Source organism: Streptomyces plumbidurans (genome assembly GCF_019857225.1).
Lineage (GTDB): Bacteria > Actinomycetota > Actinomycetes > Streptomycetales > Streptomycetaceae > Streptomyces > Streptomyces plumbidurans.
In genome coordinates this window covers 106426-155213 of record NZ_JAFJSY010000025.1, presented here as the reverse complement: position 1 = coordinate 155213, position 48788 = coordinate 106426, and the positions used below count along the sequence as shown (strand labels likewise).

Annotated in this window: 52 protein-coding genes and 1 pseudogene (1 of these 53 running past the window's edge); 14 read left to right on the top strand and 39 right to left on the bottom strand. The window is 71.2% G+C overall.

Annotation, left to right across the window (positions count from 1 at the left end; genetic code table 11):
- The 5 genes from JYK17_RS18705 to JYK17_RS18685 form a co-directional block, all read right to left on the bottom strand.
- Positions 1-2364: AAA family ATPase (locus tag JYK17_RS18705; protein ID WP_222810853.1), on the bottom strand; the 2364-nt coding region annotated here is incomplete at its 3' end.
- Positions 2361-3524 (bottom strand): exonuclease SbcCD subunit D, encoded by a 1164-nt coding sequence (locus JYK17_RS18700; protein WP_222810852.1) that lies wholly within the window; start codon positions 3522-3524, stop codon positions 2361-2363. The genes JYK17_RS18700 and JYK17_RS18705, both read right to left, overlap by 4 nt.
- 107 nt (positions 3525-3631) lie before the next feature.
- The gene (locus JYK17_RS18695) at positions 3632-4258 is read right to left on the bottom strand and encodes a YigZ family protein (protein WP_108009953.1); all 627 of its coding nucleotides are present in this window, start codon (positions 4256-4258) and stop codon (positions 3632-3634) included.
- 64 nt (positions 4259-4322) lie between these two features.
- Positions 4323-4874, bottom strand: a complete 552-nt coding sequence (locus tag JYK17_RS18690) for a SixA phosphatase family protein (protein ID WP_128803750.1) — start codon at positions 4872-4874, stop codon at positions 4323-4325.
- Positions 4871-5596, bottom strand: coding sequence for a hypothetical protein (locus tag JYK17_RS18685; RefSeq protein WP_234547503.1), 726 nt, complete (start codon positions 5594-5596; stop codon positions 4871-4873). Before JYK17_RS18685 ends, JYK17_RS18690 begins: the two co-directional genes overlap by 4 nt.
- 184 nt (positions 5597-5780) lie before the next feature.
- Here JYK17_RS18685 and JYK17_RS18680 point away from each other — a divergent pair, with 184 nt between their 5' ends.
- From JYK17_RS18680 to JYK17_RS18670, 3 genes are all read left to right on the top strand, one after another.
- Entirely contained in the window at positions 5781-6200 is a 420-nt protein-coding gene (locus JYK17_RS18680; RefSeq protein ID WP_108009957.1) for a CoA-binding protein, read from the top strand.
- 173 nt (positions 6201-6373) lie between these two features.
- Positions 6374-8011, top strand: coding sequence for an APC family permease (locus JYK17_RS18675; RefSeq protein ID WP_108009959.1), 1638 nt, complete (start codon positions 6374-6376; stop codon positions 8009-8011).
- A 140-nt stretch (positions 8012-8151) separates the two neighbouring features.
- Entirely contained in the window at positions 8152-9372 is a 1221-nt protein-coding gene (locus JYK17_RS18670) for a 4-hydroxybenzoate 3-monooxygenase (RefSeq protein WP_108009961.1), read from the top strand.
- Between the two features lie 28 nt (positions 9373-9400).
- On the opposite strand, the gene JYK17_RS18665 is transcribed toward JYK17_RS18670, so the two are convergent.
- Positions 9401-9769: an ArsR/SmtB family transcription factor gene (locus JYK17_RS18665; RefSeq protein WP_164932309.1), complete on the bottom strand. Its 369-nt coding sequence runs from the start codon at positions 9767-9769 to the stop codon at positions 9401-9403.
- Between the two features lie 61 nt (positions 9770-9830).
- On the opposite strand from JYK17_RS18665, the gene JYK17_RS18660 reads away from it, so the two are divergent.
- Positions 9831-10880 (top strand): cation diffusion facilitator family transporter, encoded by a 1050-nt coding sequence (locus JYK17_RS18660; RefSeq protein ID WP_108009963.1) that lies wholly within the window; start codon positions 9831-9833, stop codon positions 10878-10880.
- Positions 10881-10892: 12 nt separating this feature from the next.
- On the opposite strand, the gene JYK17_RS18655 is transcribed toward JYK17_RS18660, so the two are convergent.
- Positions 10893-11447: a YbaK/EbsC family protein gene (locus JYK17_RS18655; protein WP_108009965.1), complete on the bottom strand. Its 555-nt coding sequence runs from the start codon at positions 11445-11447 to the stop codon at positions 10893-10895.
- A 32-nt stretch (positions 11448-11479) separates the two neighbouring features.
- A complete protein-coding gene (locus tag JYK17_RS18650; RefSeq protein ID WP_108009967.1) occupies positions 11480-12052 on the bottom strand; it encodes a helix-turn-helix domain-containing protein in 573 nt (190 codons plus the stop codon).
- Positions 12053-12167: 115 nt separating this feature from the next.
- Here JYK17_RS18650 and JYK17_RS18645 point away from each other — a divergent pair, with 115 nt between their 5' ends.
- From JYK17_RS18645 to JYK17_RS18635, 3 genes are all read left to right on the top strand, one after another.
- Entirely contained in the window at positions 12168-13028 is an 861-nt protein-coding gene (locus JYK17_RS18645; protein ID WP_108009969.1) for a DMT family transporter, read from the top strand.
- 161 nt (positions 13029-13189) lie between these two features.
- On the top strand, positions 13190-13546 hold the full coding sequence (locus tag JYK17_RS18640; protein ID WP_234547504.1) for an ANTAR domain-containing response regulator: 357 nt from the start codon (positions 13190-13192) through the stop codon (positions 13544-13546).
- 28 nt (positions 13547-13574) lie between these two features.
- On the top strand, positions 13575-13913 hold the full coding sequence (locus JYK17_RS18635; RefSeq protein ID WP_108009971.1) for an STAS domain-containing protein: 339 nt from the start codon (positions 13575-13577) through the stop codon (positions 13911-13913).
- Positions 13914-13945: 32 nt separating this feature from the next.
- Here the strand turns inward: JYK17_RS18635 and JYK17_RS18630 are convergent, their stop codons facing one another.
- Positions 13946-14743 (bottom strand): acyltransferase, encoded by a 798-nt coding sequence (locus JYK17_RS18630; RefSeq protein ID WP_108009973.1) that lies wholly within the window; start codon positions 14741-14743, stop codon positions 13946-13948.
- Between the two features lie 171 nt (positions 14744-14914).
- On the opposite strand from JYK17_RS18630, the gene JYK17_RS18625 reads away from it, so the two are divergent.
- The gene (locus tag JYK17_RS18625; protein ID WP_108009975.1) at positions 14915-15448 is read left to right on the top strand and encodes a gamma carbonic anhydrase family protein; all 534 of its coding nucleotides are present in this window, start codon (positions 14915-14917) and stop codon (positions 15446-15448) included.
- Positions 15449-15506: 58 nt separating this feature from the next.
- Here JYK17_RS18625 and JYK17_RS18620 read toward each other — a convergent pair whose 3' ends face one another.
- The 4 genes from JYK17_RS18620 to JYK17_RS18605 all read right to left on the bottom strand — a co-directional run bounded on the left by JYK17_RS18620 (position 15507) and on the right by JYK17_RS18605 (position 21726).
- Entirely contained in the window at positions 15507-16166 is a 660-nt protein-coding gene (locus JYK17_RS18620) for a DedA family protein (RefSeq protein WP_108009977.1), read from the bottom strand.
- Positions 16167-16334: 168 nt separating this feature from the next.
- Complete coding sequence (locus JYK17_RS18615; protein WP_222810851.1) at positions 16335-18800, bottom strand: beta-glucosidase family protein; 2466 nt, start codon at positions 18798-18800, stop codon at positions 16335-16337.
- Between the two features lie 185 nt (positions 18801-18985).
- Positions 18986-20887, bottom strand: coding sequence for an RICIN domain-containing protein (locus JYK17_RS18610; RefSeq protein WP_222810850.1), 1902 nt, complete (start codon positions 20885-20887; stop codon positions 18986-18988).
- Positions 20888-21273: 386 nt separating this feature from the next.
- Positions 21274-21726: a DUF4442 domain-containing protein gene (locus tag JYK17_RS18605; protein ID WP_181362411.1), complete on the bottom strand. Its 453-nt coding sequence runs from the start codon at positions 21724-21726 to the stop codon at positions 21274-21276.
- A gap of 71 nt (positions 21727-21797) precedes the next feature.
- Between JYK17_RS18605 and JYK17_RS18600 the strand changes: the two genes are divergently transcribed.
- The 3 genes from JYK17_RS18600 (at position 21798) to JYK17_RS18590 (ending at position 25206) form a co-directional block, all read left to right on the top strand.
- Positions 21798-22724 (top strand): DUF8017 domain-containing protein, encoded by a 927-nt coding sequence (locus tag JYK17_RS18600; RefSeq protein ID WP_222810849.1) that lies wholly within the window; start codon positions 21798-21800, stop codon positions 22722-22724.
- A gap of 77 nt (positions 22725-22801) precedes the next feature.
- The gene (locus tag JYK17_RS18595) at positions 22802-23851 is read left to right on the top strand and encodes a DUF8017 domain-containing protein (RefSeq protein ID WP_108009987.1); all 1050 of its coding nucleotides are present in this window, start codon (positions 22802-22804) and stop codon (positions 23849-23851) included.
- 44 nt (positions 23852-23895) lie between these two features.
- Positions 23896-25206 carry an MFS transporter gene (locus JYK17_RS18590; protein WP_108009989.1) on the top strand — a complete coding sequence of 437 codons (1311 nt, stop codon included), beginning with the start codon at positions 23896-23898 and terminating at the stop codon, positions 25204-25206.
- 79 nt (positions 25207-25285) lie between these two features.
- On the opposite strand, the gene JYK17_RS18585 is transcribed toward JYK17_RS18590, so the two are convergent.
- The 3 genes from JYK17_RS18585 to JYK17_RS18575 all read right to left on the bottom strand — a co-directional run bounded on the left by JYK17_RS18585 (position 25286) and on the right by JYK17_RS18575 (position 28404).
- Positions 25286-26131, bottom strand: a complete 846-nt coding sequence (locus tag JYK17_RS18585) for a spermidine synthase (protein ID WP_234547506.1) — start codon at positions 26129-26131, stop codon at positions 25286-25288.
- A gap of 109 nt (positions 26132-26240) precedes the next feature.
- Complete coding sequence (tuf, locus tag JYK17_RS18580; RefSeq protein ID WP_108009991.1) at positions 26241-27410, bottom strand: elongation factor Tu; 1170 nt, start codon at positions 27408-27410, stop codon at positions 26241-26243.
- 271 nt (positions 27411-27681) lie between these two features.
- Complete coding sequence (locus JYK17_RS18575) at positions 27682-28404, bottom strand: DNA alkylation repair protein (RefSeq protein WP_128803744.1); 723 nt, start codon at positions 28402-28404, stop codon at positions 27682-27684.
- Positions 28405-28874: 470 nt separating this feature from the next.
- Here JYK17_RS18575 and JYK17_RS18570 point away from each other — a divergent pair, with 470 nt between their 5' ends.
- Positions 28875-29105 carry a helix-turn-helix transcriptional regulator gene (locus JYK17_RS18570; protein ID WP_222810848.1) on the top strand — a complete coding sequence of 77 codons (231 nt, stop codon included), beginning with the start codon at positions 28875-28877 and terminating at the stop codon, positions 29103-29105.
- Positions 29106-29295: 190 nt separating this feature from the next.
- Here JYK17_RS18570 and JYK17_RS18565 read toward each other — a convergent pair whose 3' ends face one another.
- The 4 genes from JYK17_RS18565 to JYK17_RS18550 all read right to left on the bottom strand — a co-directional run bounded on the left by JYK17_RS18565 (position 29296) and on the right by JYK17_RS18550 (position 31435).
- On the bottom strand, positions 29296-29550 hold the full coding sequence (locus tag JYK17_RS18565) for a hypothetical protein (protein ID WP_222810847.1): 255 nt from the start codon (positions 29548-29550) through the stop codon (positions 29296-29298).
- 400 nt (positions 29551-29950) lie between these two features.
- On the bottom strand, positions 29951-30154 hold the full coding sequence (locus tag JYK17_RS18560) for a hypothetical protein (RefSeq protein WP_128804579.1): 204 nt from the start codon (positions 30152-30154) through the stop codon (positions 29951-29953).
- Entirely contained in the window at positions 30151-30546 is a 396-nt protein-coding gene (locus JYK17_RS18555; protein ID WP_222810846.1) for a DUF6415 family natural product biosynthesis protein, read from the bottom strand. The genes JYK17_RS18560 and JYK17_RS18555 overlap by 4 nt, the downstream gene beginning before the upstream one ends.
- Before the next feature lie 169 nt (positions 30547-30715).
- Positions 30716-31435 carry a GntR family transcriptional regulator gene (locus JYK17_RS18550; RefSeq protein WP_128804578.1) on the bottom strand — a complete coding sequence of 240 codons (720 nt, stop codon included), beginning with the start codon at positions 31433-31435 and terminating at the stop codon, positions 30716-30718.
- A 55-nt stretch (positions 31436-31490) separates the two neighbouring features.
- Between JYK17_RS18550 and JYK17_RS18545 the strand changes: the two genes are divergently transcribed.
- The gene (locus JYK17_RS18545) at positions 31491-32306 is read left to right on the top strand and encodes a class I SAM-dependent methyltransferase (protein ID WP_128803741.1); all 816 of its coding nucleotides are present in this window, start codon (positions 31491-31493) and stop codon (positions 32304-32306) included.
- Positions 32307-32316: 10 nt separating this feature from the next.
- On the opposite strand, the gene JYK17_RS18540 is transcribed toward JYK17_RS18545, so the two are convergent.
- The 15 genes and pseudogenes from JYK17_RS18540 to JYK17_RS18470 all read right to left on the bottom strand — a co-directional run bounded on the left by JYK17_RS18540 (position 32317) and on the right by JYK17_RS18470 (position 46077).
- Positions 32317-32541 carry a LexA family protein gene (locus JYK17_RS18540; RefSeq protein ID WP_128803740.1) on the bottom strand — a complete coding sequence of 75 codons (225 nt, stop codon included), beginning with the start codon at positions 32539-32541 and terminating at the stop codon, positions 32317-32319.
- A gap of 141 nt (positions 32542-32682) precedes the next feature.
- The gene (locus JYK17_RS18535) at positions 32683-33000 is read right to left on the bottom strand and encodes a hypothetical protein (protein WP_128803739.1); all 318 of its coding nucleotides are present in this window, start codon (positions 32998-33000) and stop codon (positions 32683-32685) included.
- Positions 32997-33182 carry a hypothetical protein gene (locus JYK17_RS18530; RefSeq protein WP_128803738.1) on the bottom strand — a complete coding sequence of 62 codons (186 nt, stop codon included), beginning with the start codon at positions 33180-33182 and terminating at the stop codon, positions 32997-32999. Before JYK17_RS18530 ends, JYK17_RS18535 begins: the two co-directional genes overlap by 4 nt.
- Positions 33183-33512: 330 nt before the next feature.
- Positions 33513-34067 (bottom strand): annotated as a pseudogene (locus JYK17_RS40605) (GH25 family lysozyme); the annotation flags it as partial.
- Positions 34068-34071: 4 nt separating this feature from the next.
- Complete coding sequence (locus JYK17_RS18520; protein WP_128803736.1) at positions 34072-34266, bottom strand: hypothetical protein; 195 nt, start codon at positions 34264-34266, stop codon at positions 34072-34074.
- Positions 34266-35048, bottom strand: coding sequence for a hypothetical protein (locus tag JYK17_RS18515; protein ID WP_128803735.1), 783 nt, complete (start codon positions 35046-35048; stop codon positions 34266-34268). The genes JYK17_RS18520 and JYK17_RS18515 overlap by 1 nt, the downstream gene beginning before the upstream one ends.
- A gap of 9 nt (positions 35049-35057) precedes the next feature.
- Positions 35058-35420 carry a hypothetical protein gene (locus JYK17_RS18510; RefSeq protein WP_128803734.1) on the bottom strand — a complete coding sequence of 121 codons (363 nt, stop codon included), beginning with the start codon at positions 35418-35420 and terminating at the stop codon, positions 35058-35060.
- A 2-nt stretch (positions 35421-35422) separates the two neighbouring features.
- Positions 35423-36292: a hypothetical protein gene (locus JYK17_RS18505; protein WP_128803733.1), complete on the bottom strand. Its 870-nt coding sequence runs from the start codon at positions 36290-36292 to the stop codon at positions 35423-35425.
- 6 nt (positions 36293-36298) lie between these two features.
- Positions 36299-36709 (bottom strand): hypothetical protein, encoded by a 411-nt coding sequence (locus JYK17_RS18500; RefSeq protein ID WP_128803732.1) that lies wholly within the window; start codon positions 36707-36709, stop codon positions 36299-36301.
- 11 nt (positions 36710-36720) lie between these two features.
- Positions 36721-37491, bottom strand: coding sequence for a glycine-rich domain-containing protein (locus JYK17_RS18495; RefSeq protein WP_128803731.1), 771 nt, complete (start codon positions 37489-37491; stop codon positions 36721-36723).
- Positions 37488-38309, bottom strand: a complete 822-nt coding sequence (locus tag JYK17_RS18490; protein WP_222810845.1) for a hypothetical protein — start codon at positions 38307-38309, stop codon at positions 37488-37490. The genes JYK17_RS18495 and JYK17_RS18490 overlap by 4 nt, the downstream gene beginning before the upstream one ends.
- Entirely contained in the window at positions 38306-39391 is a 1086-nt protein-coding gene (locus JYK17_RS18485; protein ID WP_128803729.1) for a DUF5047 domain-containing protein, read from the bottom strand. Before JYK17_RS18485 ends, JYK17_RS18490 begins: the two co-directional genes overlap by 4 nt.
- A gap of 1 nt (position 39392) precedes the next feature.
- Positions 39393-40871, bottom strand: coding sequence for a hypothetical protein (locus tag JYK17_RS18480; RefSeq protein WP_128803728.1), 1479 nt, complete (start codon positions 40869-40871; stop codon positions 39393-39395).
- Complete coding sequence (locus JYK17_RS18475) at positions 40871-45541, bottom strand: phage tail tape measure protein (RefSeq protein ID WP_128803727.1); 4671 nt, start codon at positions 45539-45541, stop codon at positions 40871-40873. The genes JYK17_RS18480 and JYK17_RS18475 overlap by 1 nt, the downstream gene beginning before the upstream one ends.
- A gap of 53 nt (positions 45542-45594) precedes the next feature.
- Complete coding sequence (locus JYK17_RS18470) at positions 45595-46077, bottom strand: hypothetical protein (protein ID WP_128803726.1); 483 nt, start codon at positions 46075-46077, stop codon at positions 45595-45597.
- Between the two features lie 82 nt (positions 46078-46159).
- Between JYK17_RS18470 and JYK17_RS18465 the strand changes: the two genes are divergently transcribed.
- Positions 46160-46522 (top strand): hypothetical protein, encoded by a 363-nt coding sequence (locus JYK17_RS18465; RefSeq protein WP_128803725.1) that lies wholly within the window; start codon positions 46160-46162, stop codon positions 46520-46522.
- Positions 46523-46592: 70 nt separating this feature from the next.
- Here JYK17_RS18465 and JYK17_RS18460 read toward each other — a convergent pair whose 3' ends face one another.
- The 4 genes in view from JYK17_RS18460 to JYK17_RS18445 are tightly spaced (at most 22 nt apart) and all read right to left on the bottom strand, a layout consistent with a single transcriptional unit that may run on beyond the window.
- A complete protein-coding gene (locus JYK17_RS18460) occupies positions 46593-47021 on the bottom strand; it encodes a hypothetical protein (RefSeq protein ID WP_128803724.1) in 429 nt (142 codons plus the stop codon).
- 13 nt (positions 47022-47034) lie between these two features.
- Entirely contained in the window at positions 47035-48063 is a 1029-nt protein-coding gene (locus JYK17_RS18455; protein ID WP_128803723.1) for a phage tail tube protein, read from the bottom strand.
- Entirely contained in the window at positions 48063-48335 is a 273-nt protein-coding gene (locus JYK17_RS18450; protein WP_128803722.1) for a hypothetical protein, read from the bottom strand. The genes JYK17_RS18455 and JYK17_RS18450 overlap by 1 nt, the downstream gene beginning before the upstream one ends.
- Positions 48336-48357: 22 nt before the next feature.
- On the bottom strand, positions 48358-48788 hold the 3' portion of the coding sequence (locus tag JYK17_RS18445) for a hypothetical protein (protein WP_128803721.1). The gene runs 34 nt beyond the window's last position; only the last 431 of its 465 coding nucleotides appear in the window; the start codon falls outside the window, past its right edge; its stop codon occupies positions 48358-48360.

The window sequence follows — 48788 nt, the reverse complement described above, 5'->3', positions numbered from 1 at the left end:
GGCGGCCGCGTCGCGCGCGGAGGCGGCCTCGCGCAGCCGCTGGGAGGCGAGGGCTGCGGCCCGCTCCGTGGTGGCGAGGTCGGCGGGCGGGAGCTGGGCGGCGGCAGCGGTGTCGGTCTCGGCGAGGACGGCGCGCACGGCGGCTTCCTCCGACTGCCAGGCGTCCAGGCGGTGTTGCAGCTCGCGGTGGGCGTCGTCGTCCAGGAGCGCGGCCGCGGCGGCCTGTGGGGTCTCGAAACCGGCCCGGAAGGCGGCGTCGGCGAGCCGGGCGTCGGCGTCCTTCAGCCGCTGCGCGGTGTCCTCGGCCGTACGCGCGGTGTCGGCGGCCTCGGTGAGCAGTGCGACCTGGCGCTCCAGCTGCGCGGCCCGCGCGGCGACGCTGTCCGCCGCGCCGCGCGCCTGCGTCAACTCCGCCTCCAGATCGGCCCGTTCGCGATCCAGCCGCTCGCGGTGGCCCACCCGCGAGGCGGCTCTGACGGCCGCCTGCTGCCGTACCGCGGTCCGTCGCTCGTGCTCCTGCTCCGCCCGCCGCTGCTCCTCGTGCGCGGCGTGCAGCTCTCCGGCGGCGGTGCGGGCCCGGCCGTACTGCCGCTCCAGTTCCTCGACCTCCTCGGCGAGCCGGGCCGTGGGGGTGTCGCCCGCCTCCGCGGTGGCGGCGGCCAGGGCTTCTCGTACGAGGCCGAGGCGCCGTTCCTCCTCTGTGCGCTGTTCGTCGGCGCGCTGGTAGGCGGCGAGGGCGCGCTCCTCCGCCTCCCGGTCGACGTGCCCGGCGACCTTGCGCGCGGGCGCGGGGTGCTCGGTGGCTCCGCAGACGGCGCACGGCTCGCCGTCGGTGAGGTTCGCGGCCAGCTCGGCCGCGATGCCGGTCAGCCGCTGTTCCTTGAGGTCGAGCCAGTGGGCGCGGGCCTCGGTGGCGTGCTCGCGTGCGGCGAGGACGCGGGTCTGGGCGTCCTCGGTGTCGCGGGCGAGTTGGTCGCGCTGCCGGGCCGCGCCGAGCCTGCGCTGCGCGGGCTCGCGCTGCACGGCCAGCTGCTCGGCCCTGGTCGCGGCCTCCTGCGCGGACTCGATGCGGGCCTGCAGACCTGCGCGGGTCGTCTCCCAGTCCGCGAGCCAGGCCTCGGCCTCCTGCAGCACGTCCTCGTCGGCGCGCTCCTGGCGGTCCAGGTCGGTGCGCTCCGCGACGAGTTCGGCCAGTCGCTGTTCGGCGCGGCGGGCGGACTCCAGGCCGCCCAGCTCCTCCGCGGTGCGGCGGGCGGCCGCCGCGAGTCCGCTCGCGCCGGCGTCCGCGAAGGACGCGGACAGCAGGGCACGCGCGCGTGCCTCGGCGTCGGACGCCCGGCGGTGTTCGAGGTCCGCGGCCTCCCTGAGGTCGAGCGCGGGGGCGACCGTCTCGGCCTTGCGGGAGCGCTCCATGCGTGCCTGGGCGTCCCGGTGCGCCTCGGCCCGCTGCTCCAGCCGGGTGGCACGCTCGCGTGCCTCGGCGAACCGCCGCTGCAGCCGGGCCACTTCGCGCACCTCGCCCAGCGCCCGTTCGGCCGCCGCCTGGGCGGACTCGGCGGCGGCCAGCCGGCAGTGGGCGATGGTGAGCTGTTCGCGGGCGGTGCTGCGGGCGACGGCCGCGGCGGCGATGACGGCTTCGGCGAGTCCGGGCTCCCCGGGGGTCAGCTCGGGCAGCACCAGGGCGCCGTCCGCCGCCTGCTGCATACGGTGCGCGTCGGCCAGCAGGGCGGCGTCGCCGTCGCGGACCTGGGCCTCGGCGGCACGCCTGCGCTCGGCCAGCCGCTTCTCGACCTCGGCGAAGCGGTGGGTGTCGAACAGGCGGCCCAGCAGTTTGCCGCGGGCCTCGGCGTCGGCGCGCAGGAAGCGTGCGAAGTCACCCTGGGGCAACAGCACGACCTGGCAGAACTGCTCGCGGCTCATCCCGAGCAGCTGGGTGATCTCCTCGCCGATCTCCTGGTGCGAACGGCTGAGGTCCTTCCAGGCACCGGCCGTCGCGTCGTACTCGCGCAGCCAGCTCTGCGCCTTCTCGGTCGTCGTGCCCGATCCGCGCTTCTTGGGACGCTCCCACGGCGGCTGCCGGGTGATCTCCAACCGGCGTCCGGCGACGGTCAGTTCGAGGCTCACCTCCGTGCGCGTGCCGGCCGGGGCGTGGTCGCTGCGCAGGGCGAGGCCCTGGCCGCTCTGGCGGGCGCCCGGGACGGAGCCGTACAGGGCGTAGCACACGGCGTCCAGGACGGAGGTCTTGCCGGCGCCGGTCGGGCCGTGCAGCAGGAAGAGTCCCGCGGCGGAAAGGTCGGCGAAGTCGACGCTCTGGGAGCCGCCGAACGGCCCGAACGCCGTGATGTCCAGCCGGTGCAGTCTCATCGGGCCACCTCCCGCACGGTCTCGTCCGCGCGCACCGCGTCGAAGGCGTCCTGCAGCACGGCCCGTTCGCGCTCGTCTGGCCCGGCGCCGCGCACATGGGCGACGAAGTCCTCCGCGATCTCCTGGTCGCTGCGGTCCGCGAGCCGTCTGGCGTACGACACGTCGGGGTCGCCGGGTGCCCGCTCGGGGTCGAAGACCAGGCTGAGGGTGTGCGGGAACCGCTCGGCGAGGCGGGCCATGGGGTCGGCGGGACGGACCGGGTCGGTGAGCGTGGCCTCGATCCAGGCATCCTCGTGCCGGGTCAGCTCCGGATCGGCCAGCAGCTCTTCGAGCGGGCCGCGGATGCGGGCCAGCGCGCGCGGCACCGGGCAGTCGACGCGCTCGGCGGTGACGGAGCCGTCGGCGCCGAGGTCGACGAGCCACATGGTCTTGCGGTGGTCGGTCTCCGAGAAGGAGTACGCCAGCGGGGAGCCGGAGTAGCGCACGCGCTCGGTGATCGTCTGGCAGCCGTGCAGATGGCCGAGCGCCACGTAGTCCACGCCGTCGAAGACGCCCGCGGGTACGGAGGCGACCCCGCCGACGGTGATGTCCCGCTCGCTGTCGCTGGCCTCGCCGCCGGTGACGAAGGCGTGCGCGAGGACGACGGAGCGGGTGCCGGACGGGCGGGCGGCGAGGTCGGCGCGGACCCTGTCCATGGCGGCGGCGAGCACCGCCTCGTGCCCCGCCTTCTCCACCCCGAACTCGTCCTTGACCAGGGCCGGTTCGAGATACGGCAGTCCGTAGAAGGCAACCTCTCCGTGGGTGTCGGAGAGCACCACGGGTGTCCCGGACGCCGACGGCTCGGTGCGCAGGTGGATGCCCGCGCGGTCGATGAGACCGGCGCCGACGCCGAGCCGGCGGGCCGAGTCGTGGTTTCCGGAGATCATGACCGTGGGCACGCCGAGGTCGGCGAGGCGGTGCAGGGCGTCGTCGTACAGCTCGACGGCGGCCAGCGGCGGCACCGCCCGGTCGTACACATCCCCCGACACGACCACCGCGTCCACGCCGCGCTCGCGCACGGTCGTGACCAGGTGACCGATGAACTCGGCCTGGGCACCGAGCATGTTCACCCGGTGGAACGCCCGGCCGAGATGCCAGTCGGAAGTGTGCAGCAGTCTCATGATCCCCGACCCTAACGGCCGGGTCTGACAGCACGGGCGGTTACTCCCGTATCGGCCCGTCATGAGCCGTCCCGTTCCGGTCCGTTACGTCCCTTTCGTAGGGAACGTCAGGCGTCGCCGTAGGCCTCCCCGCCCAGTTCGAACGTGGCCGTTCCGGCGGTCGCGTCGGCGAGCCAGGAGCGGAAGGCGTCCACGTCGGCGTCCGGCAGGCCGATCTCGAAGGTGACCGCCTCCCCGTAGCGGACGTCGCGCACCTCGCGTCCCGTGGAGCGCAGGTCGTTCTCGACCTTGCCGGCGCGCTGGTGGTCGACGGTGACCGTGGCCAGCCGGAACCGGCGGCGGGTGAGGGTGCCGACGGCGTCCAGGGCCTCGCCGACCGCGCCGCCGTAGGCGCGGATGAGGCCGCCCGCGCCGAGCTTGACCCCGCCGAAGTAGCGGGTGACGACGGCGACGACGTAGCGCATGTCGCGGCGCAGCAGCATCTGGAGCATGGGGACGCCCGCGGTGCCGCCCGGTTCGCCGTCGTCGCTCGCCTTCTGGACGGAGGCGTCGGCGCCGACGACGTAGGCCCAGCAGTTGTGGCTGGCGTCCGCGTGCTCCTTGCGCACCGACGCGATGAAGTCCTGGGCCTCCTGCTCACTGGCCGCCGGTGCGAGCGCGCACAGGAAGCGGGAGCGGTTGACCTCGGTCTCGTGCACGCCCGCGTGGGCCACCGTGCGGTACTCGTCCTGCATCCGGCCAGCCTAGTTGGTGGTCAGGGGCGTCCCGGCGGCGCGGACATCCGGCCCCGGGCCGCGCTCATTTACTGCCGCCCTTCCCGCCCCGCGCCACGATCATGCTCGTCAGGAGTGCGGTCGCCGGGGCGAGGGTGTCCCAGGTGGGCCCGTGCCAGGCCAGTACCGCGATCGCCGAGGTGGGGAACTTCGTCCGCACTTCCTCGATCGCGTCGTCGAGGCTGTCCCCGGCGAGTTGCAGGACAAGCTCTTCGAGGCCGGGGTTGTGCCCGACCAGCAGCAGTGTCTCGACCTCGGGCGGCACCTCGTGCACGACATCGAGCAGTTCGCTCGCGACGGCGTCGTAGAGCCGGGGGTCGAAGCGCACCGGCGGCGGGGTGCCCCACTGGGCCGAGGCCAGCTCCCAGGTCTGGCGCGCGCGGACGGCGGTGGAGCACAGCGCGAGGTCCGGCAGGCAGTCGGCCTCGGCGAGCGCCCGGCCGGCGGCCGGTGCGTCCCGGAGGCCGCGCGGCGCGAGGGGGCGCCGATGGTCAAAGACGCCCTCTGGGCGGGCCGACTTGGCGTGCCGCAGCACGACCAGGCGGCGCAGCGGGCCCGCTCCCGCGCGTGCGATCACGCCAGAGTTCCGAGCTCGCGGGTGAGATCGACGCCGAGCAGCCGGTCGGCGTAGGCGTACGTCTCGAAGCGGGCGCCGTCCGGCAGCTCGTCAGCGGCCTCGACCCAGGTCAGCACCTCGAGCACGGCGGGTACGTCCAAGTCGTCCTCCCAGGCACGGCGAAGGCGTGCGCGCGCCTCGTCGGGCACGGGCCGCGACGGCCGCTGCGCCCAGGCGGCGACCGCGCGGCGCCAGCGTACGAGGGTGGCGTGGGCGTCATCCAGGGTGGCCGCGTCGAGGGTCACCGGCCTGTCGCGGCGCCGGGAGAGCAGGGCCAGGCGCAGCGCGGTCGGGTCGACGCCGTCCGGGATGGCGGGCGTCTCGGAGTGGACGGGGGCGACGGCGATCCGTACGCCGTCGGGTCGCGCGCCGCCCTCCGCCACGACGTGGAGGATCTGCGCCTCGCCCAGGCCGGAGCCGACGTCCCGCCGGTCCTCGAAGGGCCGGATGCCCAGTGCGGCCACTCCGGCGCGCAGTTCCGGCTGCTCGCGTTCGGCGTTCAGCACCGCCCACACCGGAGTGCCGCCGAGTTCCAGGGCACGCAGCAGGACGTCGGCGACCAGCACCACCCTCAGGGAATCGGTGCCGGAGCCGGGCACATGGGCTTCGACCCTGGTCAGCCCGCGGCGGGCCGGGGCGGCTTCGACGGACTCGCCGGTTCGGGCGTCGGTGATGCGCAGCACGGAGTGAGCGTAGGCGCGGGGGCGGTCTCGCGCAGGTATCCGGCGCGAATTCCGGACATGGTGGCGGGGATGCGGCATCCGGACGAGGACCGGACAGGGGCGGGAATCATCGCGCGTTACGGGCCGTTGAGCGACTGAACAGCGGATTCAAACGGCACAGAAGACACGGCACAGGGAGGCACCGGTGTACGGCGACGAGGCGACGATCCGCAAGATCCTGACCGAGTCCGGCGACACCTGGGCCGTGGTGGGCCTGTCGTCGAACGAGCGGCGTGCCGCCTACGGCGTGGCGAAGGTGCTGCAGCGCTTCGGCAAGCGCATCGTGCCGGTCCACCCCAAGGCGGAGACGGTCCACGGCGAGAAGGGATACGCGTCCCTCGCCGACATCCCCTTCGACGTCGACGTCGTCGATGTCTTCGTCAACAGCGACCTCGCCGGACCGGTCGCCGACGAAGCGGTGGCGAAGGGCGCGCGGGCCGTCTGGTTCCAGCTCGGCGTGATCGACGAGGCGGCGTACGACCGCACGCGCGCGGCGGGCCTCGACATGGTGATGGACCGTTGCCCCGCGATCGAGATACCGCGCCTTGGCCAACCGTCCCTTTGAGCCCAACCGTCCCTGTGAGCCGGTTACAGAAATCCTGATGTCCTGACCACGAACCGCCCGGGACTTGGTCAAGACTTCGCAAGTGGTCTTCTGTGCCGCGCTTGCTGTTTCCTAATCTGCGACCTCACGCCAACTGAAACAAGTTATTCAAACGGTGAGAGGTCGCCTAGAAAATGGTGAGCACTGAGCAGACCCCCGTGCGGGAGGCCAGAGGTCCCAGCGACCTCAGGCGTGACGTCGGCCTGATCGGTCTGATGTGGGCCTCCGTCGGCTCCATCATCGGATCCGGCTGGCTCTACGGCGCCGAGAAAGCGGTCGTGGCCGCGGGGCCCGCGGCGATCATCTCGTGGGTGATCGGCGCGGTGGCCATCGTCCTGCTGGCCCTGGTCCACGCCGAACTGGGCGGCATGTTCCCGGTCGCCGGCGGAACGGCACGCTATCCGCACTACGCGTTCGGCGGTCTCGCCGGACTGTCCTTCGGCTGGTTCTCCTGGCTGCAGGCGGCGACCGTGGCGCCGATCGAGGTCGAGGCGATGATCGGCTACGCCGGTCACTGGAGCTGGGCGCAGGGCCTGCAGCACAAGGACCAGACCCTGACGGCGTCCGGTCTCCTCACCGCCGTCGTCCTGATGGCCGTCTTCGTCGCGGTCAACTTCTTCGGCGTCCGGGCCCTCGCGCACACCAACAGCGCCGCGACCTGGTGGAAGATCGCCGTCCCGCTGGGCGCGATCTTCATCATCGCGGTCGGCAACTTCCACCCGGCGAACTTCCACTCCGAGGGCTTCGCCCCGTTCGGCGCGAAGGGCGTGCTCAGCGCCATCAGCGACAGCGGCATCATCTTCGCCCTGCTGGGCTTCGAGCAGGCCATCCAACTGGCGGGTGAGAGTCGCAACCCCAAGCGTGACCTGCCGCGGGCCACCCTCGGCTCGGTCGCGATCGGCGCGGTCATCTACGTAGCGCTCCAGGTGGTGTTCATCGCCGCGCTGCCGCACAGCGCCTTCGCCAAGGGCTGGGCCCATCTCGACTACCCGGGCATCAGCGGCCCCTGGGCGGGCCTCGCCACTGTCGTGGGCCTGGGCTGGCTCGCCGTGATCCTGTACGCGGACGCCGTGATCTCCCCGGGCGGCACCGGCCTGATCTACACCACCGCCACCTCCCGCGTCTCCTACGGCCTGGCCAAGAACGGCTACGCGCCGAAGCTCCTCGCCCGCACCGACCGCCGCGGTGTGCCGTGGTTCGGCCTGATCATCTCCTTCGTGACCGGCGTGGTCTGCTTCCTGCCCTTCCCGAGCTGGCAGGAGCTGGTCGGCTTCATCACCTCGGCGAGCGTCCTGATGTACGCGGGCGCCCCGCTGGCGTACGGCGTCTTCGCCCAGCGGCTGCCGGGCCACGAGCGTCCGTACCGGCTGCCCGCCGGCAATGTCGTCGCCCCGCTGTCCTTCGTGGTGGCCAACCTGATCATCTACTGGTCCGGCTGGGACACCCTGTGGCGGCTCGGCATCGCGGTCGTCCTCGGTTATCTGCTCCTGGGCGGCTACGCCTGGTGGGCCAACGCCACCCACCAGCCCGACGCACCGCGCATGGACTTCAAGGCCGCCCAGTGGCTGCCGGTCTATCTGCTCGGCATGGGCGTCATCTCCGCGCAGGGCAGCTTCGGCGGCACGGGCAACATCGCCCTGTGGTGGGACATCCTCGTCGTCGCCGCCTTCTCGCTGGTCATCTACTACTGGGCCCGGGCGACCGCCCCACGGCCGGAGGAGATCGAGCGCAGCATCGAGGAGGTCGTGGTCACCGACGCACCCGCGCACTGACCCGTCCCGTACACCAGCCCGTCCCGTACACCGGCCAGTTCCATGCAGCGGCCGGTTCCGTACGGCGGCCCGTTCCGCAACCCGGCCCGTCGGCCGTGGCTCCCCTGCCGCGGCTGACGGGCCCCCGTCATAATGCTCGGGTGACTTCGACCCCCTCAGCGCCCAACTCCCCTGTCCGGCCCCGCTTTCCGGTCGTGATCGTGGGCGCGGGCCCCGCCGGCCTCACCGTCGGCAACATCCTGCGCGCCGCCTCGATCGACTGCCTGGTCCTGGAGGTCGAGTCGCGCGAGTTCATCGAACGGCGGCCCCGGGCCGGCGTCATCGAGGAGTGGGCCGTCCGCGGACTGGAGGAACGGGGCCTGGCCGCCAATCTGTTGCAGCGTGCGGAGCTGCACACCCAGTGCGAGTTCCGCGTCGAGCGGGAGCGGCACCGCTTCTCCTACACCGAGCTGACGGGGCATCACCACTTCGTCTACCCGCAGCCGCTGCTGGTGACGGACCTCGTGCGCGAGTACGCGGACGTGCGCGGCGGGGCCGTCCGGTTTGGCGTGCGCGACGTCCAGCTGCACGGCATGGACTCCGACCGCCCGACGGTGTCGTACACCGACCCGGAGAGCGGCCGACGCGAGCTCGTGGACTGCGAGTTCGTCCTCGGCTGCGACGGGGCGCGCGGGGTGACCCGCAGCGTGCTGCCGCAGCATGCCGTGATCGCGCGGCAGGACTACGGCATCGGCTGGCTGGCGCTGCTCGCCGAGGCGCCGCCGTCCAGCGACTGCGTGGTCTTCGGCATCCATCCGCGCGGCTTCGCCGGGCACATGCCCCGCAGCCCCGAGGTCACCCGCTACTACCTGGAGTGCCCGCCCGGCGACGACCCGGAGAACTGGTCCCACGAGCGGGTCTGGACCGAGCTGCAGGAGCGGCTCGCGGCGGCCGACCGTCCGCCGCTCACCGAGGGGCGGCTGATCGAGAAGCGCGTCCTCGACATGCACAACTACGTCGTCGAGCCCATGGTGTTCGGCCGGCTCCTCCTGGCGGGTGACGCCGCCCATCTGACCGCCCCCATCGCCGCCAAGGGCATGAACCTCGCTCTGCACGACGCGTTCCTGCTCGGCGACGGCCTGGTCGCCCACCTCACCAAGGGCGACAGCAGCGGTCTGGACGGCTACTCGGCGGCGAGCCTCGGCCGCGTATGGGACTACCAGGAGTTCTCGCAGTGGCTGTCGGAGGTGTACCACGGCATGTCGTCGGGCGACGCCTACCGTGCGGGCACGACGCTGGCGCGGCTGCGCCGTCTCTTCGAATCCCCGGCGGCGGCCACCTCGTTCGCGGAGCAGTACCTCGGCAAGCGCTCGACGTCCTGACCGCGCGGGCCTCGTGACCGCGCCGGGCTCAGTCGTGCGGCGGGCGGTCGCTGAGGCGGTGGTCGGCGACGTTCAGGGCCTCGTCCACGAGGCGGCGCAGATGGCCGTCGCGCAGTGAGTAGACGACCCTGCGCCCCTCCTTGCGCGTGTCCACCAGGCCCGCGAGGCGCAGCCGGGCCAGATGCTGGCTGACCGCGGGGCGGGCCGCGCCGCAGGCCTCCGTGAGGGTGGTGACGTCGGCCTCGCCGCCGGTCAACGCGTGCAGCAGGGCGAGCCGGGTGCGGTCGCCGAGGAGCGCGAGGAGTTCCGCGGCCAGCGCGAACTGCTCGTCGCCGGGGCTGCGTGGATGTTCCTCCTGCGCATCGTGCGCAGATGACAGGTGCATGCGTGCGCTCATACGCACATAATGGCTCCGTGGGCGTGCCACGTCCACTCCCGCGCACCGGAAGGGGACCCACGTGAGCGACCGGCACGAGCACCACGCACACCCGCACCGGCGCCCCCACCACTCCCCCGGCCTGCGGCACCGCCTCGGCCGCCTGTTCACCCCGCACTCCCACGAGAGCGCCGACAAGCTCGACTCCGCCCTGGAGTCCTCGGCCCGCGGCATCCGCGCGCTGTGGGTCTCGCTCGCCGTCCTCGGCGCGACGGCGCTGGCGCAGGCCGTGGTGGTCGCCGTGTCCGGTTCGGTGGCGCTGCTCGGCGACACCGTGCACAACGCCGCGGACGCGCTGACCGCCGTACCGCTGGGCATCGCCTTCGTGCTGGGGCGGCGGGCGGCGACGCGGCGGTTCACCTACGGCTACGGGCGGGCGGAGGACCTCGCGGGGATCGCGATCGTGCTGACGATCGCCGGGTCGGCGGCGTTCGCCGCCTGGGCGGCGGTGGACCGGCTGCTCGATCCGCGTCCCGTCACGCATCTCCCGGCCGTGGCGCTGGCCGCGCTGGTCGGGTTCGCAGGGAACGAGTGGGTGGCCCGGTACCGGATCCGGGTGGGCCGGCAGATCGGTTCGGCCGCGCTGGTCGCCGACGGTCTGCACGCCCGCACCGACGGGTTCACGTCGCTGGCCGTGCTGTTGGGGGCCGGCGGCTCGGCCCTCGGCTGGCAACCGGCCGACCCACTCGTGGGGTTGGCGATCACCGCGGCGATCGTGCTGGCACTGCGGGACGCGGCCCGCGAGGTGTTCCGGCGGGTGATGGACGCCGTCGACCCGGTGCTGGTGGACGGCGCCGAACGGGCGCTGCGCGCGGTGCCGGGCGTACGGGAGGTCGGCGAGCTACGGCTGCGCTGGATCGGGCACCGGCTGCGGGCGGAGGTCACGGTGGTGGTCGACGGCGAGGCGACCGTACGGGCCGCGCACGCGATCGCCGTCGAGGCCGAGCACGCCCTGCTGCACGCCGTGCCGAGGCTGACCGCGGCCCTGGTCCATGCGGACCCGGCCCCCGCACCGGGCCAGGAGGACCCGCACCGCGCGCTGGCGCATCACGCGGTGCACCAGGTTCCGTAGGTGGTGGGGGCGTCAGACGCCCAGCGCCTCCAGCACCACCGCTCCCGGGAGTTCCGCGAACGCTTTGCCCGGGACCAGTAGTTTGCCGCGGCGGCGGCCGCTGCCCACGAGGACGTACGGGAGGTCGACGACGGCCGAGTCGACCAGGATCGGCCAGCCGGCCGGCAGTCCGATCGGGGTGATGCCGCCGTACTCCATGCCGGTCTCGCCCGTGGCGGTGTCCATGGACGCGAACGAGGCCTTGCGGGAGCCGAGTTGGCGGCGGACGACGCCGTTGACGTCGATCCGCGTGGTGGAGAGCGCGATGCACGCGGCCAGGGTCGTCTCGCCGCCGCGCTTGCCGGCCACCACCACGCAGTTCGCCGACTGCTCCAGCAGTTCCTGTCCGTAGTGCTCCACGAAGACGGCGGTGTCGGCCCACTGCGGGTCGGTGTCGACGTAGACGATCTGGTCGGCGGGGACGCTGCCGGTCCAGTTCCGTACGGCGTCGGCGACCGGGCCCGTCAGTTCTCCGAGGGCGTCGGGCGCCGGGATCGCGGTGTCGAAGTGTCCGATGGGTGCGCGCATGGCCGCACGCTAACAAAACGTCCTGAGCGCCCTCAGCGCACGGGTGGAACCGAGACCGCCATGACCATCTCCATCGGCTCGTCGCCCTCGTTGCCGTAGATGTGCGCGGTGTCGGCGTCGAAGGACGCGCTCGCCCCGGCCGGGATGCGGTGCTTGACGCCGTCGACGGTGAGGGTGAGCTCGCCCGCCAGGACGTGCACCAGCTCGACCGTGCCGGTGGGGTGCGGATCGGACGGGCTGGCGTCCCCCGGCATGAGCCGCCAGTCCCACATCTCCAGCGGGCCGGGCGCCTCGGTGCCGGCCAGCAGCCGGTTGAAGCTGCCCGCCTCGGTGCTCCACAGCCGCACGGCCTGGTCGGCGGGGACGACACGGACCTGGGGGCCCTGTTCGTAGTCGAGCAGCGTGGTGATGCTGACGCCGAGTGCGTCGCCGATCTTCACGACCGTGCCGATGCTCGGGTTGGTGCGGGCCTGCTCGATCTGGATCAGCATGCCGCGGCTGACGCCGGCGCGGGCGGCGAGCGCGTCCAGGGTGAAGCCGCGGTCGTTGCGCCAGCGTTTGACGTTGCGCGCCAGGGACTGGGTCAGCAGGTCGAGGTCCGACACGTTCCGTCCAATGTCCTTATCGAGCTGGGCCAATATTATGGATGACCGAGTCCACTTCACTGAACTATGCTGTGGTGTACCCGATCGTTCACCGAACTGTACTGCGAGGCGACCCGTGACAGCATTCTTCGCCCTGGCCACAAGCCTGTTGTGGGGGCTGGCCGATTTCGGCGGCGGGATGCTGACGCGACGCACGCCGGCGCTCACGGTGGTCGTCGTCTCGCAGACGATCGCGGCGACCGTGCTCGGCGCGGTCGTGGTGGCCACGGGCGGCTGGAGCGAGGCCGGCCCGCGGCTGTGGTTCGCCTTCGCGGCCGGTCTGGTGGGGCCGGTGGCGATGATCGCCTTCTACAAGGCGCTCGCCCTGGGCCCGATGGGCGTGGTCTCCCCGCTCGCCACACTGAGCGTGGCGGTGCCGGTCGGCGTGGGTCTGATCCTCGGCGAGCGGCCCGGTCTGCTGCAGGTCGCCGGGATCGCCGTCGCCGTCACGGGCGTGATGCTCGCGGGCGGTCCACGCCTCGGGGGCGCCTCGGTGCACCGGCGGACGGTACTGCTCACGCTGGTCGCAGCGGGCGGTTTCGGCACGGTATTCGCGCTGATCGCGGAGGCCTCCACGACCGTCACCGGTCTGTTCCTCGCCCTGTTCGTGCAACGCGTGACGAACGTGGCTGCGGGCGGCATCGCCCTGTACGCCTCCGTCAGGCGCGGCGCCGAAGCCCTCCCCGAGGGCGGTTTCCCCTGGACCTCCCTGCCCGCGCTCGCCTTCGTCGGCCTCGCGGACGTGGCGGCCAACGGCACGTACTCGGTCGCCGCCCAGCACGGCCCGGTCACCGTGGCCGCCGTCCTCGCCTCGCTCTACCCGGTGGTGACGGCCCTGGCCGCCCGCGGTTTCCTCAGGGAACGGCTCCTGGCCATCCAGACGGCGGGCGCCGGCCTGGCCCTGGTCGGCACGCTGCTGCTGGCCACAGGCCAGTAATCTCCGCTTTGTAACAAAAGCCACAGCTCGGCATGCGCTCCGCCCCAGGCGGGCTGATCCTTGGGGAGGAGCGGCGGCCTCGGGTGGTGGCCTTGCTGCGCCCGACAACTCCCCGCGTGTACGGCACGAGTGGGAGGGGCAGAGACAACGGATGAAACGTCGTGGATCCCTGGACCCTGGAGCCCACCGTGCGTCACGATGCCGAACCAACCTCGCGGACGGAGCAGGTCGTCGAGGCCCAGAGTGCACGGATTCAGGACCTTCGGTCCAAGCTCGGGCAACTGGAGAACGCCCTGGAGTCGCACGCCGTCGTCGATCGTGCCACGGGCGTGCTGATCGCCGTCGGACGGCTGTCGTCCGACAAGGCCTGGGACGTCTTGCGCGAAACGTCCATGAGTACCAACATCAAGCTCCGCCACGTGGCGGAGCTCGTCGTTGCCTGGGGCAGAACCGGTCATCTCGCGACGGACATCCAGGGCGAGCTGTCGCGAAGACTGAACCTCCACGTCACTGAGTGAAGAGCCCGGACACAGCTCGGAGACACGAATGCAGTTCAGTGAACACGCGCCGACCGGACCCGAGGTCGTCCAGTACGAGAAAGCGGGCGCCTGGGTCGTCGTCGCCCACGGTGACTACGACCCCAATTCCATCGCACCCATCGAAGATGCGCTGGAGACGGCGGCCGAGAAGTACGAACGTGTCGTGGTGGACGCGGCCGCCCTCACGTTCGCGGATTCGACCTTCTTGAACCTGATTCTCCGCATCCATCAGAGAACGTCGCTCGGCATTGCCTCACCCGCACCACAGCTCCGCCGCATCCTGGAGCTCACCGGCGCCGACGAGGTCCTCGACATACGGGACACGGTCGAGGACGCGGTGACCTGACCGGGCGCGTCGCGCCTGCGGCCGGCGGGCCGTCAGCCCTCGGCGTCCAGGTCTGCCAGCTTCGCCGCCGCCTCCTCGTCCAGTTGCGCCAGTCGCGCCACCGTCTCCTCGTCCAACTCCGACAGGGCGAGGAGCTGTTCGGGGGTGACGCCGTCGGGTATCGGCACCGGCGCGGGGGTCCGCAGCGGTGGCTGCCAGCCCTCACTGGGCGTCCAGCGGCGTACGACCCTGGCGGGCGCACCCGCGACGACGGCGTGGTCGGGTACGACGCCTCGGACCACCGCGCCCGCGGCCACCACGACGTTGCGGCCGATCCGCGCGCCCGGCAGGATCACCGCGCCGGTGCCCATCCAGCAGCCGGACCCGATCTCCACGGGCTCCATCCGCGGCCACTGCTTGCCGATCGGCTGATGCGGGTCGTCGTAGGAGTGGTTCGTGGACGTGACATAGACGTACGGCCCGAAGTAGCAGTCGCTGCCGATGGTGACCGAGGTGTCGGCGATGACATGGCTGCCGCGGCCCAGGACGACACCGTCGCCGATGCGCAGGATCGGTTCCGCGCCGAGGTCGAGGTCGGGCATGAGGCCGGCGGTCAGGGTGACCTGTTCGCCGACGATGCAGTGGGAGCCCAGGTGGATCCAGGGCTCGCCGAAGACCGTGCCGAGCGGGAAGGCCAGCCGGGTGTGCGCGCCCAGCGCGCCGAAGCGGAAGCGTCCCGGGTGCTCCGCGGTGACCGAGCCGGTGCGCTGCACCCAGGCCCAGCCCGCATGGACGGCGCGCTGCATGAGGCTCCGCCGCCAGGATGAGAACGTGTTCTTGCGCTTCGGCACCCGCTCACCGTACTCAGCGTCCGGTGACCGGACGCGCTCCGGGCACTGTGATCTTCACCCCACCGGAGGCCGGACGGCGTCCGGTTCGCGGCGGGTGACGCCCGCCCCGGCGCGCTGGGCAGGGCGTTCATCGCCTACGGTGCGTGGTGAACCGAGGACGAGGAGAGGGCGATGACGCACAAGGCGTTGATCACGGGGATCGGCGGCAGGGAACCGAGGATCGACGACGAGGCCTTCGTGGCACCCATGGCGTCGGTGATCGGCGACGTGACGCTGGAGGCCGGGGCGAGCGTCTGGTACGGCGCGGTGCTGCGCGGTGACGTCGAGCGGATCTCCGTGGGCGCCCAGGCCAACATCCAGGACAACTGCACCGTCCACGCCGACCCGGGCTTTCCCGTCAGCATCGGTGCGCGGGTGTCCGTGGGGCACAACGCCGTGGTGCACGGGGCGACCGTCGGGGACGACTGTCTGATCGGCATGGGCGCCACGGTCCTCAACGGAGCCGTCATCGGCGCGGGTTCGCTCGTCGCCGCGCAGGCCCTGGTGCCGCAGGGGATGCAGGTGCCGCCGGGGTCACTGGTGGCGGGGGTGCCGGCCAAGGTGAAGCGGGAGCTGACCCCGGAGGAGCGCGAGGGCGTCACGCTGAACGGCACCCTGTACGCGGACCTCGCGAAGGCTCATCACGAGGTGCACGAGGACTCGTAGGAACGGCGAAGGACTGGTCGAACGGCGGCGGCGAACGGCGTGCGACGGGCGAGGCGGCTCAGTCGACGGCCGGGACGGTCTCCGCCTCGGCCGCCTGCTCCGCCTCACGCTGGGCGGCCGCCTTCTTCGCCTTGCGCCTGATCATCAGCATGGAGGTCAGGCCGATCAGGACCGCGATCGCGAGGCCCAGGTACGAGAACCGCTTGAGCCAGTCCTCGGCGACGACGCCCACGTAGTAGACGACGGCCGTCGTGCCGCCCGCCCAGCAGACGCCGCCGAGGAAGTTGGCGATCAGGAACTTCCAGTACGGCATGTGCAGCACACCCGCGAGGGGGCCGGCGAAGATCCGCAGCAGGGCGATGAAGCGGCCGAAGAAGACGGCCCACATGCCCCACTTCTCGAAGGACCGCTCGGCAGTGGCGACATGCGCCTCGCTGAAGTGTCTCGGGAACTTCCTGTCCAGCCAGGCCAGCAGCGGCCGTCCGCCCTTGCGGCCGATCGCGTAGCCGATGGAGTCGCCGATCACGGCACCGGCGGTCGCGCAGGCGCCGAGCACGATCGGGTTGATGCCGGAATGGTGCGAGGACAGCAGGGCGGCCGCGACCAGGACGATCTCGCCCGGCAGCGGGATGCCCAGGCTCTCCAGGCCGATGACCAGCGCCACCACCGCGTAGACGGCTGCCGCCGGTACCGTGTCGAGCCATTCCTGGACGTGCAACGCCGGTCCTCCCGCTTTGCGACCCTTTGTTACTGCGTTCTGTTACTGCATTCCCGGCGCACGCCGTATCGGGCGCACACCTGGAAGCCTACCGGGTCGCTCTGCCGGAGTGCCGTCCCAAAGATCACACCGTCGTGGAGACGGATCGGATGGCGATACGGCGGCGGGTCACCTGCCCACCTCCACGTTCGTGCGCAGCCGGAGTTCTCGCGAGGACGTCCCGACCCATACGGTGCGCCGGCCGGTCCCCAGGACCCAGGTGTGCCGCGCGGGGTCCCAGGAGGACAACGTGCGTGCGGTCACGTCCACGGTGACGCGCCGCCGCTCCCCGGCCCGCAGGGCAAGGCGCCGGTACCCGGCCAGCACCCGTACCGCCTGCTCGAGCCGGAGCCGCGGCGAGGGCCCGACGTACACCTGGGGCACGGCAATGCCCTCCCGGCGGCCGGTGTTGCGGACGGTGAAGGTCACCTCGATGCCGTGCCGCGTGCGCCGGGCCCGCAGATCGGCGTAGGAGAAGGAGGTGTACGACAGCCCGTGCCCGAAGGGGAACAGTGGCCGTACGCCCTCGGCGTCGTACCAGCGATAGCCGGCGTGGATGCCTTCGGAGTACTCCTCGGTGCCGTCCACGCCCGGGTAGCGGCGGGGGTCCCCGGCGACGGGATGGTGGTCGTCGTCGGCCGGGAAGGACTGGGTGAGGCGGCCGCCCGGGTCGCACTCGCCGTACAGGACGGCCGCGGTGGCGGCCGCGCCCTCCTGGCCCGGGTAGTACATCTGCAGCACGGCGCCGGTGCGCCCCAGCCAGGGCATCGACGTCGAGGACGAGGTGTTGAGGACGACGGTGGTGCGCGGGTTGGCCGCCGTGACCGCCTCGATCAGCCGCGTCTGGTGGCCGGGCAGGGCGATCGTGGTGCGGTCCAGTCCCTCGGTGGCGTCCTCGTAGGCGAACAGCACCACGTCCCGTGCCGCGCGTGCGGCGGCGACCGCCTCGGCGACGTCCTGCGCGCGGGTCGCGCCGGTGCTGCGCCGCAGCCGGAACGTCAGTCCGCCGGCCCCTCCCTGAGCGGTGATCCGCAGCGTGTGGGCGCCCTTGGCGAGCGTCAGGGTCCCGCGGCGCACGGACAGGCCGTCCGGGGCGGCCGAGACGAGCCCGCCCGTGAAGAACTCGCCGTATCCGGGGGCCTGCGGAAACAGCTCGGTGCCGTCGAGGAGGACCTTGGGGCGGGCGGTGGGCGCGGAGGAGAAGTGCAGGACGAAGGTCCACTCGTCGTCCTCGGGCACGGTGAGCGTGCCGTCGTACGTCCAGACCTGACCGGCGGCGAGTTGCTGTCCCTCGCTGTCGAAGGCGGGGTCGAGCGCGGACGCCGGTATCGCCTTGCCGTAGAGGTCCTCGCCCAGTGCGTAAGTGAGCTTTCCCGCACGGGACTTGAGGGCGTCGAGCGGGCTGTCGGCGTGGTCGGGGACGACATGGGCGCTGCCGCCGCCGCTGACGAAGGGCAGGGCGCCGGTCGGGCCGATCACCGCGAGGCTGCCGCCGCGGGCCAGCGGGAGGGTACGGCGCTCGTTGCGCAGCAGGGTCGCGCCCGCCTCGGCGATCTCCAGGGCCACGGCGGCACTCGCCGGTGCGTCGCGGTCCGGGCGGGGTGGCGCACTGCCGTCGAGGAGTCCGAAGCGGTCCATGACGGTGAGAATCCTGCGTACGGCACGGTCCACGTACCGCTCGGGCACGGTGCCGTTCTGCACGGCCGACCTGAGCGCCGTACCGAAGTAGGTGCCGTCGGGCATCTCCATGTCGAGACCGGCGGTGATCGCCGCGACGGTGCTGTGCGCGGCGAACCAGTCGGTCATCACCCAGCCCTCGAAGCCCCATTGCTCGCGCAGGACATCCGTGAGCAGCGTCCGGTTCTCGCAGGCGAAGGTGCCGTTGACCTTGTTGTACGCGCCCATCACGGCACCCGTGCGGGCGACGACGGCCGCCTCGAATCCGCGCAGTTCGAGCTCGTGCATGGTCTGCTCGTCGACCCGTACGTCGACCGACATGCGGTCCTGCTCCTGGTTGTTCATCGCGTAGTGCTTGACGGTGGCGATCAGGCCCTCGCCCTGGATGCCCTCGATCTCGGCGGCGACCATGCCCGAGGCGAGCAGCGGGTCCTCGCTGAAGGTCTCGAAGTTGCGGCCCGCGTACGGCGTGCGGATGAGGTTGACCATCGGGGAGAGCAGGACGTCCTGGCCGAGGGCGCGGCCCTCGCGTCCGATGACCCGGCCGTAGCGGCGGGCCAGTTCGGGGTCGAAGGCGGAGGCCAGCAGGACGGGGGCGGGCAGCGCGGTGGCGTGCCGGGTGACGCGGACGCCGGCGGGGCCGTCGGCGAGGCGGAGCGGTGGGATGTTCAGGCGCGGCACACCGGGGACGTAGCCGGCCTGGCCGAGCGAGTTCGGGTCGGTGGCGCCGTGCAGGAGGGAGATCTTCTCGTCGAGCGTGAGCCTGCCGATGAGGCTTTCGACGCGGGGCCCGGCCCCCGCCTCGGGTCTGTCCAGCGCGTGTACCGGGGTCGTGAGTCCGCCGGTGGCCGTCGCGGCCACGGTTATGGCGCCGCCGAGCAGGCGCAGGGCGGATCTCCGCGAGACAGTGTCGGTCATGAGCCGTCACTCCTTCGGCACCTTGACTCGTCGGTGTGAGAACCGACTTGACACGGCGTCAGCCACGAGGGTGCGGCGGGAAAACTAGGACCGGCCGTGACTCGTGTCAATCGTGCGGACAGGAAACGGCGGGACGCCGACATGAAGGAAGACGGGGCCGCCTTTGAAGGTGCGGCCCCTGATGACTAGTTGATCGCGTCTGACGCATCTGCGGCGATCGTGGTCGCCGTGTGCACGGTGGAAGTGGCGGTGTCCGCGGTGGAGGCCGCGGTGTCCGCTACGGCGGCGACCGTGCCCAGTACGTCCGCGGGCAGGGTGCGTACGCCGTCGAGAGGCGCCGCGGGCCGCCCGGGGGGCGCGGTGTCGTCGCCGACTTGGGCGAACCGTTCCTCGTACGGCGCATCGTCCTCGGAACTGCCCGGCGTGGGCTGGAGGTTGGGCAGGTTCGGCGTGCTGTCGGGAGAGCCTGCCCGACGCTCGGGGTGAGCGCCCTCTTGGGATCCGCCGTCTCCGTCCTTACCGTCCTTACCGTCCTTGCCGCCCGCGTCGCCGTCCCCTGTATCCAGCACCCACCGCTGCCCGGCGGAGCCGTCCCGCTCCGTGATCACGACCCGCGCCGCCGCCGCCCCCGTACCGGGTGCGACGAGCAGTCCCTTGCCGTCCCGCAGCAGGAGTTCGCCGCGGACGGTGAGGTCGTAGCGCATGTCGGCGTCGTGCGGCAGGCAGCCGACGAGCAGTACCGACTGCCCGGCGGAGCCGGAGTCCAGGCACAGGGTGGGGTCGACGCCGCTGCGCAGCGGACCGTCGGCCTGGTACGACCACTGCTGGGACTCGGCGGAGGAGCAGCCCGTCAGCACGGCCGCGGCGCCGGGCACGGCCTTGCCGCCGCCGATGTCGAGGCAGAGGCCGGACGCCGGGTTGCGCAGCCTGCCGTGCCCGATCTCGACGGGGCGGCCCGCGGAGGCGGGCGACGGGGACCCGTCGGTGGAGGCGTGGCCCGCGGACGCGTGGCCGGCGGAGGTGCCCTCCGCGGGGAGCGACGGATGCAGCGAACTGCCGCTCTGGGCACCCCAGGTGGCGCCGGGTCCGGGGACACCGTTGTCGTCCGTCCAGCCCTTGCTGACGAGAACCGTGGCGAGCAGGGCGAGGGCCGCCACACCGACGCCCACGGCCACCGCCTTGGTGTGACTGCGCGACAGGCCCGGGCGGTGGCGTCCGCTGCCGTCGGGCCGCAGGGGGCCGCGTCCGGGGACCGACGGGCGACTGCCCCCGCGGCGCGGACGGGAGTCGAGGTAGCGCCGGGCTCCCCAGCCGAGCACGGTCTCGGCGAGCAGTTCCTCGAGACCGCCCTCGAAATAGCTGAGCTGTTCGGCGGCGTGACGGCAGTAGCGGCATGCCATCAGGTGCTGCTGGACATCGGGGAGCAGGGCGCCGCCGCGGCGTATCGGAACGTCGAGGAGCCGGTTGTAGAAGCGGCATTCCTTGCCGGGCGCGAGTTCCCCGTGGGCGCGTACACAGCCCGCCCGGAATTGCTCGCGCGCCTGATCGAGGGCAGCCGCCGCGGTGCCCGGATCCACCCCCAACAGACCAGCCGGTACGGATATGGGCTCCGCCTCGACCTCGGTGTGCCAGAGCAGGCATTGCGAAGCTCCCGGAAGGGCCCGGAACGCCCGCTCCGCAAGGCGCCGCCTTTCCGGTGTCGCGGAGCGCGCGGCGCGCAGTCCGCGGCCTCCGGTCGGTTTGCGGAGTTCCGGCAGAAGAACGGAAATACCGTCATCCGCCGCCCACTCCTTGACCGTGTCGCGCACGGCCCTCAGGAGTTGCGGTCGCAGTGCGTCGTCGGTGGGCCGCCCGAGGACCCGGTGGAACGCGGCGGCCGCGGCCATGGACGCCGAATCCTCCCCGGACGCAAGGCAGATGACCGCGTAGTCGAAGGTCGCGCGCCAGTGCCGGGCCAGCAGCAACGCGATCGCACGGCCGCCCTCGGGACCCTGGGCCGGCTGTGCGAGGAGATGGCGGTCGGACTCGGTGGGGCCCGGTCCCGGGAGTGGCGGGTACGGCGGTCGTGGGGGGTAGGGGGATTGCACTGAGCCATTTCCTTCCGAGCCGCAGGACGGTGGGTGGAAAGCGCATCCATCGAAAAGCCGGCGCCTGATTGGTGCGTACCTATGCCGTGTCGGGTTCTGGGACCCTTATAGGGCCGCTCACTTTCGCACAATTGACGCGCTGGAAACAAGGAGTTCGAATGACTCATGTTCAAAAACCGGAAACTTCAGATAAGTTACCGGCGGTACCCGCACCCGTATTCGAAACAACCGCCAGATCGCCGCCGAGTTGTGTGCACCCAAGGGCGAGTGGCACACCGAATCTCCACCACCGGCGAACACCACCGGCGAACACGACCGGCCGACGACCCGGCCTCATGCCGAAGGCCCGGGAGCGCACTCCCGGGCCTTCGCATGCACTGAAGCGCTCAGCCGTTGGGCCGCAGCGTCCACACGACCGTCATCTCACCGGTGACGGCGTCGTCCGCGCGCCGGATCTCGATCGACACCGGGAACTCGGGGCGCTCCCCCGCGTCCAGCTCCGCGACGACGTCGGCGGCGGGACGGCCCAGCGTCGCGGTGGCCGTGACGGCACCCATCGCCAGCTTCTTGTACGCGATCTCGGCACTCACCGCGAGCGGCACGGCCCGCGCGAGCTGCTCCCCGAATGCGGCCAGCACGATCGCCCCGCTCGCGGACTCCCCGAGCGTGAACATCGCACCGGCATGCGGCCCGCCCACATGGTTGTGGTACTCGCTCTGGTCCGGCAGGGCCACCACGGCCTTCTCCGGCGTGGTCTCCAGGAACTCGAGCTTCAAGGTCCGGGCCATCGGCACGGTCGCGGCGAGCATCTCACCGATCGACATCTGGTCTGCGCTCATGAAGTGGAGGTTACCCATGAGTAGCCACCACTGACCAGACGCGTACGATGATCGTCGTATCGTTACGGCCCATGTGGCCAGGACAGCAGTCGCCGGGGGACGGTCAGCAACCGCAGCAGCCGGCGCACAACAACCCGTACCAGCAGCCCGGATACCAGCAGCCGAACCCGTATGCCGCACAGCCGCCGACCGCGCGGCCCCCGGCGCCCGAGCCGCCGGGTGGCGGCCGCGCCAAGGTGATTGCCATCACAACAGCGGCCGCCGTGGTGGTGGCCGCCGCGGTGACCGGAGCCGTGGTGCTGGGCGGCGGCAGCGACGACGGGGCCGATCCGGGGCCGACCACCTCCTCGGCATCGCCCACCCCCTCGGCCAACCCGCGGACCGGCGGCGCACAGAAGCCCACCGTCGCCGGGTGGAAGGTCGTGGTGAACCCCGATGCCGGCATCGCCTTCGACGTACCGGCCAACTGGGCCCTGCAGTCGCCGGGTTGGGTGTCCTACGTCGCGGAGGACAACGATCCCGAGGACAAGCCGCTGGTCGCCATGAAGGCCCCCGCCCTTCTCAATCAGAAGTGGTGCACCTCCGACGACGACAAGGACGGCCACACCGACTTCACACCGCTGGCCAGCGCCGGCACCAGGAAGAACAACGGCGCCAAGAGCGCGGAGGAGGCGGCCCGCGCCGACGCGACCGCGTGGGTCTACGGCGCGTACGCCCAGCCCGACCACAAGAAGGTCACCACCGGTGCGGCCACGTCCTTCACCACCTCCTCCGGCCTGGTGGGCAGCGTCGCCACCTCCCGCTCGTCCGGGGTGACGAAGCGGCACAAGTGCGACTCGGACGGCAAGGCGACGACCTTCGCCTTCAAGAACCGCGACGGCGACTTCGCGTCCTGGTCGTTCGTCGGCGTGAAGGGGGTCGGTGAGGAGGTGCCGGATGCCACGGTCAGGAAGATCCTGGGAACCGTGCGTCTCTACACCCCTCCCGAGGACTCCTGACACGGCCCCGTTTTGCTACGGCCTCGACAAGCCACAGTGACCGAATCGTGTCTCGAACGGCACTAGGGTGGCTGTCCATGTGGCCAGGACAGCAGCCGCCCGGGGGCGAGCAGAATCCGCAGGGGCAGAATCCCTCTGCGCAGAACAACCCGTACCAGCAGCCGGGGTACCAGCAGCCGAATCCGTATCAGCAGCCCGGGTACCAGCAGCCCAACACCTATGGGCAGCAGCCGCAGTGGGGGCCGCCCGGTGCGCCGGGAAGCCCTCAGCCGCCGACCGGTGCCGGCGGAAGCGGTGGCGGTGGCGGCGGGAACCGGACGAAGCTGGTGGCGATCGTGGCGGCCACGGCTGTGGTCGTGGCCGCGGGTGTCACCGGCTTCCTGGTGCTCGGCGGCGGCAACGACGACAAGGCGGACGGTCCCGGCAAGAAGGTCCGGCAGTCACCTCCCGCGTCGTCCGACGCGAGCGCCTCGGCGTCGGGCTCCGATGACAACCCACGCGGGGGCGAGACCGCGAAAGCGACCATTCCTGGCTGGAAGATCGTCGTCAACCCCAAGTGGGGCACCGCCTTCGATGTGCCGGCGGACTGGCAGGTCGATTCGCCCGGCACGTTCGTCGGATTCGAGGACGAGAAGAAGGGCGACGGCTCCGCCCTCATCGGCATGTCGGCCCCCGCCTTCTTCAAAGAGAAGTGGTGCACGTCCGACGACAACAAGGACGGCCAGACCGATGACAAGGCGCTGGCAGCGGCCGGCACCAAGGGTCAGGACGGGGCCAAGAACACCACCGACGTGGCGCGCAACGACTCCGCCTGGTGGGTGTTCGGTGGTTACACGGACCAGTCGAAAGCCGCCAAGAAGCTGCTCCACATCGGTAAACCGAAGGCATACACGACGACGTCGGGCCTCAAGGGCAGCGTCGCAACCACCTATTCGCAGGGCGTTGCCAAGAAGGGCAAGTGCGACACCGACGGCAAAGCGATCACGTTCGCATTCAAGAACTCGGCGGGTGACTTCGTGTCCTGGACGTTGCACGGAGCGAAGGGCGTCGGCGACGAGCTCTCGGACAAGACCATCATGAAGATCCTCAGCACCGTACGGCTGTCCGGGCAGCCGACCGGCGGCTGACAATCGGTTTGTCCTGAGGCAGGGCCGCTGGCCATAGTTCGGAAGTGACCGAACACCCTGCCTCCGCTGCAGGCCGGTTGCGTCCCGCGTGGGCGGGACGCAACTACGGCCTGCTGACCGCCGCCGCCGTGATCACCGGCCTCGGCGGCAACGGCGCGCTGATCGCCGCCGCGTTCGCCGTACTGGACGCGGGCGGCGACGGCGGGGACGTGGGTCTGGTGGCCGCCTCCCGCACGCTGCCGCTCGTGGTGTTCCTGCTGATCGGCGGCGCGGTGGCGGACCGGCTGCCGCGGCATCGCGTGATGGTCGCGGCCAACGCCCTCAACTGCCTGTCGCAGGCCGCCTTCGCGGTCCTCGTCCTGACCGGGCACCCGCGGCTGTGGCAGATGATGCTGCTGACCGCGCTCGGCGGCACCGGCCAGGCGTTCTTCGGCCCGGCGGCCGAGGGCATGTTGATGTCGTCGGTCCGGGGAGAGCAGGCGAGCCGCGCCTTCGCGGTGTTCCGGATGGCGATGCAGGGTGCCGGTCTGGGCGGCGCCGCGCTCGGCGGTGCGATGGTCGCCGTGGTCGGCCCCGGCTGGGTGCTCGCGGCGGACGCGGCGGCGTTCGCGGTCGCCGGGGCGCTGCGGTCCTTCATCGACGTCAGCCATGTGCCGTCGCGCGCGCCCGGCGGCGGCCTGCTCGCCGATCTGCGGGAGGGCTGGCGGGAGTTCACGGGCCGTCCGTGGCTGTGGGGCATCGTCGTCCAGTTCTCGATCGCCAACGCCGTGGTGGCCGCCGCGGACGCCGTCTACGGCCCGCTCGTCGCCCGCGACAGCCTGGGCGGAGCCGGACCGTGGGGCCTGGCCCTCGCGTTCTTCGGTGCGGGCACGGTCTGCGGCGCCCTGCTGATGACCCGCTGGAAACCGCGCCGTCTGCTGCTCGCGGGCACCCTGTGCGTGTTCCCGATGGCGCTGCCCTCCGCCGCACTCGCCGTCCCGGCCCCCGTCGGCGTCCTGTGCGCCGTGATGCTCCTGTCGGGCACGCTGGTCGAGGTGTTCGGGGTGTCGTGGATGACCGCGCTGCATCAGGAGATACCCGAGGACAAGCTCTCCCGGGTCTCCGCCTACGACTGGTTCGGGTCCATCGCCCTGGTGCCCCTCGCGACGGCCCTCGCGGGTCCCTCGGAGGACGCCTTCGGGCGTACGGCCTCGTTGTGGGGCTGCTCGGCCCTGGTCGTGGTGGTCACGGCGGCGGTGCTGTGCGTACCGGACGTGCGCAACCTCCGACGGACCACCAGACCGGTACGGGAGCGCACGCCGCAGGCCGCGGAGGAGCCGGCGGATACCGAACGCCCGGTCGCCGGGCACGGGTGACGGCGCGGGCTCCGCGATCCCGAACCGATCGCGCGCCCGCGACGAACCCCCGGACCCCGCCACCCTCAAACCACCACCCTCACCCCACGCCGAACGCCCCCTCCGGCGGCACCGGTGACGGCACCGCGTCCTCGTCCCGTACCGGTCGCGCCCCCGCTGTGAACTCGCGGATTCTCGGGCCGTACTCGACGCGGGCCGGGAAGGCGTCGGCTGCGGTGAGGCGGGCCAGGGTGAGGGTGTCGAGCGGGTGGTGGGCGGCGGCGAGTACGGCGTTGCCGAAGCGGCGGCCGCGCAGGACGGCCGGTTCTGCGATCAGTACGAGTTCCTCGAACACCGCGGCGAACGTGGCGAGTTGGGAGCGCAGGAAGGCGAAGGGCGCGGCGTCGGCGAGGTTGGCCAGGTAGACCCCTCCCTCGCGCAGCACGCGTCCGGTCTCGCGGGCGTAGGCGACGGAGGTGAGGTGCGCGGGGACGCGGGAGCCGCCGAAGACGTCGGCGACGAGCACGTCCGCGGAGTTGGCCGGGGCCGCTTCCAGCCAGGCGCGGGCGTCGGCCGTGTGCAGGGTGATGCCGGCGTCCTGCGGGAGCGGAAGGTGCTCCACGACCAGTTCCAGCAGGGCGCGGTCCGCCTCGACGACGTTCTGCCGTGAGCCGGGCCGGGTCGCGGCCAGATAGCGGGGCAGGGTGAGCGCGCCCCCGCCGAGGTGCAGCACGTCCAGCGGCGCTCCGGGCGCCGCCACGGTGTCCAGGACATGCCCGAGCCGCCGCGCGTACTCGAACTCCAGATGGGTCGGCTCGTCCAGGTCCACGTAGGACTGCGGCGCCCCGTCGACCGTCAGCAGCCAGGCCCGCTCACGGTCGACGTCGGGCATGAGCTTGGCGGTGCCGAAGTCGACGCCACTGGTCACAGGTATGGGCTCGGTCACGGGTCCATTGTGCGGCGCAACCGGGACCGGGTCCCGCAGCGCCCCGAAGGGGCGCGGGGAACTGCGCGACCGGCCGCAGCCGGCTCGCGGTCCCCCGCGCACGTCAAGCTCACTCCACGGCGGTCACGGTGCCCGCGCCCACGGTCCGCCCGCCCTCACGGATGGCGAACCCGAGACCGGGCTCCAGTGGCACGTCCCGCCCCAGCTCGACGGTCATGGTGACCGTGTCGCCGGGCCGGGCGACGGCCGTCTCGCCGAGGTCGACGTCACCGACCACGTCCGCGGTGCGGATGTAGAACTGCGGCCGGTAGCCGGTCGACACCGGGGTGGTGCGACCGCCCTCGCGCGTGGACAGGACGTACACGCGCGCGGAGAAGCGCCGGCTGGGCGCCACGCTGCCGGGCGCGGCGACGACGTGCCCGCGCCGGACCGCGTCGCGCGGCACCCCGCGCAGCAGCAGCGCCACATTGTCCCCGGCCTGCGCCTCCTCCATGGGCTTGCCGAAGGTCTCCAGGCCGGTGACGACGGTCTCCAGCCCGGCGCCGAGCACGTCGACCCGGTCGCCCGTGCGGACCACTCCCCGCTCGACCGCGCCGGTCACCACGGTCCCCCGGCCGGTGATGGTGAGCACGTTCTCCACGGGCAGCAGGAACGGCGCGTCCAAGTACCGCTCGGGCATGGGCACATAGGTGTCCACGGCGTCGAGCAGCGCCTCGACGGACGCCGTCCAGCGCGGGTCGCCCTCCAGGGCCCTGAGCCCGGAGACGCGTACGACGGGTACGGAGTCGCCGCCGTAGCCCTGCGCGGTGAGCAGTTCACGGACCTCCAGCTCGACGAGGTCGGTGAGCTCCTCGTCGCCCGCGTCCGCCTTGTTGATCGCGACGACGATGTGGTCCACGCCCACCTGCCGCGCGAGCAGCACGTGTTCGGCCGTCTGCGGCATGATCCCGTCGACGGCGGAGACGACCAGGATCGCCCCGTCGAGCTGCGCGGCGCCGGTGACCATGTTCTTGACGTAGTCGGCATGGCCCGGCATGTCCACGTGCGCGTAGTGGCGGGTGTCGGTCTCGTACTCGACGTGCGCGATGTTGATGGTGATGCCGCGGGCGGCCTCCTCCGGGGCGCGGTCGATGCGGTCGAACGGCACGAAGGTGCCGGTGCCGCGCTCGGCCAACACCTTGGTGATGGCGGCGGTCAGGGTGGTCTTGCCGTGGTCGACGTGGCCCATGGTGCCGATGTTCAGATGCGGTTTGGTGCGCACGTATGCCGTCTTGGGCATGTCGTTACCTCGAAGCCTCTTCATGGGAGAGATCAGGACCCCAAGGACTTGCCGACCCTCCCCCTGCGGGGTCCGCCGGACGTTCCGGAGAGGGTCAGCTTCGGGCGCCGTCGATTGCGGCGACGAGTGTGGGAACGGCAGCCTTCGGGGCATCCGCGACCGCGGATGCTGCGAGGTGGAAGGCGTACCGGAACATGACGCCGATCATCGCCGACGCCTCGTCGGACGTCGAATGGTTTTCCGCCGGTCCCGAGGTCGGGGAAGGGCGCCTTCAGGCACCGATGTTCTTCAGGGCCTCACGGACCGACAGCGGTGCGAACCGCCCGCGTTCGCGCGCGAGGAACGTCCGTACGGCCTCGGGGTCGGTCTTGGCGTATTCGCGCAGACACCAGCCGATGGCCTTGCGGATGAAGAAGTCGGGGTGGCCGGACTGGCGCAGGCAGTAGGTGAAGAGGCGTTCGGCGTCGGTGTGTTCCTTGTAGCGGAGCTGGTGCAGCAGGGCGGTGCGGGCGACCCACAGGTCGTCGTCCACGATCCACTCGTCCATGTCCGCCCTGAGCGCCGGATCGGCCGCCACCAGCGCGCCCACCACGTGTGCGGCGAGCAGGTCGACGGTGTCCCACCAGGGGACGGTGGAGACGAGGTGCCGGGCCACCGGCAGGAAGCCGGAGGAGCACACGCGCGCGTGGCGGCGCAGATAGTCGACGGCGAAGTAGTGGTACTCGCGCTCGGGCAGCTGCCAGCAGCGCAGCGCGATCGCCGTGCAGTCGGACTCCGTGGGGCGCGGCAGGCCCTCCATTACCGTGCGGGACAGGGTCCGGCGCACGGGCGTGGTCAGGCCGAGGAAGGGGGCCACGTTTTTCATGTACGCGCGCATGGGCTCGGCCCGTTCGGGGTCGGCGGCCGGGGCGTAGACGGCGGTGAGCCGCTCCAGAACGGTGTCGGCGAGTGTGCTCGACGGCACATCCGTCGTGCCCGCTCCTGTGACGCTCATGAGACGAACCATACGGCGATCACACACATCCGTCGGTTAGTGTCACCGGATGCTTGGTGTCCCAGGAAACACCGACTTGTAGAGGGCTCGCAACTCCCCAGGCCAGTAGGCCTTTTCCACGGCGAGCTCCCGCCGCCGGACGGCCTTCGCCGGCGCGCCGCGCAGACTAGAGCCCCGCCGGCGCAGGAGGCTTCCGGACCTCGAGCGCGGCGGGGCTGGGCGGTACGTGTACGAGCCTTCTACCGGAGTGCGCCGTTCGGAACCGTGCGCGTGGCATATCCGCCTGGCGCGTGAATCGCACCCCGTGTGATCTGACGTTCCCTCAGTGGCCGAATACCCGCCCCGCCGGAGGTCTTCCGGATCCTCGGCGGGACGGGGGCATACGGTGCCGCGGCCGCCATGATCCCAAGATCATTAAATGCGTCACGGCTGACGCTGACATACCAACACGCAGCGTCCAACTTTGTCGAGTGCCCCGCGACGTACCTGACTGGATCATCAACCGACGTCGTGAGCTGGGCGTTCGCATCCGGGACCTGCGCATCCACGCCAACCACACGCAGGAGTCACTCGCCCAGGCCGCCGACCTCGACCGGCGCACCCTGCAGCGCATCGAGGCCGGCCAGAGCGACCCGCGCTTCGGTGACCTCCTCCGGATCGCCGCCGCCCTCGAGCAGCGCCTGTCCATCTTCGGAGACTGAAAAGGCCCCGCCCGTCCGGCCCTGGGGAGGCAGACGAGCGGGACCAGTTCAAGACCGCTCAGCGTCAGTGCTGCGCGCCGTGCGGCTTACGCGGCGGAGGACTGCCCGGCGGATCAGGCCCCGGAACCGGGGGCGTGCTGTCTACCCTCATCGTGTTCCCCTTCTCTCTCAGGATCGGGAACCGGGCACCTCAGCCGCGGGCCTTTCCAGGGGTGACGGCGGCTGAGGTGCCATCGGCTTCGTCGCTCAGGAGATCCGGCTGCGGGCTCCGATACCCGGCCGCGGGCTGGCACGAGGGGCAGACGTCCACGCCGGGCAGCAGCGGGATCATCTGCTGCTCGCGGTGCACCCGGCAGTACCTGCGGCCCCGGGCCTGGTCGACGCGGTGCTCGTCCTCCTCCAGCTGCTTGCGGGTCGGGACGGGCAGTCGGTTGCTGGCAGCCATGGGCACTCCTAGTGGTTGTCGTCCGGAGGCGGCGTCGGCGGGTCCTGGGGCGGCGGCGGCACGGGCGGCCACGTCATGGCCGCCGCACCCGCTGCAAGAGTGCGCTGCATCGTTCCTCCCTTCCGGGGATCGGGCCGGCTTCGGTCAAAGCCGGTCGCAGGCTTGACGTGCCGTGCAGGCCCGCCCCGGGCTGGACCTGTCGGGTGGGGGCTCGGGGCGGGCCGTTCTCGGACCCGCCCCGCCGGTGTCTTCCGGGACACCGACGGGACGGGCATCTGCGGGGCGACCCTGACCCGGAGCGGTCGCCTGGGGGTGCATCAGCTCGGGGTCCTCGCCAGCACCAGGGCGAGGACGGGAAACGTCACGGCGGCCACGTAGGCGAGCAGCCCGGCCACGGCTCTCACGAGCGCATCGCCTTGACGATCAGGACACGGGCCAGAGCCGTCACCGCGACCGGGTCGGGGCCGACCTGGTCGACGTGCGCGCGGTGCGCCCAGATCTCCCAGCCGGGTCCGGCCTCGCTCATCTCGTGCCCGAGGTAGACGGCATCGTCCGGGTCGGGGATCGGCTCGCCGCAGGCATGGCAGACTCGCTCGGCGCTCATCCGCGCGCGTCCTCGCTGAGGTCCTCGTAGTGCATGCACAGGGCCTTCAGCGACCGGGCCAGCCGCCGCCCGTGGGCGACGCGGGATCCGAGGTCCGCGCGGGGCGTGATGCTCAGCTTGCCGCGGGCCTCGCCGACGCAGGCCAGCGCGCAGTAGTGGGCAGTGCTGGACGGCCGCGAGCCCACCGCGCGCTCGACCTCGGGGATGAGGACCTCGAGGTGGCCGCGCAGCGCGCCCGTGAGGGCGTCGAGCTCGTCCATGGCGGGCGGGAGGACGTCCGGGCCGTCGTCGGGGCCGAGCAACTGCTGCACGGTCTCGCGCATCGTGGCGATGTCCGGCGGCGGCGTTTCGCGCTCTGCCGCGCTCGGCGGGTGCGTGGTATTTGTTGCCATGTCGGCGCTCCTCAGCAGCGTTGGCCACGCCCGGGGCCGTGTCAGCGGTCGCCGGGCTTCGTGATGCCTGGAGCCACGCACAGTGCGCCCCTGTTCACGGGGTGCCAGCGCGGCACACGAAAGAGACTGGACCGGTGGACCGGTCCAGTCAAGCTATTCGTGTGCCTCGTTACCTCATCGGGTAGCGCTCGGTCTCCTCGAAGACGTGGGAAGCCGTGACGCCCACCTCGCACACCAGGGGCCGTCGCTCCTGGTCGTACGCCACATGGACCACAACCGCGACCGCTACCGGCTGCTCGACGCCGAGCAGCTCGGCCTCATCGGAGGTAGCCAGGCGCACCGTCTTGACGTCGACACCCTCGAAGGGCGAACGACCGGTTTGCCGCCGCACGTAGTGCGTCGTCCCCTCGGCGATCGGGCCGGTCATCGACAGCCGCGGCGCGGCGTCCGCGATGCCCGGAGGGAACCAGGCGGTCACCAGCGTCGCCGGTGTCCCGTCATCCAGCAGGACCAGCCGAACCCGGCGCAGCGCGGTCTCACCGGCCTTCAGGCCGAGCAGGTCGCCGACCTCCTGCTCAGGCACCACCCGGTCAGGTGTGCCCAGCCGCCTGAAGGGCGCGGCGCCGGACACGCGCGGGGCGTCCGCGCGCCGGCCGCCTGCCGGGCGCGCGATCGGGGTCTCGACGACGGTGAACCCGGCGCCCTGGCGTGCCACGACCAGGCCATCGTTGCGCAGCACGTCGTAGGCCTTGACGACCGTCGCCCTGGACACGTGCCACTGCTCGGCAAGGTCGCGACCGGACGGCAGCAGTTCACCAGGGCCGAACTCGCCGTTGGCGATCCGCGTACGCAGGTCGTCTGCGATCTGCTCGTACTTCAGCAGGGGCATGGGCATGGTTCCGATCACTGGACTGGTCCACCGGTGAGCCCCCAGAATGCCTCGCATGACGAGTCCTGAGCTAGCGCCGGAGATCGTGAAGTTCTACTCCGAGACCATCGACGAGGGCGACCGGCTGTCGACAACGGCCGACGGCCGCCTGGAGATGGTACGCACCCAAGAACTGCTGCGACGCCACCTCCCGCCGGCGCCCGCACGGATCCTCGACGTCGGCGGAGGACCCGGCGCCCACGCCCGGTGGCTCACCGCCGACGGCTACAGCGTGCACGTCGTCGACCCGATCCCCCGGCACATCGATCAGGCCAAGCAGACCGGCGCAACCGCCGAGCTCGGCGACGCGCGCCGGCTCACTGCCGCCGACGCCTCCTTCGACGTGGTCCTGCTCCTGGGGCCGCTGTACCACCTGCTCGAGCGCACCGACCGGGAGCAGGCCCTGGCGGAGGCCTACCGTGTCCTCAAGCCGGGCGGCGTCCTGGCCGCCGCAGGCATCAACCGCTACTCCAGCCTGTTCGAGCACGCCGCCTTCGCCCACCTGCACAAGGAGGCGCTGCAGCGCAGCATCGAAGGCATCCTGGCCTCGCAGATCCACGACGGGAAGAAGGCCTTCACCGCCGCCTACTTCCACAGCGGCCAGCAGCTGCGCGACGAGGTGGCCGCGGCCGGCTTCGACGACGCCGATGTCCTCGGCATCGAAGGCCCGGCCTGGTCCATGCTCGCGGCCGCCGAGCGGAACACGGGCAGCGACTTCTCCGGCACGCCCCTCTTCGAGTCCGCGCTGACCGCGGCCCGCATGGCCGAACCGTATCCGGAGCTCCTCGCGGCGAGCTCGCACCTTCTCGCGACCGGCCGCCGGCCCGCGTGAGACGGCCCGCTCAGGTAAGACGGATCCCCCGCGCCGTACGGCGCTCGCGGGCGATGTAGCCGAGGGCCTCGATGCGGCCGAGATGCCAGTGCACGGAGGCTGTGCTGCGCATGCCCAGCTCGTCGCCGAGCTCCTTCACCGTCGGCGCTTCACCGCGGTCGGTGATGGACTCGCGGATGATGCGCAGGATGCGCTCCTGGGTGCAGGTGAGGTAGTCCACCCTGTGATTGGCCATATCCGGATTAGAGCGCGTGTTCGAATTTGTACGCAAGTGACCAATGGACGTGTCTGCTCCGGGCATGCCGAAAGACCCCCGCCGCGGATGGCGGCGGGGGTCTGTAGACGTCTGTCGGGATCAGTAGAGGGCCGTCGCGGATCAGTGGAGGAACAGGGCGATGATCGCGGCCACCACAGCAGCCACGGCCGTCAGGGCGCCGATCTGCGTGAGCGGCCAGCGGCCCTGCTTCAGGGCCTCGACCTCCGCCTTCAGCGTCCTCAGTTCGTCGTCGCGGAGCTTCTGGAGTTCGGTTTCCATGTCGGTGCGGAGCTGGCGGACGTCGGCGTCGGTGCGCGAGGTGCGCTCGACGAGGATGCCGAGGGTGCCCTTGATTGCCTCCAGACCCGTGTTGATCTCCCCTCGTAGCTGAGCAAGCTCAACAGCGACGTTCGTCGTCGGGTCCGGGGCCGCCGTCATGCCGAATCCTTCGGCTCCTTGTTCGGCACGCGCCAGGTGGCCACGAGCGCGGCGAGCGCCGTCGCACCAATGGCAACACCCTCAGCGCCGGTGATCTTCCCGTCCTCTGCCGCGGTGCCCAGCGTGCCGGCCGCGGCCACCACTGCCGCGACGACGGCCTTCCAGTACTTCGACAGCTGCATGGGTCAGCCCTCCTGCGTCTTCGGGCCGGTCACGTCGACGTCGACGTGCACCACGGCTTCCGCGATGGCGCTCTGCACGGCCGCGACCACGGCCGCCGTGTCCACGCCGGAGCCGACCATCCCGGCGAGGGTCTGGATCGTCGCCGCCATGGCGTTGACGGTCTTCTGCGTGGCCCGAATGCGCTGCGTCTGGTCCTCGACGTGCGTCGCCAGGGTCCAGTACTTGTTGGTGGGGTAGTCGGCTGCGTCGGCCGGCGCCTTGAAGACGTCGTCCGTCGTGGCCAGCGTCTTGACGTCCGCCTTGGTCAGCGGCATGTCGTCCTCCTTGCTGCCGGCCGCCCACGCGGCGAGCGCGGCACGGCTGGTGAAGTTGCCGAGGTCGCGGTCCGTGCCTCGGATGCCGTACTGGTGGAACAGCCATGGCGCCTTGATCGACGGGTGGCCTGCGGAGTGGTTGGGGTCGGCGATCCACAGTCCGTCGCCCGCGTACGACGTCTTGTCGACGTTCTTCCACCGCTCCAGGTCGCAGTAGAGGAGCACGCGATGGTCCGGGCGCAGCGCCTTGACGGCCTTGATGAAGGCGTCCTTGTCGGCGTTCGAGGCGGTGCCCGTGCTGGTGGGCTCCCAGTCGCAGGCGAGGACGTCGCCCGGCTGGCTCGCGCACTTCTCGACGAAGTACTGCGCTTGCGCCTGGACGTTGCCGGGGTGCAGGAAGCCGTAGAAGCCGACGACGAGGCCCGCGGCGCGCCCGTGCGCGGCCTGCTCTTCCTGCTTCGGGTTGACGTACGACGTGCCCTCGGTCGCCTTGATGAAAACGAAGTCGAGGCCGTCGGTGTCGAATGTTGCCGTCTGGTACGAGGCGACGTCGATGCCCTGAACGCTCACCTGGTCACCTCCCGGGCTTGTTCAGGCCGAGGACCTCGCGGGCGACCGCCTCCGCAGCGACCTCCCACGCGGTCTGGATGGTGGCGCCGAGCTTGTCCCACATGGGCATGGGCTCGCCGCGGTGGTTCTTGCCGCCGGTCGCGCCGCCGTACGCGGCGTACGCCGCCTTGGCGAGCTCGGTCGGGTCGTGGCGGGCCATCACGCGCGCTCGCGGCGGGCGAGGGAGCGGCCGGTGAGGGCGTTGTAGTCGCCGTGCAGGGCCTCGGTGTCGAGGCCTGCGCGGTCGCGGCCGGTCTTCGGGTCGACGAAGTCGCCCGGGTTGAACACGACCCAGGCTTCGTCGCCGTAGACGTCCCACCAGCGCCAGGTCAGCCGCTGGACGCGCCCCCAGGTGACGGCGTCCAGGCCGTGCTCGTCGTAGGCGCCGAGGGTGATGCAGTGGCCGCCGAGGTTCGGGGAGCGGCGGACGACGTCCCAGACCTCGTCGCCGTTGAACTGGTCCTGGGCGGCCTGGGTGATGGTGACGCCGACGTAGATCTGGCCGAACAGGGCGATCGCCTGCCTGATCTCGTCGTGGTCGTCGATGTTCACGCGGGCGTAGGCGAGGTTCTTCTCGCCGAGGAAGCCGTGCCGGTGCCAGTAGGCGAGCACGTCCTGGCAGACGGCGCCCCGGTCGGTGCTCTCGTCGCCGAGCCGGTAGCCGAAGTGGCCGTAGTACTTCAGGCAGTCGGCCGTCGAGATGTCGAGGCGTGTGCCCTGGTTGACGTAGGCGTCGCCGATCCGCTTGTGCGCGATGCCGGCGATGGTGCAGTCGCCGACGATGTCGTTTCCGAGCATGCCCCAGGCGCCGGCCGGGACCGGTGTGAGCCAGTCCGCGGACGGTGGCGGCGCGGGCAGCTCGGAGGTGATGAGGCGCGACAGCCTGAGGTGCGGCTGCCCGGGATCGTCGGGCAGTCGGCCGCCGCGGAACGTGATGGGCATGTGGGCCTCCTACAGGACGACGAGGGTGTCGGGGGTCTTGCGGATGATCTGCTCGCCGGGCAGGTCGCCGACGGCCTGGGTCTCGATGAGGACCCAGCAGGTGTAGGTGCCGGCGGTGAGCGCCAGGTCGGCGCCGACCTCCGGGCCGATGAGGGCGACGACGTCGACGACACCGGCCTGGGCGAGCGGGTCGGTGGGGTTGGTGACGCCGTCGATGAGCTGGGCGGGCGTGAAGTCGGCGACGGCCGGGACGGTGTCCGGGTCGGTGGCGTAGTGCACGCCGACCGAGGTGACCTGGGTGGGGCCGCCGCGGGTGAAGGTGAGCGCGTGGCTCACGTACTCGGTGGCCGTGTGGTAGATCTCGGCAGCCATGCTCAGGCGTTCCTCTCGACGACGGGGCCCGCCGCACCCGGGCTGAGGACGGGGGCGCCGGCGCCGAGGCTGGCGACGCGCGGGGGTCCGGCGGACACGGTGACGTCCTCGGCGCTCGACTCGAACGAGCCCGCGGCGTCGAAGCTGATCCCGCCGAAGACGCCGGCCAGGGTGGTGCGGCTGACGAGGCGTCCGGCCGCGGACAGCCGGGCCGGCCCGAGGTCTCCGGAGACCTGGCCGGGCGAGGACAGGGATGCCTCGAGGTCGGTAGCGATGCCGCCGTACTGCCCGGCGAGGCTGCCCGAGATGGTGGTGGATGCGACGCCGACGCTCTGGACGCGCATGTCGCCGCCGCCGGAGCCGGAGAAGAACCCGTTGATGAAGTGGACCTGCACGCTGGACAGGTCCCAGGCGGGCAGGGCCTGCACGCCGGTGGTGAACGGGTTGACCCAGGTCACACCGTCGGGGCTTGTCTCGAAGAACATCTGGCTGCTGGTCGTCCTGATGCGCATGAACCGGCAGCTGGTGTCGTCGAAACCGGCGAACTCGCTGGTGGCGCCGAGGAAGTAGCCCAGACCCCCGGACCAGCGGCCGTAATCGACCTTCTCGCCGGTGGTGCCGTCACCGATGGAGCAGTACTGCTCCGATCCGCTCGCCCCCGCCGAGGGGAACGTCCACTCCCACTGGAAGGCGTCCTCGGTGAAGTCCCGCGAGGGCGGCGTGAAGCCGAGGAAGTTGGAGTAGGTGCCGCTAGGCGGGACGGTGGCGTAGCCGTCGCCCGAGACCTGGGTGACGCCCGCACTGTCGTTCCACAGGCCGGTGTTGGGGCCATCCCCGTCGAACGCGTCGTAGATCGTGGAGAGCTTCGGCACGGCGCGTCACCCGGAGGCGGGCATGGTCATCGTGCCGTCGCTGATCTCGACGTCCAGCCCTGTGCTGACCGTGACCGTGTTGACGAGGAGGTCTGCGCCGGAGACGCCTACGCTTCCGTCGAACACGGCCACGCCGTCGGAGTCGAGGACGCGGAACCAGGTGGCAGTGCCCGAGGCGACCGCGGTCACGGTCAGCGGCGTACCGGCCAGCGTGGCGACACCGGCCGCGGCCGCCCCGAATGCGGCATCGTGCAGGGTGAGCTCGGCGAGCAGGGTGCCGGTGGCCGTCGAATCGGGCCCGGCCGGCTGCGTGCCGGAGCGGATCTGCAGCGTGCCCGCCGCCGCGCCGCCGTCGACGAGGGCGGCGACCGCGTCGGCGGCCGCGCTCCGTGCCGCCGCGGAGATGAAGACCGTCATGATGTGCCCCTTCAGGCCTGGTAGGTGCGGACGATGACCACGCCGGGGCCGCCCGTGCCGCCGTTGATGGCGGCGCCGCCGGTCGGGCCGTTGGATGCCCCGGACGCTCCGCCGCCGTACTTGCCGCCGGAGAAGCCGGCCGACGAGCCGGCCGCCACACCGGTGGGCCGGGCGCCGGAGTTGAAGAAGGAGCCGCCGCCGTTGTTGCACTTGATCGGGTAGCCGCCGGTGACGACGCCGGCGCCGCCGCCTCCGCCGGGCACCCGGAAGGTGCCGCCGGTGCCGCCGGTGCCGCCGTCCGCGCCGCCGAGCGAGTTGTCGCCTGTGCGCTGGCTGTTGTCGCCGGTGCCGCCGCCGCCACCGACGGCGGTGATGAGGCTGCCGAACGACGACGTTCCCCCGGTGCCTCCGTTGCCGCCGCCGGCTGCGCCGGGGCTGCCGCCCGCTCCGACGGTGACGGCCACGGTCGCCGACAGCGCGGCGGCTGCGAACGTGCCGCGCGCGTACTCGCCGCCCCCTCCTCCGGAGCCGCAGCTGCCGGAGCCGGATCCGGAGGTTCCTGCCGCGCCGCCTGCGCCTCCCCCGCCGCCCTGTACCTGCACCTCGACCCACAGCGCCCCGTCGGGCTTCTCCCAGGTGCCGGACGATTCGAAGACCTGCTCGTCTACGGAGCCGGGGATGACGCCGTCCGCGCTGGAGGCGAGGGCCGCGAACCATTCCCACAGCCGGACGTTGTCGCCCGACTCCGGGTATTCGATTCCCTTGCTGGTCTGCTGGCTCACGAGCTGCGCCTCCAGGAGATGGTCAGAGTCCACGCGGCGGACCAGGAGGCCTTGCCGGCGAGGCGGATGTACGGGTTGTCCGAGCTGACGCTGATGGCGAGGCCGCCGCGGCTGCCGTCGACCATGGCCTGCGCCCAGCTGTTGGGGATCGCGAACGAGGAGGTGGACGCGTTCACGGCGAGGGCCGGACCGGACGCTGTCTCGTTCAGCGTCGGGAAGCCGCCCGGCCGGGTGGACTGGGTGACGAGCCGCAGCGTCGGCGTGCGCGCGGCGAAGTCACCGGCGCTGAGCCTGCGCAGCTTCAGCGTGGCCCTGGTGACCGTGGCGCCCGAGATGCTGTGCGGCTTGCTGCCGTAGAAGGCGAAGCCGCTGTTGCGGCCGGAGCTGGAGCCGAAGTACCGGCCCTGGAAGGTGTCCGCGTTCGTCGACGAGCCGATGTCGGTGCGCCACTTGCCGTCGCGCCACGTCGACGTCGTGATGGGCGAGCAGACCAGGGTGCCGGTGGTCACGGTGGGCTTGGGGTCCGGCGGGATGTCTCCCGTGTCCGGCGCGATCACGCTGTCGTCCTGGGCCGGCGGGGTGGGGTCGACGGCGGGAGCGCCCGGGACGACGGCGTGCACGTAGTACACGGAGCCGACGCGGGAGATCAGCAGCTTGTTGCCCAGGGCCACGGTGAGGCCGGCGGCGACGCGCGCGGTGATGCGGATTCCGGACACGTCCGCCAGGACGGCGTCGCCGCCGGCGGCGGCGCTCGCGGCGATGGCGACGATGCTGCCGAGCTTGGAGGTGGTGACCCGCAGACCGCCCGCCTTGCTCACGAGAACGGCACCCGGATCGTGGTGGTCATCTGGCCCGGCGAGTACGGCAGCGTGTACGCCTCGACGGTGCAGGCCACGCCGTCGAGGTCGTCGCTGGTGGCGGTGATGGTGTCGCCGAACTGGATGCCGGGGTGCGGCACCATCGTGACCTCCAGTTTCCGGTCGGCGGAGCGCCGTTTCTGGATGAGGGTGGCGGCCGCGTTCTTGCGGCACTGGTCGACCGTGGTCAGCAGGTCCGACTGGTTGAAGTAGGGAACGGGAAGCGGGTTGAAGGGGCCGCCGAACCGGAAGGGTGAGCTGAGGTCGTAGGCGGTGCCGATGATCTGGTTGCCGTCGGCGTCCTCGCCCTGGCTGACGACGACGTTGAAGGCGCCGTCCCGGGTCGTGCTGCCCTGCCAGCGCATGACGGTGCCGCCCTGGCCGTCGGTCAGGGCGAGGACCGGGGTGCCGACGTCGACGACGGGTTCGACGAGCAGGTAGCCGTCGACCGTGACCCTCGATTCGGCGGCCCACGCGTCGAGGACGTCGTTGAGGGCCTGCATCCGGTCGGAGTCCCACTGCATGCCGGCCGTGACCGGCCGGTCCACGAGGGTCCCGTCGAAGACGACCGTGAGGGCGGGCTCGACCAGGGCGCGCGTCGTGGACGCCAGCGTGTCCGTCGCCTTCGGCTGGAAGGGGCTGACGAACTTGGCCTCATCGATGAGGGTGAGCAGGCCGTGGCAGGTGACGGACACGGTGTCGCCGTCCGCTGAACTGTCGGTGATCAGGAACCAGCCGCGGTCGATCCACTCGAAGTCGCCGTTGCCGAGGTCGACGCCGTAGGAGATCCGCAGTTGCTGCCCGTACGCGGCGAGCGGATGGTCCGGGTCGGATCCGGGATCCCAGTTGAAGCCGCGGTCGCGGCGCGGGATGTTCAGCGTCACCGTCTCCGGCACGTTCACGGAGCGGTCGGCTTCCTCGCTGCCGTCGGACACGGGGATGTTGTCGGCGAGGAGTTCACCGGAGCGCCACGATTCGGCGCGGACGACCATGGTGAAGCTGCGCTGGACGACGGCGAGGGCCTGGTCCGACATCTCGAGCATGTCAGCCGCCGAAGTCGTAGAGGGCGACGTCCAGGAGGGTGCCGCCGGCGAAGAAGTCGGCGAGGTCCTGGAGCGTGGTGAAGTTGTCGGCGAGGTCGGCGAGGGTGAAGCCCGCGGCCTCGAGGGAGTCCGGCCACGCCTCGGACTCGGCGACGTTCAGGTCCCATTCGGTGTGCTCGGTCTGCCAGTCGGGCTTTTCGTCGTCGTCGATGAGCGCCATGTAGCCGTCGACGCGGCTGTTGGTGACCTGCTTGCGGATCAGCAGTACGCCCTCGGTCAGCCCGTTCAGGACTTGGTCGAGGGCGTCGCGGTCGGCGTTCGTGTCGACGGACACGGTGATCGTGGACTGGGCTTTGGAGCGGGGCCGGCCGACGGTGACGTAGCGGCCGCCGACGTTCATGGTGGTCGCGTCCCGGGTGCGCTTGAAGTCGGGCCAGTCCTCGATGAAGGCGATGGAGCCGACGCCGCGGACGGCATCGGAGATGACATCGGAGTCGACGGTGGACGTGATCGGCCCGGAGAAGATGAGGGACTCGTCGCCGAGGCTGTCGACGAGCCGTGCCGCGTAGGCGACTTCGACACCGAACGGCTGCTCGCCGTCGACGCGTACGAGGGCGTCCTCGCCGGTGACGTCCACGGCGGAGGAGGCGCGCAGCTCGACGAGGCCGGCTGCGTCGGTCTCCCGGTAGAGGGTCGCGGAGACGACGTCACCGGCGAGCATCTCGGTGACGGAGACGATATTGCGGGGCGGGAACACTGTTTGCGGCGTCGCGGTGATGACGCCCTTGGGGACGTCCTCCCGCAGCCTGAGCACGCCGCCGACGCCGGTGGCCGCCGCGGTCAGTGTGGCCGTCACCGTCGGTGTCGCCGCAGCTGTTCCGGAGGTGACCGACGATTCCGCCATCGTCAGCCTGGCCCCGTCACCGGAGGTGATGGCGTCGCCTAGGTGCGAGGTGGCCGTGTTGAACGTGATACCCGACGCGGCCGCGGCCCGCGCACTGGTGGACGCCGTCTGCGTGTTCCATCCGTAGCCCAGCAGGCAGAAGTCACCCGGCCGGAAGGTCACCGTGCTGGAGCAGGCGGCCGAGAACCCGGTACCGGAGGACGTGTCCTCGCCGAAGGAGGCAGACCACAGCCAGCCCACCCCGGTGCTGCGGGACAGGACGGAGATACGCCCGCCGATGGCCGACCCTGTCGCCGACGGGATGCTCACCGTCGGCTGTGCGTCCGAGCCGCCCAGTTCGCGCACGAACCATGTCAGCCTGCGAGCCCCGGTGTTCAGCCCGAACGTGCCGCCCCCGCCGGAGAACGTGCCGACGCGTGTCCAGCCGTTCGGCGTCGACGGCGTCGCCTCGTCCGGGTGAGCGGAGACGACCTGGAGGACGCCGAGCTGTCCGGCCACCACACCCGCCGGGTAGGCAGGCGTGATGGTGTCGGTGCCCTGCGCGAGGGATCCGGAGGCGATGTAGGAAATGCCCACTACCGGTTCCCCACCTTCTGGTCGTGCGCGAACTTGGCGAGGGCCGTCTTGACCACGGGCCTGGCCTCGGCGCGGACGAGGTCCCTCAGCGCGGGGTCGTCGAAGTGGACGTGGACTTCGGTTCCGGTGCCGGCCATGGCGCGCGCGAACCGTTCGAACATGGCGTCGGCCGTCTTGGGGCCGCTGGCCGACCCGTACGCGGTGTCGGCGAGGCGGCGGGCCGCGGCGGCGACGTGCGGGCGGTGCTGGTCCATGCCCTGCACCATGCCGAGGGCGATCTGCTTACCGATCTCGTCGCGGAACACCTGCGACGGGCTCTTGATCTTCAGCTTCTTCTTGACGCCCTTGACCAGCGAAGCGGCCAGCTTCGCCATGGCCTTGTCGAGGTCCTTCTCCTGGCTGGTCAGCCCGGTCAGGAATCCCTTCGCGGCCTGGGCGCCGCTGTCGTACATGGTGTCGGCCATCGTCTTGCCGAAGGACGTGGCGAGGCTGTTGCCGGACTTGGTCAGCGCGTTCAGCTTCTGGATGTCGGCGTTGGTGACACCGGACCCGCCCAGCAGCGTCGCGAGCTGACTGCCCGGCCCGGACGCCGCCAGCTGCGCGAGGAGGTCCTTCGACGCGCCCCGGGACTTGAGCTGCTTGGTCAGCGACGCGAACCCGGAGGCGGTCTTCTGCTGCGATGAGATCTGCGAGATCAGCGAGCCGATCGACGTCGCCGACGTGCCGCTGAAGGACAAGAAGTCCTTGATGTTCGACGCCTGATCGCTGGCGTAGCTGTTGGCGGCCGAGATCTGCGAGGCGATCGAGGCGCGCTTCGTCGACAGCGACGCCAGCTGCCCGCCCTGCTTCTGGACGGTCTTGGCGGTGCCGGAGTAGCCGGCGTTGAGCAGCTTCGTCGCCAGCGACTTGACCGCCGAGGTGATCGCCGACGATGTGCCCGTGGCGAGGCTCTTTTGCAGGCCGGTCGCGATCGAGTTGGAGATGGACGTCTTCGCGCTGCGCTTGGCGTTGCTGAGCGCGATCTCCGCGGCCTTCAGTTCCTTCTCGGCGGCCTGGAGCTTCTTCTCCGCGGCGGCCTCGCCCTTCCTGCGCCGCCGGGCGCGGGAGACGGCGTCCTTGGCGTCCTGCACCCGGCGCTTGTCGCGGCTGACCCGGTCCGCGGCATTGGAGATGGTGCCGGAGGCGTAGCCGGGCAGGCGGATGCCGTGAGTGCGGGCGAACGCCATCGAGTCGTCGTGGTTGAGGACGTCCTCGCCGCCAGAGAAGTTGACGAGCTCGGCGCCCTTCTCGCCCACCCAGGCGAGGCCCTTGGCGGCGCCGCGGGTGCCCTTGGCGTACCAGTGCGGGGAGCGGGACAGCCACGCCGAGTAGGCGTTGAGCGGATTGCCGTAGCGGGAGGCGATGTAGGACAGGCCCCACTTGATCTGGGTGGCTGCGCTGGTGCGCCAGTTCGATCCGGCGGAGGCCATCTTGCTCGCGGGCAGCGACTGCGGGATGCCGTACGCGCCGCTGCTCTTGTTGAGTGCGCGCTCGTTCCAGCCGGACTCGCCGTTCCACAAGTTCCTCAGGGCGGCCCACTGCGGGCCGGACCAGCCGCGGGCCGCGGCGAGGACCTGCCCGATCTTCTGGTTCGCGGAGGAGCCGCCCCCGCCGCCGCCCAGGCCGAGCAGGCCGAGGAAGTCCCCGCCGAGGCCGCCGAGCGCCTTGAGGGCCTTCGACGGCAGGTCGGTGAGGGAGACCAGGCCCTTCTTCGCGATCGCGCCGAGCGCCTTGGGAAGGCTGCCGAAAACTTTCTTGGCGATGGCCGTGGGCGAGGTCTTCGCCATGCCCTTCATCAGGCCGGACACGAGGTGACCGCCGATCCCGGCGAACACCGTCGAGGGCGAGCGGATACCGAAGAAGCGTTTGACGGCTCCGACGATCGGATCGATCAGGTACTTCTTGAGCCAGGAGCCGATGCCCTTGACGCCGCTGACGATTCCGCTCTTCAGGCCCGACAGCAGGTGGCCGCCCGCGCTCTTCAGCCACGACCCGGCCGTCTTGAACACGCCGATGACGGGCCGGTTGACGTGGCTGGTGACCCACGAGCCGATGCTCTTCGCGATCGACACGATGCCGTTCTTGAACCCGGACACCAGCGACTTACCGCGCGTGACCAGCCACGACGCGGACGACACGAACCGTTCCGTGACCGGCAGGATGACGTGCGAGGTGATCCAGCCGCCGATCGCCTTCGCCCCGTTGACGACGCCGTTCTTCAGGCCGGACACGACGGACTTGCCCTTGCCCAGCAGCCACGACCCGGCCGTCTTGAAGGCGTTGATGACGGGCTGGTTGACGTGCGTGCTCACCCAGGAGCCGATCGCCTTCGCCCCGTTGACGACACCGTTCTTCAGGCCGGACACGACGGACTTGCCCTTGCCCAGCAGCCAGCTGCCCGCGTCCGCGAAGGGCCTGAGGATGGCCTTGCCGACGTTGATGGCCTTCTCGGTGATGAACGAGACGCCGCTCTCGATGCCGGACCCGATCGCCTTCGGGATCAGCTTGGCGGTGGTGGCGAGACTGCGGGCCGGCTTGAACACGAACCGCTCGGCGAGGTCGGCGATGAACCCGCCGGCCTCCGGCAGCGCCTTCGTGAAGCCGTCCTTGATGCCGCGCCCGACCGGCCCGAAGACCTTCCCCAGGCCCTTCTCGATGTAGCCGCCGAGCTTGCCGATGCCGTCCAGCAGCGGCTTGAAGATCTTCAGGAAGGGGATGTGCTCGAAGATCTTCCCGAGGCCGCTGGCGAGCCGTCCGATGGGGATCACGCTGATGACCGCGATGATCGTGTCCAGCCAGTGCTTCTTCCAGAAGTCCAGGCTGAACAGCGGCTCGAACAAATTCGTGATGAAGCCGATGGCGAGCGGGATGGCGGAGGCACCGAACGCCTTGCCGACCTGCACGAAGTCAATTTTCCCGATGACGCCGGCGAGTTTCTTCGTCAGGTCCGCGGTGTGCTTGCCGACCCAGCCGATCGCCGTGACGAGGCCCTTGCCGAGGCCCGCGCCGAGCTTGCCCCAGTCGACGCCCTCGATGCCCCCGGAGACGGCCTTGCGGACGGTCTCACCGAGCTGCTGCGCCGCGGACTTGGGCGGGGCCGTCTTCGGCTTGATGAGCGGCGCGGCCAGCCCGGACCCACCGTGCGGCTGGGGCGCGAGCGGCTTGCCCTGCACGCCGGTCGTCGGCGCGACCTGCCCGACACCGAAGTGCGGCGCGGCGGCCAGCGCCTTCCCGGGCCCCTTCGTCGACGACGTCTGGAACGAGCCGAGGTGCGGGGCTCCCGTCCCCGGGCCGAGGACCGTGGTGGGGAACTTGTCGATCGGGTTCTTCGGCTTCTTCGTCTTCGCGCCGGTCAGACCGGAGATGAAGCCGCCGATGCCGGTGCTGCCGGTCAGCCCGGACAGGAAGCTGCCGATGGTCGACTGGACGCCGCTGACGGCCGACTTGATGCGGTCGACGGGGATCAGCGACGCCATCGCCCGGCCGAACTTCAGCGCGCCCGGGATGGCGGTGTCGTTGAGGAATCCGACGAAGCCGGTGATCGGCGGCAGGATCGCCGTGCCGAAGCGCACGGACAGCGACTCCAGGCCGGTGACGAGCCGCTTCCACTCGGCCTCCGCGGTCTGCCGCTGCATCTTGACCGCGTCGTCGAACTTGCCGGTCGAGTTGTTGACCTGGTCCTGCTTCTTCTTCAGCACATCCAGGTTGTTGATCATCAGGAGGATGCCGCTGGAGGAGCGGCCGCCGCCGAACGCGCGGGACAGCAACTGCGACTGCTCCGACGCGGACATGCCCGACGCGTCGAGGTGGTCCTTCAGCAGCTGGATCGCGCCGATCAGACCGTTCGGGCCGCGCATCGCGTTCGCGAGGTCCAGGCCGGTCAGGCCGATCTTCTTCAGCTGCTTCTCCGCCGCACCCGACGGCGCGCCCAGCAGCGAGAACGACATGCGCAGCCGGGTCGCGGCCGACGCCGAGTCGATGCCTTCGTCCGTCATCAGCGCGAGCGCCGCACCGACCTGCTGCAGGCTCAGCCCGAACGTCTTCGCGGACGGCAGGATGCCGGTGCCGATCGCGGCGTTGAACTGCTCCATGCTCATGTTGCCGGCGCCGATGATGGCGTTCACCGTGCTGACGGCCTGGTGGAAGCTGGTGGCGCCCTTGATGCCGGTCCGCCACGCGCCCGCCAGCGCGTTGGTGGTCTGCTCGAGGTCGGCGCCACCGACCGCGGCCAGGTCGGACGCCTCCCGCAGGGCCTTCATCGCCTGCGCGTTGTCCATGCCGACGGACTTCAGGTGGTACAGGGAGTCGGCGAGCTTCTGCGGCCCCTGCTGGACCTTCCCGCCCAGCTTCAGCACCTGGTCCGAGAGGACCTTGACGTCCTTGGCGGAGCCGCCGGCCTGGGTGGAGATGCGGGTCATCTCCGTCTGGAAGCTGGTGGCGCTCTTCGCGGAGACCGCGGCGAATCCCACGAACGCCGCCGTGCCGAGCTTCAGGCCCTTGCTGATGGCCGCGCCGACCGCCGCGCCCTTCTTCCCCATGCCGTCGGCCGCAGCGCCGACCTTGCCGAACGTCTTCGACGCGTTGTCCCGTGCGACCAGGTCGTACAGGACGCGCGTGGCCATGGTGGACATGCCGCGGCACCTCCCCCTCGAGGGGTCAGGACGCGGCAGAGCCGGTCAGACGGTCAGGTGATCTTCTTGGCGACGCGGTCCATGGCCCTGTTGACGTTCACGCGGGTGCGCGTACCGAGGGGCCGGACCGTCTTGTAGAAGTAGGGCGACGGGTCCTGCTTGACCCACACCTCTTTGTTGCCGTACACGGGGTGCCGCCACGGCTTCTTCAGGCCCTCCATGTACGCCTGGAGGGCCTTCTCGTGGGTGGGCATCTTGCGGCCGTCGACGCGGATACGGACACCGGCCTGCTTGCCGGTGAGCTTCACCTCGAGCTTCACGGCCTTCGACATGCGGCCGCGCAGCCCGTCCGCCGAGTAGCCGCGGCTGGAAGGGATCTGCCGGATCGCCGCCCGCACCGCCGGCACCATCGGCTTCGCCGCGGACCGCAGCTCGCTGCCGAACTCCTTCTTCAGCTGCTTGTTGTCCATCTTCCGCAGCTCGGCACCGATCCGCTTGAGGTCCTTGCCGGTGCGCATCTCGAAGCCCGCAACCATACGCACCCCCTTGATCGAGTTGACCGGATTTGGGGCCGGTGGGACCATCCCGCCAACTGTGTGTGCTTCAGGGGGGATTGAGATGAGCAGCGACACGAAAGCGGAAGACTCGCACTGCGGGCACTGCGAGCAGCACGTCAAGCCCGTCGAGAAGCGAGGCTGGTCCTCGTTCCTCGCCTGGGTGGCCCTGCTCGAGTTCGGCGCCGTCATCGCCGCGGTGGTGGCCGCCATCCACGCCTACAACCCGGACGCCGGCGGGATCGGCCGGCTCATCCTGTGGCCGGCCGCCGTGCACCCGGCGTGGCTGAGCATCCTCGCCGCCATCGCCGCGTTCATCACGGCAGCCGCCCTGTCCGGGTCAGCCGGCCGCCGCGCCACCGCGGCGGCGACGTGCCCGCTGTGCGGTGGGCGCCTGGCCGCCGCCGAACCCGCCGCGAGCGCCTAGTCGACCGGAGGCGGCGGGTCCTTGGCGAGCTCGTCGCACACCTCGGCGAGCACGTCGAACTCGTCGAGTGTCAGGCCTCCGATGGTGGCGGGGGTGTACTTGAAGTTGTAGGCGAAGGATCCGAGGTAGCGCCAGTAGCGGGCGTCGGGGTCGTCCCATCCCCGCCAGACGCGGGCGTAGGGTCCGCGGCCGGCGCCGCCTCCGCTCCCCCGCCGGCAGCCGCCTCATCCGGGTCCGGCTCGGGCTCGACGAAGTCCAGCTGGATGTCGGCATAGTCGAGCGTGTCGAGGTCCGAGAACCGCAGCGTCTCCCCGGCCCGCTTCTTCGACATGAAGATGAGGGCGGCGATGGCGTCCGGGTCGCTCTCGTCGAGGGCAGCGAGCCACCTGGGGGGCGTGAAGCCCGTGTAGGTCTTCAACTCGCGGGCTTCGGCGACCAGGAGCCGGTCGCTGTCCCACTCGTACTCGGTGCCTTCGACGGTCACCTTGATTACGGCCACAGTGCGGATACCCCTACAGAGTCGTGTCGGAGGAGACGATGCGGACCTGGATGACGGGGTTGGTCTCGTCGCTGTAGGCCTCGAAGTCCGTCGACATGGAGACGATGTCGGGGCCGCCCACGTTCGGCGCTGCAGCCTTCAGCTTCACCGCCGGGAGGATGACCTCCAGGGTCTCTAGGTTGCCGCCCTCGATGTCGTCACCGGTGAGGGTGAGGACCAGCGGCAGCGTGTCGTTGGCCGTGAAGTGGTCGTACAGCTCCGTCTTGTTGAACTCGGCGGTAAGGCTGCCGGTGACGGTCGGGGTGTCGTTCTCCAGCTGCTCCGACTTCAGGCCGGCGTTGCCGATGCCGAACCGGTCGGTGGCCATCGGCGCGGCCCCGGACACGCTGACCTCGGTGACGACCGTCGCGACGGCGACGCCGCCGCTGACGCTGGTCTTCCCGGTGGCCGTGGCGACGGTGCCGCCCAGCGTGAGCGTGGCGTTGGCGAAGCTGAACACCTTCGACCCGGACGGGTACGAGGCCGCGGCCAGCGCCGTCGCGGTCGCTTCGCTGCGGCCGTCGAACGTCACCTTCAGCGTGGGGATGGCGTTGTCGGAGACGGACAGCTCCCACGAGCCGACCTTGCACCCGGCGTACGTGAACGGCCGCACGGTGCCTGTCGACGGCTCCGGCCGGCCCACCTGCACGGTGAGGCCCTTGCCGCGGAAGTCGCCGGGGACGTGGATCTGCTCGTATGCCGTGGTGGTGTCGATCTGCGTCGCCGACGCGGACGAGGCCAGGCAGTGCTTCCACAGCACGCCCATGCCCTTCGTGGCGTGTTCCAGGGTGACGTCACCGGACACCGACTGGCGGGAGATGGACACGCGGCTGGCGCGCTTGTACTTCGTGCCGACGCGCAGGCCGGTCGGCTCGAGGAACGTGGGGTCCAGCTTCAGGGACTCGTCGTTGAACTCGAAGGTCTTGTTCGGGGTGACCGCAGTCCCCCAGGTGACCTCCTCGCCGACCATCAGCTGTGCGTCGAGACCGCTGCCAGTCGTCATCAGACTTCGCCACCCTTCTCCTCAACGGCCCCCTCGGCGGCCTTCACGGGCTTGCGGGACGTCTTCGCGGGCGTGTCCTCGACACCCCACTGAGACTTCGGGAATGCGCGGCGGGCGTCGCCCTCACCGCAGATCCACGCGTCGTCGGTCTCCTCGAGCGGTCCGGCGACGGTGATGACCTGCCCCTGTTCGACGGGCAGGCTGTTGGGGCTGGACGGGGGCGCGTACAGGTGCACGGCCTCCCCGAGGTTGCGCAGGCGTACGGCGCCCATCGGCTCTCTCCTTGGCTCAGGGTCAGATGCGTGTCGAGCAGGTCAAAGTGAACGGCAGACGGCCTTGAATGCCGGTCGCGGTCTGCTCGGTGTGGAAGGTGTGTTCCGCCACCGAGCACACGGTCGGCGTGCCCAGACCGAGCGCCGGGTCCGCGCGGACGACGGCCTCGACCTCGGCGAAGATGGCGAAGGTCCGGTCTCGGCACGGCTTGACCTTCGTCGAGCCCTGCCGCACGAGGACCGCTCCGGTCAGGATGATGTCCTCGTTCTTCGCCTTCGCGCCCAGGCCCGCCCACTGCTGGGTGGTCTGGCTGGTCGTGAAGTCGCCCTCGGGGTCTCCGTCGTAGCCGACGAACACCCACTCGCTCTTCGCGGAATCGGAGACGAGGGGCCCGTCGACGACCTGCACACCAGCAAGGCCGTCGGCCGCCTGGAGGCGCTCGAGGAAGCTGT

Bases quoted from the DNA above. Each gene is read 5' to 3' on its own strand.
- JYK17_RS18675 (WP_108009959.1), top strand. From the start codon at position 6,374: ATGGTGAGCACTGAGCAGACCCCCGTGCGGGAGGCCAGAGGTCCCAGC.
- JYK17_RS18615 (WP_222810851.1), bottom strand. From the start codon at position 18,800: ATGACCGACACTGTCTCGCGGAGATCCGCCCTGCGCCTGCTCGGCGGC.
- JYK17_RS18700 (WP_222810852.1), bottom strand. From the start codon at position 3,524: ATGAGACTGCTGCACACTTCCGACTGGCATCTCGGCCGGGCGTTCCAC.
- JYK17_RS18455 (WP_128803723.1), bottom strand. From the start codon at position 48,063: ATGACGACTGGCAGCGGTCTCGACGCACAGCTGATGGTCGGCGAGGAG.
- JYK17_RS18520 (WP_128803736.1), bottom strand. From the start codon at position 34,266: ATGGCCCGCCACGACCCGACCGAGCTCGCCAAGGCGGCGTACGCCGCG.
- JYK17_RS18595 (WP_108009987.1), top strand. From the start codon at position 22,802: ATGTGGCCAGGACAGCAGCCGCCCGGGGGCGAGCAGAATCCGCAGGGG.
- JYK17_RS18695 (WP_108009953.1), bottom strand. From the start codon at position 4,258: ATGCAGGACGAGTACCGCACGGTGGCCCACGCGGGCGTGCACGAGACC.
- JYK17_RS18655 (WP_108009965.1), bottom strand. From the start codon at position 11,447: ATGCGCGCACCCATCGGACACTTCGACACCGCGATCCCGGCGCCCGAC.
- JYK17_RS18540 (WP_128803740.1), bottom strand. From the start codon at position 32,541: ATGGCCAATCACAGGGTGGACTACCTCACCTGCACCCAGGAGCGCATC.
- JYK17_RS18550 (WP_128804578.1), bottom strand. From the start codon at position 31,435: ATGCCCCTGCTGAAGTACGAGCAGATCGCAGACGACCTGCGTACGCGG.
- JYK17_RS18500 (WP_128803732.1), bottom strand. From the start codon at position 36,709: ATGACGGTCTTCATCTCCGCGGCGGCACGGAGCGCGGCCGCCGACGCG.
- JYK17_RS18600 (WP_222810849.1), top strand. From the start codon at position 21,798: ATGTGGCCAGGACAGCAGTCGCCGGGGGACGGTCAGCAACCGCAGCAG.
- JYK17_RS18555 (WP_222810846.1), bottom strand. From the start codon at position 30,546: ATGGCAACAAATACCACGCACCCGCCGAGCGCGGCAGAGCGCGAAACG.
- JYK17_RS18465 (WP_128803725.1), top strand. From the start codon at position 46,160: ATGAGCAGCGACACGAAAGCGGAAGACTCGCACTGCGGGCACTGCGAG.
- tuf (WP_108009991.1), bottom strand. From the start codon at position 27,410: ATGCCCAAGACGGCATACGTGCGCACCAAACCGCATCTGAACATCGGC.
- JYK17_RS18560 (WP_128804579.1), bottom strand. From the start codon at position 30,154: ATGAGCGCCGAGCGAGTCTGCCATGCCTGCGGCGAGCCGATCCCCGAC.
- JYK17_RS18565 (WP_222810847.1), bottom strand. From the start codon at position 29,550: ATGGCTGCCAGCAACCGACTGCCCGTCCCGACCCGCAAGCAGCTGGAG.
- JYK17_RS18470 (WP_128803726.1), bottom strand. From the start codon at position 46,077: ATGGTTGCGGGCTTCGAGATGCGCACCGGCAAGGACCTCAAGCGGATC.
- JYK17_RS18515 (WP_128803735.1), bottom strand. From the start codon at position 35,048: ATGCCCATCACGTTCCGCGGCGGCCGACTGCCCGACGATCCCGGGCAG.
- JYK17_RS18450 (WP_128803722.1), bottom strand. From the start codon at position 48,335: ATGGGCGCCGTACGCCTGCGCAACCTCGGGGAGGCCGTGCACCTGTAC.
- JYK17_RS18485 (WP_128803729.1), bottom strand. From the start codon at position 39,391: ATGCTCGAGATGTCGGACCAGGCCCTCGCCGTCGTCCAGCGCAGCTTC.
- JYK17_RS18665 (WP_164932309.1), bottom strand. From the start codon at position 9,769: ATGAGCGCACGCATGCACCTGTCATCTGCGCACGATGCGCAGGAGGAA.
- JYK17_RS18510 (WP_128803734.1), bottom strand. From the start codon at position 35,420: ATGGCTGCCGAGATCTACCACACGGCCACCGAGTACGTGAGCCACGCG.
- JYK17_RS18535 (WP_128803739.1), bottom strand. From the start codon at position 33,000: ATGACGGCGGCCCCGGACCCGACGACGAACGTCGCTGTTGAGCTTGCT.
- JYK17_RS18475 (WP_128803727.1), bottom strand. From the start codon at position 45,541: ATGTCCACCATGGCCACGCGCGTCCTGTACGACCTGGTCGCACGGGAC.
- JYK17_RS18635 (WP_108009971.1), top strand. From the start codon at position 13,575: ATGCAGTTCAGTGAACACGCGCCGACCGGACCCGAGGTCGTCCAGTAC.
- JYK17_RS18545 (WP_128803741.1), top strand. From the start codon at position 31,491: ATGACGAGTCCTGAGCTAGCGCCGGAGATCGTGAAGTTCTACTCCGAG.
- JYK17_RS18575 (WP_128803744.1), bottom strand. From the start codon at position 28,404: ATGAGCGTCACAGGAGCGGGCACGACGGATGTGCCGTCGAGCACACTC.
- JYK17_RS18625 (WP_108009975.1), top strand. From the start codon at position 14,915: ATGACGCACAAGGCGTTGATCACGGGGATCGGCGGCAGGGAACCGAGG.
- JYK17_RS18530 (WP_128803738.1), bottom strand. From the start codon at position 33,182: ATGCAGCTGTCGAAGTACTGGAAGGCCGTCGTCGCGGCAGTGGTGGCC.
- JYK17_RS18605 (WP_181362411.1), bottom strand. From the start codon at position 21,726: ATGAGCGCAGACCAGATGTCGATCGGTGAGATGCTCGCCGCGACCGTG.